This window comes from Streptomyces sp. NPDC059010, assembly GCF_042740355.1.
Classification (GTDB): domain Bacteria; phylum Actinomycetota; class Actinomycetes; order Streptomycetales; family Streptomycetaceae; genus Streptomyces.
On sequence record NZ_JBHYJA010000001.1, the window covers coordinates 137,902 to 192,695 of the forward strand.

Sequence of the window (54,794 nt, forward strand, 5' to 3'; positions counted from 1 at the left end):
GTGCCCCCTGGACCCCCGTCGGCCCCTAAAGGGCCTTGTCCTCAAACGCCGGACGGGCTGGGTGGGCTGATCGACCCCCCCCAAAAAAGTGGTGTGTGACGCACGTCACAAGTCTGGACTGAGTCCAAACTAAGATCGCCTCCGTATGAATGCCCAGAAGCTGACGCAGGGGGCGTCAGCTGCATTACGGGGAGAAAACAGAATCATGGGCATTGACGCGACGTTCTCGAAGCGCCGTAAGAGCCTGATCGTCACCGCTGTCGCGGTGGTCGCCGCCGGTGGTGTCGCTGCCGCGGTGATTCCCGCCTTCGCCGCCGGAGGGGACCGCACCGACCACGCGGCCCACGCCGGGAGCGACGCGCAGGGGATCGTGAGCCAGAGCGGGGCCCTCAGCGGTGGCAGCGGGGGCACCGTCCTCGCCGCCTCCCTGCATGGGGCGAACGAGGTGCCCGTCGAGGGCGGGCCCGCCGTCGGGGACAAGGACGGTGCCGCCCTGGAGTTCGTGAAGGTCAAGGGCGACAAGGTGTCCGTCGCCGTCACCTGGCGCCACACCGGCAAGCCGACCGCCCTGCACATCCACCAGGGCGCCAAGGGCACCAACGGCGGCATCAAGGTCGACTTCGGCGGCCTTCTCGGCAAGAGCAAGGGGCACAGCGTCACGGGCACCGTCACCGTGAAGGACCCCGCCCTCCTCAACGCCCTGAAGACCGACCCGAGTTCGTTCTACGCCAATCTGCACACCGCCGAGTTCCCGGGCGGCGCCGTACGCGGCCAGCTCCACAAGGTCACCGTCGCGGAGTTCGACTTCCGCGACGCGCTCGACAACTTCCAGGCATCCGTCATCAAGGGCAAGCAGATCTACGAGTGCAAGCCGGCCGAGGGCGGTGGGTACGCCTTCGCCCAGCGGGACGTCAGCGCCGTACTCGGCGGCCGTATCGCGCACTCCTTCGTCGCGCCCAACTCCGGTACGCCGCAGTGGGTCGCGCGGGACGGCAGCGCGGTGACCGGGTCCGTCATCTCCAAGACGCCGAACGGCGACAAGAACATCCCCGAACTCGACCTGAAGGCCACTCAGTCCGGCAAGCACCACGGCCTTCTCGCCGACACCGCCGAGATCCTGCGGCTGAACACCGTGGGGGGTGTGGCCCCGGCCGGTTCCTGCACGGCGGGCGACATCGTCGGGGTGCCCTACCAGGCCGACTACGTGTTCATCAGCGGCTGACAGCCCGGCTGACAGCCCGCACGCACAGCGGCGTCTTCCCCGCCAACCCCTACGGGTCGGGGGAGGCGCCGCCTCCGTGTGTCATACCGCAGGTGTACGTCGAGTTGGCTCCGGAGGTTGACGAAACTCCCTGGCGGATTTGGTCAGATGGAAACCACGGAAATCACCACTCCTCACCGATTCGGGTGAGAATGGCGGCTCAGGGGTGGACGAGTGCGGGGTCGTGAGACCCGCGGGCGAGGAACGACGGACAGCCGCCGCCGACGACGGAGGTAGGGCACACATGGCACCGTACGCATCCGACGACAGTACGACCGCCGGGGAGGGCGACGAGCTGCGCGCCGGGCGGCGCAAGGCCGCGCGGTACGTCGTTCCGGTCGCGGTCGTGGGAGTCGCGGCGGCGACCATCGGGCTGGTCCCGGCGCTCGCCGACTCCGGCGACCCGGACCTGCCGGACATCACCGCGCAGCAACTCATCGAGAAGATCGCCAAGTCGGACGTGCAGCAGATGTCCGGCACCTTCAAGATCACCACCGATCTGGGCCTGCCCGACCTCGGCGGCCTGGAGTCGAGCTTCGCCTCCGGAGCCATGGGCTCGGGTTCGGGTGACGGATCGTCCGCCGACCCCACGGCCAAGCTCACCGAGCTGGCGTCCGGCACGCACACCCTGCGCGTCGCCCTCGACGGCGAGGACAAGCAGAAGCTCTCCCTGCTGGAGAACGCCTCCGAGTACAGCCTGATCCACAACGGCAAGGACATCTGGGGCTACGACAGCAAGTCGAACGAGGTCTTCCACGGCACCGCCGACGAGACGCAGGAGGAGAAGGGCGGGAAGGGGAAGGCCGAAGAGGTGCCCACCACGCCCAAGGAACTCACCGAGGAAGCCCTCAAGGCGGCCGACGACACCACGTCCGTCACCGTCGACGGCACCGCACAGGTCGCGGGCCGGGACGCGTACCGCCTACTCATCAAGCCGAAGCAGTCCGGCACCACGGTCGGCGCGATCACCGTGGCCGTGGATGCCAAGACCGGTATGCCGCTGAAGTTCACGCTGACGCCGTCGAGCGGCGGCGCGGCCGTGATCGACGCGGGCTTCACCCAGGTCAGCTTCGACAAGCCGGACGCCTCCACCTTCGACTTCACCCCGCCGAAGGGCGCGAAGGTCACCGAGGAGGGCGCGCTGGAAGGGGCGGCCGAGGAGCACGGCTCCGCGAAGTCCGAGGACGAGCTCCGCAAGCAGTTCGAGAAGGAGTTCGGCGCCCCGAAGTCCGAGGGCAAGCCGGGCACGCCGGGCAAGGCGCCCGAGGGCGGCCCCGAGGTCATCGGCGAGGGCTGGAACTCCGTGGCCGTCTTCGACACCGGCGGCGAGGGCATCCCGTCCGGCGCCGAGGCCGGTGGCGGCCAGCTGGGCGGCTTCCTCGACTCCCTGGGCGACAAGGTCAGCGGCAAGTTCGGCTCGGGCACGGTCTTCAAGACGCGTCTGATCAACGCCCTGGTCACGGACGACGGCAAGGTCTATGTGGGCGCGGTCGACAAGGACGCGCTCGTGAAGGCGGCCAACTCGGCCAAGTGACCCATAGCCGGCCGCCGCACCCGCATCACTAGTCGAGGAGCCCGAGGAGCCCATGGAGGAACTGCCCGCCGCGGAGGGCGACGAGGTCGGTCAGGCCGACCGGATCGCCCCGGTGGCCTCCGGCGTCCGGGCCGACCCGGCCGACGACGTCGGCACGGTGATCGCCACCCGTGCGCTCACCAAGCGCTACCGCGGCGGGCAGCTCGCCGTGGACGGTCTCGACCTGACCGTCCCGGCGGGCAGCGTCTTCGGGTTCCTCGGGCCGAACGGCTCCGGCAAGACCACCACCATCCGCATGCTGATGGGCCTCATCGAGCCCACCTCCGGTACCGCGCGCGTGCTCGGGCACCCCATGCCCCGCTCCACGCGCGCCGTACTGCCGCACGTCGGCGCGCTCATCGAGGGGCCCGCCCTGTACGGCTTCCTCTCCGGCCGAGACAACCTCATCCGCTACGACGCCGCCGACCCGACCGCCGATCCGCGCACCCGGCGCACCCGTGTCGCGGCCGCGCTGGACCGGGTGGGCCTGACGGCCGCCGCGGGCAAGAAGGCCAAGGCGTACTCGCTCGGCATGAAGCAGCGGCTCGGGCTCGCGGCGGCGCTGCTCCAGCCGCGCAGGCTCCTCGTGCTCGACGAGCCGACCAACGGCCTCGACCCGCAGGGCATGCGGGAGATCCGTGCCCTGATCAGGGAGTTGGCCTCCGACGGCACGACCGTCTTCCTCTCCTCCCACCTCCTCGACGAGATCGAGCAGGTCTGCACCCATGCCGCCGTGATGGCGCAGGGCCGGCTGATCACCCAGGGCGCGGTGGCGGAGATGGCCGCCGGGATGCGCGGTCGGCTCGTCGTGAGCACGCCCGACACCTCGGACGCGGCCCGGGTGCTCAAGGAGCAGGGCGCCGGCGACGTCGTCATCAGCGAGGACCAGGTGACCGCGGAACCTCCGGACCGTGATCTCGCCGACGTCAACGCGGCGTTGGTGACCTCCGGGGTCCGGGTCCGCGGCTTCGGTGTCGAACGGGCCTCCCTGGAGGACGCGTTCGTGGCACTCACGGGGGAGGGGTTCGATGTCGCGGGCTGAGGCGATGCGGCAGGGTGACGAGCGCAGCCTGGAGGGCGGCGGGCCGGTGCGGCCGGGAGCAGGGGCTGAAGTGGTCCGAAAGACCAGCCCGTTGTGGACGTTCGGTCTCCTCCGCAGCGAACTGATCACCACGTTCCGGCGCTGGCGCACGCTCGCGCTGCTCGCTGTCCTGGCCGCGGTGCCGATCCTGGTCGGGATCGCCGTGAAGATCGAGACCGGCGACGGGTCGTCGGTCGGAGGCGGTGGTCCGGAGGGCGGAGGCGGCCCGGCGTTCATCGCGCAGATCACCAACAACGGCCTCTTCCTGGTCTTCACCGCACTGGCCGCGACGCTCCCGTTCTTCCTGCCGATGGCGATCGGCGTCATAGCGGGCGACGCGATCGCGGGCGAGGCGAACGCGGGCACCCTCCGCTATCTCCTCGTCGCCCCCGCCGGCCGCACCCGTCTGCTGCTCACCAAGTACGCGACCACGATGACGTTCTGCCTGGTGGCCACCCTCGTGGTCGCGGTCTCGGCACTCACGGTCGGGGCGCTGCTGTTCCCGCTCGGCGAGCTGACGACCATCTCCGGCACCCGGATCAGCTTCACCGAAGGCCTCGGCCGTGCCCTGCTGATCGCCCTGGTCGTCGCCGCGTCACTCATAGGAGTGGCCGCCCTCGGCCTGTTCGTCTCGACGCTGACCAACAGCGGCATCGCGGCGATGGCGACGACGGTCGGCCTGCTGATCACCGTCCAGATCCTCGACCAGATCCCCCAGCTGCACGCGATACAGCCGTACTTCTTCTCCCACTACTGGCTGTCCTTCGCCGACCTCATGCGCGAACCCGTCTACTGGGACGACCTGGTCAAGAACCTGGGCCTGCAGTCCCTCTACGCTGCGGTGTTCGGCTCGGCGGCATGGGCGAGGTTCATGGCGAAGGACATTACGGCCTAAATCTCACGTCTCCGGGATCTTCTCAGGGGGTCTCGTACGGGAAGCGCGCGAGCGGCGGCTCCTGGGCGAAGAACGTCTTCGCGCGGGCCAGGGCCTCGGCGTCGTTCAGCACATCACCGGGCTTGCTGCCGTTGCCGAGCAGGACGCCGCCGAAATGCATCCCCAGGTACGCGGCGGAGTTGCTGAGCGTACCGACCAGCGGATCGGCGACCTCCTGCTCCTCGTGCGCGAGCGCCGTGACGCCCCACAGGGTGCGCCCCGCCATGGTCGCCTTGAAGTCGAGGCCCGGTGTGCGCAGCCAGCCCGACCAGTAGTCGAGGTAGCGCTTGACGTGGGCGGACACCGAGTACCAGTACAGCGGGGAGGCGATGACGATGTCCGTCGCCGTGAGCGTCGCGTCGAGCAGCAGCGCCACGTTCCCCTCCGTCGGGCGCACATGGTCGCTGTCATGCCGCAGGTCCTCGAAGTCGGGCAGCGGATGCGCGGCCAGGTCGATCCACTGCTGCTCGACACCCTCGGGCAGTTGCTCGGCGGCCCGGCGGGCCAGCAACTCGGTGTTGCCGTCCGGGCGGCTGCTGCCGAGGACGAACAGGAAGCGGCGGGTCATGGGGTCCCCCAAATGGTCGGCGTACGACAATAACTCGCCTGTGCATTATATGCGTACGCAAGAACCTGTCCAGGGCCCGATCGCCGCCTCGGCCGCCCGCGCCACATCGAGCAGCAGAGCCTCCCTTCCATGTGCCGCCACCAGTTGGAGCCCGACCGGACAGCCCTCGGGGTCGAGCCCCGCCGGAATGCTGATCGCCGGATGCCCGCTCAGGTTGAACGCCCAGGTCAGCGCGGTGGAGTACCGGTCGCCGGGGCCCTCGTGGCCGTGCGGTGGGGTGGGGGCGGCCGGGGTCAGCAGCAGCTCCGTGTCGGCGAACAGCGCGTCCAGGCGGGTGTCGTTCGCGGCCCGGATGCGGTGGGCGGGGGCGAGGTCGGAGCCCGGGGTTCGCAGGGCGAGCCATGCGGGGGCCGGGTCGTCGAGGCGGAGCGGCGCGCCGGGGCGCACCAGCCGAATCGCGCCGGCCTCGGCGAGGCGTACGGCTGCGGAGTGGGCCACGGCGACGATGTCCGGGTCGGGGGAGTCGAAGCCGAGGTCGGGGGACCAGATGGCCGTGGTCGGGGTGGAGCGCACGTCGTACGGCCAGCCGTACATGTCGTGCGGCTCGGCGCGCGTACCGCGCGGTTCGACGCGCTCGCCGCGAGGCTCGTTGTGCACGTCAGGACCGCCGCACTCCTCCGGCCGCCCGTCCCCCGGCGCGGCTGCCAGGGGTGTCCCCGGCGTGGCTCCCAGGGATGTTCCCGGCGCCGCTCCCCGGGACGCCCCGTACGCCGATTCCCGGGACGCCCCCACCCCCCGATGTGCCGCCGACATCAGCCCCCAGTACGCCGCCACATCCCCCACGCACCGCGCCAGCACCCCGGGTGCCATGAGCCCCGTGCGGTCGGTCGACGGCAGCCGCCCGTTGGTCACCTTCAGGCCGACGACCCCGCACCACGCCGCCGGAATCCGTACCGATCCGGCCCCGTCGCTCCCGGTCGCCAATGGCACCAGTCCCGCTGCCACCGCCGCCGCGGAACCGGCGGAGGAGCCGCCCGGCGTACGGTCGTGCCGATAGGGGTTGACCGTCCGGCCGTAGCGGCCGACTCCCCAGGTCTGCCAGGGAGTTCCCGGCCCCGGGACGGACGTCGCCCCCACCGCCACGCACCCCGCCGCGAGCAGCGGCCCCGCGGTGCGCAGGCCATGCCGCCCCTTGACCCCGATCGGCACGCCGGCCAGCGGCAGCCGTTCGCCCGCCCCGACTCGTGCGTCCACTTCGGCGGCCCGCGCGAGGGCCTCCTCACCCCACACCTCGATGAAGGCGCTCAGGACGGGATCGGCGCGCCGGATCCGTTCGAGTGCCGCTGCGACGACATCGACGGCGCGGAGGGACCGCGAGCGCACGGCTGCGGCGATCCCCTCGGCCGACAGGGGGGCGGAGGTGGGGCCAGGGTTCGCGTGAGGGCCGGATGTGGTCGTCATAAAGTGATTTTCCGTGAAAGTGCCGCCCGACGACGCCCTTCGGCTTCGCGTAAATCGGCCACAAGGGCTTCAGCCGAGCACTAGGGCTTTCTATCCGGCCAGAAGGGCTTCAACCGGCCGCGAGGGCATCAGTCGGCCACGAGAGGTTCAGTCGGCCACAAGGGCTTCAGCGGGCGCGCCCCGTAAGCCGCCCCAGCGCATCCGCCTCCCGGGGCGGCCGGCCACTCAGGTCGCCGAGCCGCCACGCGGGCACCCACGGCACCCGGTACACGTCGATCGCCGACTCGATCACCTTGGCGCGTTCGGCGAGCGGCCGCGGAAGCCGCCCCGGCGCGTCCGCGACCAGGACCACGGCATCCAGGTCCAGCCCGTGCGGAGCCTCCCCGCGCCGGAAGACCTCAAGGGCGTCCAGGGCGGAGGCCAGCCCGGCCGCATGGGTGCGGGCGACGAGCAGTACCGACGGCGGCTCGGCGGGCCCGGGCCAGTCGCGCCCGCAGTCGTGGCCGCCGTAGACCGTGGCGAGCGTGGAGACACCGGCCCCGCCGTGGGTGCCGACCCAGGAGAAGCGCCGGGGCAGACCGGCGGCGGGGGAGGGGGGCGGATCCTCCGGAAGGGCTACGGGTCCGCGGATCCAGATCTCCGGGCCGAGCTCCGGCGGCCCTTGTTGCACGCGCATGTCACTCCGCATGCCCGCACTCCTCCCTCGTCACGACACCGGTTTCCGCGCGGGCATGAGAACGCTGTGACGTGGCACAAGCTCCTGGAACGAGTCTGTGACGCCACGGTGACGTCCGCGCCGCGCGTGGCCGGGGAAACTCGACAGTACGTGTATGACATGTACGACGTGTATGACGTGCGGTCGTGTCCTGAAAAGGTGTCCGGCCCGCACGACCGGATCGTGCCGCCGGGGAAGCCGGGCGGACGGCGAGAGGGAGCACCATGGAAACGGAACCCGCCGTCCGCGAACTCCCCGACGCATGCGAGTGAGGAAAGCGATGTCTCGACTCAGCCGCGCGAAGAAGCGGGAACAGAAGCGCGCCGTGGCCTCGGCGGCCTCCGTGGCCATGCCGATCGATGTGCGGGTCCCTGTCGTCGGTCCGGGCGCGGGCGGCGCGTCGATCGGGGGCGTGCCCGTCACCGCGGGCCCCGGCGAGGAAATCCAGCAGGCCGTCCTGACCCACCTCCAGCGCATCGCCCTCGCCTCCGGCCACCCCGTGCACGCCACGATCCACGACGAGCGCATCGGCTACGTCGTCCCGCTGCAGGTCGACGCGGACGGCTCCAGCCGCTTCACCGCGGATCCCGTACGGACGGCTCCCCCGCCGACGCCCGCGGCGCCCGCCCTGCCGTTGGAGCCGACGGCACCCGCGGCGCCCGCCTCACCCCCGTCACCTCCGTCACCCGCGATGCCCGAGTCGTCCGTGACGCCGCCGACCCCGCTGCCGTTCCCGCCCGCTGCTGACGAGACGCCGTACCGGGACAAACCCACACACGTCCTACGTCCCCTGCCGGGCCAGTCGCAGGACGCCTCCCCCACCTTCCAGCTGCGTGCCCTGCCCGAGCCGGTGCAGGACGCCGTGCCCGGCACGGTCGCGCCGCCGCTGGGGGAGTTCGGCCCGCCGCCAGTCATGGACGCGAGGCCGCTGCCGGTCGACGTACCGCAGACCGACGTACCGCAGACCGACGTACGGCAGACCGACGCACCGCAGGTCGACGTATGGCCGGCCGACGCCCCGCGAGCCGATGTACCGCCGGCCGACACCCGGCAGCCCGCCGCCCAGGTACCAGGCCGAGCGCCCGCCCCCACCCCCCACCGCCATCCCGACCGCAACCCCGCCCCCGCGACTCGCCGTCATCCCGACCCCGGCTTCGTCCCCCTCTCGAACCCCGAATCCGACCCCGACCCCAAACCCACCCCGCCCCGAGGCTTCGACGCGGTGGCCGAAGCCGTTCTCGGGGACGCGCCGCCCATCACCGCCGCAGACGCCTCCCCCTTCGCCGAGCAGCTGGCCCGCGTCAACGAGGCCGTGAAGGCGGGGCGTACGACAGAGGCCGGGGAGGTCGCGGACCGGACCGTGGCGGAGGCGTCGGCGGTGCTGGGGCTGGAGCATGCCGAGGTGCTCCGGATGCGGGAACTCGCCGCGTACATCGCCTACTTGACGGGCGAGCCGGTACGCGCCTTCCGTCTCTGCCTCGACGTGGCCCGGACACACCACCGCACCCGGGACGCGGAGGCGGCGTACGGCAGCCTGCACGGCGCGGCCACGGCCTGGCGGGCCGTACGGGATCCGGCACTGGGGCTCGACCTGGGCCGGGAACTGCTCGGCCTGTGGAGCGAGCTCATGGCGGAGGGCGGTCCGGCCGTCGAGGACATCGAGGAGCTGGAGTCGGCCCGCGCACGCATGGACCGCCTCGCCGCCCGAGCCGCAAAGTCGGCCGAACCGCCCAGGAGTTGAGTCAGTGACCGTGCACTGAGTCGGTGACTGTTCACTGCCTGCTCACCGACCGCTCACTGACTCAGAGGGTCACTCCGACAGCTCCCACACCGCGTACGCGACGGCGTCGCTGTTGCGGTCGAGGGCGGTGTCGTTGATGTTGGACGTGGTGTCGCAGGACGAGTGGTAGCAGCGGTCGAAGGACTGCCCGGCCGTACCGCCCCACTTGGTCACCTGTGCCGCGGTCTTCGTGCGGCTCGCGCCCGTGAACAGACCGCCCACCGGCACGCCCGCGCTCTTGAACGGCGCGTGGTCGGAGCGGCCGTCGCCCTCGGTCTCGATCTCGGTCGCGACGCCGAGGCCGGCGTAGTAGTCCTTGAAGGTCTTCTCGATCGCGGGGTCGTCGTCGTAGACGAAGTAGCCGGGGTTGGGCGAGCCGATCATGTCGAAGTTCAGATAGCCGCTGATCTTCGAGCGGTTGGCGGAGGAGAGGTTGTTGACGTAGTAGCGGGAGCCGACGAGCCCCAGCTCCTCCGCGCCCCACCAGGCGAACCGCAGATGCTTGGTGGGTTTGTAGCCGGCCCGCGACACGGCGAGCGCGGTCTCCAGGACCGCCGCCGAGCCGGAGCCGTTGTCGTTGATGCCGGGGCCGGAGGACACGCTGTCGAGATGCGAGCCGGCCATGACGACCTGGTTGGCGTCGCCGCCCGGCCAGTCCGCGATCAGGTTGTAGCCGGTGCGGCCGGAGGACGTGAACTGCTGGATGCTCGTGGTGTATCCGGCGGCGTCCAGCTTGGCCTTCACATAGTCGAGGGAGGCCTTGTAGCCGGGGCGGCCGTGGGCGCGGTTGCCGCCGTTGGCGGTGGCGATGGACTGCAGCTGGCCGAGGTGGCCCTTGACGTTCGCCACGGGGATGTCGGGTGCGGCGGCGACGTCGACGTCGGCGGGTGCTGCGCCGGCTATGGAACCGCTGGTCAGCAGAGTGACGGACGCGACTGCCACGGCCGCCGACGCACGCCAGGAAACGGGGAGCTTCATGTGGGGGGCTCCGAATTCCAGGCGGATCCCCCGTGGGGTGACCACAGAGGATCCACAGTGAATGGGGTGCCTGGATGGTGAAGGTGAGCCTGACTCTCCGTCAAGAGTGCTATCTGGACAGGATGTTCAGACGGGGAAAAACCCGAGGAAAACGTTAGGGAAAACCCTGTGTCTCAGTGCACGCAGAACTCGTTGCCCTCCGGATCCGACATCACCACCCACTTCCCGGACGGCTCCGTCACCCGCCGCAGCACGCTCGCCCCCAGCCGCTCCAGCCTCCCGACCTCGGCCTCGCGCTCCCCGGCCGCCGTGTGCAGATCGAGATGCAGCCGGTTCTTGGCGGTCTTCGCCTCCGGCACCCGCTGAAACAGCAGCCGCCGCCCCAGCCCGGTCCCGCTCTCCTCGTCGTACGGATCGTCCGGATGCCGTACGGCCACCAGGTCCCGGAAGGCGAGCCGGGCATGGAACTCGACGGCGGCCTCGCGCGGCAGCGCGCCGAGTTCCAGGAGCCGTTCGATGAGGGCGTTGTTGTCCTCGACCTCGTAGTGCAGCGCGGCGGCCCAGAAGTCGGCCTGGGACTGCGGGTTGGCGCAGTCGATGACCAGCTTCCAGTGGAGGGGAGTGGGGGAGGGGGTGGAGGCGGGGGTGGACGCGGGTTCGGGTGTCTGGGTCATGCGACCACTCATATGGGGTGGGTGCGTGGGGCGGCAACGGGAATCGCCGGACAGGTCATCCAGCCCGTGCGGGGCGGCAGGTCTCGCACGGGCCGGGCGCCCATGGCCAGGCGTCCGCGATCAGGCGTTCCGCGGCCAGGCGTCCGCGGTCAGGCGTCCACCGCAGCGGACTTGGGCTTCTCCACCTGCCGCACGCTGAACTCCGCCACCCGGCTCCTCCGGGCGGAGCGCCACGCGTCGGCCGTCAGCAACGTCAACGCCAGCCACACCAGCGCGAACCCGGCCCACCGCTCGGCAGGCATCGCCTCGTGGAAGTACAGGACGCCCAGCAGGAACTGGAAGACCGGCGCCAGGTACTGCAGCAGTCCGAGCGTCGACAGCGGCACCCGTATCGCCGCCGCGCCGAAGCAGACGAGCGGCAGGGCGGTGACGACGCCGGTGGCCGCGAGGAGGGCCGCATGCCCGGTCCCCTCCGACGTGAACGTCGACTTTCCCTGCGCCGCCAGCCACGCCAGGTAGCCCACGGCGGGCAGGAACTGGATCGCAGTCTCGGCGGCCAGCGACTCGACGCCGCCGAGGTTGACCTTCTTCTTCACGAGCCCGTAGGTGGCGAAGGAGAAGGCGAGGACGAGGGAGATCCACGGCGGCCGCCCGTACCCGACGGTCAGCACGATCACGGCCGCGAAGCCGACGCCGACCGCCGTCCACTGCACCGGCCGCAGCCGCTCCTTCAGCAGCAGCACGCCCATCGCGATGGTGACGAGCGGGTTGATGAAGTACCCGAGCGAGGCCTCCACCACATGGCCCGTGTTCACGGACCAGATGTAGACGCCCCAGTTGACGGTGATCACACTCGCGGCCACGGCGATGAGCGCCAGCCGCCGAGGCTGCCGTATCAGCTCACCCGCCCAGGCCCAGCGCCGTACGAAGACCAGCGCGACCGCCACGAAGACGAGGGACCAGGCCATTCGGTGGGCGAGGATCTCGACCGCGCCGGCGGGTTTCAGCAGGGGCCAGAAGAGGGGGACGAGCCCCCACATCCCGTACGCCGCGAAGCCGTTCAGCAGTCCTATGCGCCGTTCACCCTGAGACTTCCCGGCCACGGCCCCTCCTTCGCGCGCTCACCCCGGCCCCGCCCCTGCGACAGCCTGCACGAAGGTAACGCCGAATACCCCCGCATGTCATGTCCGTATCGCCATACGGTCATGACAGCGGGGGTGTGGCGCCCGGGGCGGCGCACCGGGCGGGCGCTCGGGCCCTGACTCGGGCCCTGACTCGGGCCCTGACTCGGGCCCTGGCTCGGACGGTCCAGGGCAGGCCCTCGCCCCGGCGGGGTCAGTTCTTGACGGCGGCCGCGATCGCGTCGGCGAACGGAGTGGTCGGGCGCCCGGCCAGGCGGGACAGGTCCCCGCTGTCGATGACCAGCTCGCCCTTCTCGATGGAGACGTCCACGCCGGCCAGGATCGCGGCGATCGGCTCGGGCAGCCCGGCGCCCGTCAGGATGCCGGTCAGCGCCTCGGCCGGGACGGGGCTGTTGGCGATCTCCTTGCCGGTCTGCCGGCTCAGCTCGGCGGCGTACTCGACGAAGTTCCAGGCGACGTCGCCGCCCAGCTCGTACGTCTTGTTCTCGTGCCCCTCGCCGGTCAGTACGGCGACGGCGGCGGCCGCGTAGTCGGCGCGGGCGGCGGAGGAGACGCGGCCCTCGCCGGCGGCGTGGGTGACCGCGTTGTACTCCAGGACCGGCGCGAGGTTCTCCGTGTAGTTCTCGTGGTACCAGCCGTTGCGCAGCAGCACGTACGGCAGACCGGACTCCAGGAGCGCCTTCTCGGTGCCGCGGTGGTCGTCGGCGAGGGCGGCCGTGAGGCTGCCGGGGGCGCTGGTGTAGGCGAGCAGGGCGACGCCGGCGTTCTTGGCCGCGTTGATGACGACCGTGTGCTGACCGACGCGGTCGTTGCCGACCTCGCTGCCGGATATGAGCAGCACCTTGTCGCCGGCCGCGAACAGCGTGTCGAAGGTCTCCGGCGTGTTGTAGTCGGCGACGGCGAGCTTCACACCGCGCTCGGCGAGGTCGGCGGCCTTCTCGGGGGTGCGGACGACGGCGGTGACCTGGTCGGCCGGAACCTTCTCCAGCAGCTGCTCAACGACGTGGCGGCCCAGGTGTCCGGTGGCTCCGGTGACGACGATGCTCATGATCAGAACTCCTTGTGGGGTGCGGTGCCACTAACCCTAGGAGGTGCACTAACTTCATGAAAGTACCCACTTTGAAGTAAGGTACTGGCATGGCAGTAAGTGGTGTGACGGACCCTAACGCTCCTGCGGCGAACAAGTACGGCCTCGATGAGCAGATGTGCCCCTACCGCCTGGTCCTGGAGCATGTGACCAGCCGCTGGGGCGTCCTCGTCCTGATCGAGCTGCTGGAGCGCCCCTACCGCTTCAGCGAACTGCGCCGGGCGATCGGCAGGGTCAGCGAGAAGATGCTGACCCAGACCCTCCAGACCCTGGAGCGCGACGGCCTGGTCCATCGCGACGCCAAGCCGGTCATCCCGCCAAGGGTCGACTACTCCCTGACCGACCTGGGCCGTGAGGCGGCGGAACAGGTGCGCGCTCTGGCGCTGTGGACCAGTGAGCGGATGGGGGAGGTGCAGAAGGCGCGGGAGGTGTACGACGCGCGCAAGGGCGGTTCCGAGTAGGGCCGGAGTCGCGGAGTTCGGTGGTGTGACCGCCGCGCGGCCATTCAAAAGTGTGTCGACATACAGACATGATTACACTGGGTTAGTATTTCACCAGCAGCCCGTGCATATTGACCTTGTGCTCTGCGCATATTGACCTTGTGTGTCGACCTTCAGTCCGAAGGTCGACCCTCAAGAGAGGCTGCTCGTGTCCAGTGATTCCTTTTCCGATGGCGCCATCCTCCGTCGTCTCGGAACGGTCCCGAAAAAGCGGGGCAGTCGCGTGGGGGAAACCTGCCCGGACATTTTCGAACTCAGCGATGGAAACTTCGCCATCATCGGTACCGAGGCCACGGCGGCCCTGGGGCCGCACCTCCCTCCCGATGCGGCCAGAGCCGACTATGAGCGCATCGTCGTGATCAGTCGCGACACCCTGATCCACGCCAAGAAGGACATTCCTGACGCGTAGGAGATACCGGAGCCGGGGCGTCCTGCGTGCCTCGTGCGGGGGGCGGACGGCCGGAGCAGAGCATCCATCTGTGCGCCCCCCTTCCGCCTCTGCGCCTGTGCATTCCGACGGGCACGCTGATGCGGGGAGGCTTTCGTTCGCCGTGGGCAGTCACCGGACATGGGGGTTACGGAATGGAGAGGTCGAACCAGGAAGAGCTCATGGGAGATTTTCTCGGTGTGCTCAGTACCATCTCCGAGGGGTTGGCCGGCATTGCGAAAGAGATGCACCGGGCGAATGCCATCCAGATACAGCGCCTTTTCGCGGAGCAACTGGATCGGTCGATCGATGATCCGTTTCTTGCCGAGGCTTTGAGTACCTTGGGTGGTATATCCGAGAGCAGGCGACGTCAGATGCTTTTCGCCAATCGCCAGTACGGCCTGATTCTGCTCGCCTATCGCGTCGGCGTAATTGATCGAGGAGAACTCCTCGGGGACCTGAAGATACTGAGCAGGAATTCTGTCTTCGCGGAGTACTGGCAGCGGACGGCCGAGCACCGCCGACTGCTGCCCGAGGAGTCGCTGGAGGCGCGGACGGGCCGGGCTGTCGACGCGGTCATGGACGAGCGACTGGACGCTCTGGAGGAGTGGTGGGTCGTAGGGCCCGAGTCGAAGACGCCGGCCGACTGACGGCCTGACGGCCTGAGGGCCTGGGTGCCGCGCACCCAGGCCCCTCACCTTGCCGCTGGTCGGCAGATGGTCAGCCGCTGGTCAGCCCACAACCGTCCAGGTGTCCCCGCCCGCCAGCAGTGAAGCAAGATCGCCCTTGCCGTTCTGCTCGATGGCCGAGTCCAGCTGGTCGGCCATCTGGGTGTCGTAGACCGGACGGTCCACCGAGCGGAGCACGCCGATCGGGGTGTGGTGCAGGGTGTCCGGGTCGGCCAGGCGGGACAGGGCGAAGGCCGTGGTGGGGGACGCGGAGTGGGCGTCGTGGATCAGGATCTGCGACTCGTTCTCCGGGGTCACCGTGACGACCTTCAGGTCGCCGGTCTGCGCGTCGCGCACCACGCCGCGCGAGGCGTCCGTGCCGAAGCGGATCGGCTGCCCGTGTTCGAGGCGGATCACCGCCTCCTCGGCCTGCTGCTTGTCCTTGAGGGCGTCGAAGGCGCCGTCGTTGAAGATGTTGCAGTTCTGGTAGATCTCGATCAGCGCCGTGCCCCGGTGGGCGGCCGCCTCGCGCAGCACCTGGGTGAGGTGCTTGCGGTCGGAGTCCACCGTGCGGGCCACGAAGGACGCCTCCGCGCCGATCGCGAGCGACACCGGGTTGAAGGGCGCGTCCAGCGAACCCATCGGCGTCGACTTGGTGATCTTGCCGACCTCAGAGGTCGGGGAGTACTGGCCCTTCGTCAGGCCGTAGATCCGGTTGTTGAACAGCAGGATCTTCAGGTTCACATTGCGGCGCAGGGCGTGGATCAGGTGGTTGCCGCCGATCGACAGCGCGTCGCCGTCGCCCGTGACCACCCACACCGACAGGTCCCGGCGCGAGGTGGCCAGGCCCGTCGCGATCGCGGGCGCGCGGCCGTGGATGGAGTGCATCCCGTAGGTGTTCATGTAGTACGGGAAGCGGGACGAACAGCCGATGCCGGAGACGAAGACGATGTTCTCCTTGGCCAGGCCCAGCTCCGGCATGAAGCCCTGGACCGCGGCAAGGATCGCGTAGTCACCGCAGCCGGGGCACCAGCGCACTTCCTGATCGGACTTGAAGTCCTTCATGGACTGGCGGGCCTCGGCCTTGGGGACGAGTGAGAGCGCTTCGATCGTGCCCGTGCCTTCCGCGGACGTCTCAGGCATCGATGGCCTCCTTGAGAGCCTTGGCAAGCTGTTCCGCTTTGAACGGCATGCCGTTGACCTGGTTGTACGAGTGGGCGTCCACCAGGTACTTCGCCCGGACCAGGGTGGCGAGCTGGCCGAGGTTCATCTCGGGGATCACCACCTTCTCGTAGCGCCCGAGTACCACGCCCAGGTTGCGCGGGAACGGGTTCAGATGGCGTAGATGTGCCTGTGCGATCGACTCGCCCGCGTTGCGCAGACGGCGTACCGCGGCCGTGATCGGGCCGTACGTCGACCCCCAGCCCAGCACCAGCGTCTTCGCCTCGTGCGGATCGTCGACCTCAAGATCCGGCACCTCGATGCCGTCGATCTTGGCCTGGCGGGTGCGGACCATGAAGTCGTGGTTGGCCGGGGCGTACGAGATGTTGCCCGTGCCGTCCTCCTTCTCGATGCCGCCGATGCGGTGCTCCAGGCCGGGCGTGCCCGGGATCGCCCAGGGCCGGGCGAGGGTCTGCGGGTCGCGCTTGTACGGCCAGAAGACCTCGCTGCCGTCCTCCAGGGTGTGGTTCGGGCCCTGCGCGAACTGCACGGTCAGATCCGGCAGCTCGTCCAGCTCCGGGATCCGCCAGGGCTCGGAGCCATTGGCCAGATAGCCGTCCGACAGCAGCATCACCGGAGTGCGGTACGTCAGCGCGATCCGCGCCGCCTCCAGTGCGGCGTCGAAGCAGTCGGCCGGGGTGCACGGGGCGACGATCGGCACCGGGGCCTCGCCGTTGCGGCCGAACATCGCCTGCAGCAGGTCCGCCTGCTCGGTCTTGGTCGGCAGGCCGGTCGAGGGCCCGCCGCGCTGGATGTCGATCACCAGCAGCGGCAGCTCCAGCGACACGGCCAGCCCGACGGTCTCCGACTTCAGGGCCACGCCCGGACCGGACGTCGTCGTCACCGCGAGCGAGCCGCCGAAGGCCGCTCCCAGCGCCGCGCCGATCCCGGCGATCTCGTCCTCGGCCTGGAAGGTCCGTACGCCGAAGTTCTTGTGCTTGCTCAGCTCGTGCAGGATGTCCGAGGCCGGGGTGATCGGGTACGAGCCCAGGAACAACGGCAGGTCCGCCTGGCGAGACGCGGCGACCAGTCCGTAGGACAGCGCGAGGTTCCCGGAGATGTTGCGGTAGGTGCCGACCGGGAAGGCGGTCGTCGCCGGGGCGATCTCGTAGGAGACGGCGAAGTCCTCGGTGGTCTCGCCGAAGTTCCAGCCCGCGTGGAAGGCGGCGATATTGGCGGCCGCGATGTCGGGTTTCTTGGCGAACTTCGACTTCAGGAACTTCTCGGTGCCCTCGGTCGGCCGGTGGTACATCCAGCTCAGCAGGCCCAGCGCGAACATGTTCTTGCTGCGCTCGGCCTCCTTGCGGGTGAGGTCGAACTCCTTCAGCGCCTCGACGGTCAGCGTGGTCAGCGGCACCGGGTGGAGGCTGTACCCGTCGAGCGAGCCGTCCTCCAGGGGCGAGGTCTCGTACCCCACCTTCTGCATCGCCCGTTTGGTGAACTCGTCGGTGTTGACGATGATCTCCGCGCCGCGCGGCAGGTCGCCGATGTTGGCCTTCAGCGCCGCCGGGTTCATCGCGACCAGCACGTTCGGGGCGTCGCCCGGGGTCAGGATGTCGTGGTCGGCGAAGTGCAGCTGGAAAGAGGACACGCCCGGCAGGGTGCCGGCGGGGGCCCGGATCTCCGCCGGGAAGTTCGGCAGCGTCGACAGGTCGTTGCCGAACGTCGCTGTTTCCGAGGTGAAGCGGTCGCCGGTGAGCTGCATACCGTCGCCCGAGTCCCCCGCGAAACGAATGATCACCCGGTCCAGCCGGCGGACGTCCTTCGTCCCTGCCGGTTTGCGCTGCTCTCCCACGACGGCTTCGTCGGCCTGCTCCGCTGGGCTACTGACCTGGCTGGTCACTGAACTGGACCTCCCTTGAGGCTGTCTGGGCACGGCCTTCCCGCAAGCCTTCCCAGGATCAACCCTACGTCCGCAAAGGTCGCCCTCCCTGGGCCATTCGCATGACGGACATGGATTTGAGACGCTTCGCCACCCTGACTTTTCATGATTTACACGCCCCCCGGCGCTGCTTTTGAAGACGCTCCCTGTTGTTCGTTCGGTTGCCGTGTTCGCGTCTGTTCGGTGGGTGCCGCGAGAGTGGTCACCCATTTGACGGACACGAGGTCAGGCCGTCAGGAGTTCAGATAGGTGAGCACCGCGAGCACGCGCCGGTGATCCCCGTCGCTCTGGGACAGCCCGAGCTTGAGGAAGATGTTGCTGACGTGCTTCTCGACGGCACCGTCGCTCACCACCAGCTGCCGGGCGATCGCGGAATTCGTCCGTCCCTCGGCCATCAGCCCCAGGACCTCCCGCTCTCTCGGGGTGAGCCCCGCGAGGACGTCCTGCTTACGGCTGCGGCCCAGCAGCTGGGCGACGACCTCCGGGTCGAGGGCGGTCCCCCCTCGGGCCACCCGCACGACCGCGTCCACGAACTCCCGAACCTCCGCCACGCGGTCCTTCAGCAGATAGCCGACCCCGCGGCTGGACCCGGCCAGCAGTTCCGTGGCGTACCGCTCCTCCACGTACTGCGAGAGGACGAGTACCCCGAGTTCGGGGTGTGTCTTGCGCAGCTCTACGGCAGCCCGCACCCCTTCGTCCGTGTGCGTGGGCGGCATCCGTACATCCGCGACCACCACGTCCGGCAGCTCGCCCTGTCCGTCCAGCTCCGTGATGGTCTTGATCAGGGCGTCTCCGTCCCCGACCCCCGCCACGACCTCATGCCCACGGTCGGTCAACAGCCGGGTCAGTCCCTCCCTGAGCAGCACCGAGTCCTCGGCGATGACCACCCGCACCCTGTCCTCCACGATCCTTGGCCCCCCGAGCCTTGGCGTTCGGCCGAGCGTCCCCCGGCCCTGTCGTCCCTCGCGACCTCAGTATCCCGCGATCGGCTCTTCCTTATCGGGCCTGTGGACAACCTGCCCGCCCGTGTTCGAATCGAGCGGGAACGAAGGAGGCGTCTTCGAGGCGCATGCTCAGGGCGCGTTCGGTTTTCGGGTCCCAGAGGGAGATGCGGTCGCCCTGGGGGCCGAAGGTCACGACGGGGCGGGTGACGGGTGGGAGGGGGCCGTAGACCGGGGGCGTTTTGCTGGTGGGACGGATGCAGACGAAGTGGGATTCGAGGCCGTGGAAGTCGTCGGGGGTGCGGCCGGTGACGAGGGCGCGCTGGTCGGCGGCGGCCCGGGCGTCGGCGCGTCCCACGGCGACGACGCTCAGCAGCAGCGCGGCCAGGCAACCGAAGGCGATGCCCACCCGCATGGTGTCCGTGAACCGTGTCCCGGACCGCGCGTACGCGCGGTGGATGAAGCCCGCCGTGCCCGTGATCAGGAGGAACCCGGCCAGTGCGCACAGGGCGGGGAAGATCCCGGCGCCCAGCAGATCCCACCAGTCGGTCGTGACGTCGTCGTCGGGGAGACCGAAGTGCGAGAGGTACTTGCTCTGGACGATGCCGCCGATGCGCGGCACACCGGCGAGCAGCACGGGCACGGCCAGCGGAATCGTCCAGGGCAGAGCGAGGCGTACGGCGGCGGAGTACAGGACGGCGTGCCGCAGCCCCCAGCCGCCGACCGAGTACGCCGCAGTGAGAGCGACGGCGAGGCAGACCGTCAGCGGCAATCCGGGCTTCTCCGGTGCGGCACCGAAACGGTCGATCACGGCCCCGAGGCCCGCCCCCGCCGCGCCGCCGATGCCGAGCAGCAGGAACGGGGGTCTGTAGGGCCGGGGGGCCACGGGACGCAGCCTGTACTCACCCTCGCGGAGCGGCTGGGGGTCGAGTGCCGTGGAGAGCGAGTGGATGTCCGGGGTCGCGGGGTGTGGGCCGGTGGGCGGCGTGGTGGGGCGCGGGGCGGTGCCCGGTGTCGTGGGTTGTGAGCCGTTACTCGGAGCCGTGGACTGTGGGCCGGTGTTGCGTGCCGGGGCCGGTGCGCCGGCGCCCGGTGGGGAGGGTGGCGAGGGTGGCGGGGCCTGAGGCACGGAGAGGAACCGTTCCGGCCGGTTCTCGCGACTCGCTCGACTCTGGCGTCTGTCTCGGCCCCCGCGTCCGTCTCGGCCCTCCCGGCTCGCTCGGCGGTCCCTCAGCGCGACCCGGACCCTGTCCCGTAGGGGACGCCGGACCGGTACGACTTCCCAGCCCCGGCTGTGCGTCTCCGGCCGGCGCATCAGCGCGGCCTCCCGCACGATCACATCCAGCCCGCTCTGCCCGGCCAGTCGCTCCAGCTCCCAGGCGGCCTGCGCGGCCGCCCCTCGCCGCGCCCCCAGCAGCCGTACCTCCACCACCCGGGCCACATAGGACGGTGTCTGCCCGGCTGCCGGTCCCTCACCGGACCTCGGCTCCCGGACCGGCCAGCCGAGGCCCTCGAACTGCTCCTCCGCCAGCCTGATCTCGTCCGGGTCGTCCCGTATCTCCACGAGCACTCGCACCCGGTGATCGAACGGCCGCCCCGACGCGGCCCCCGACGACGCCGCGCCCCCGTCACCGACCTGCGGAACGGGCAGGGGCGCCTCGGCCCGCTGCCCGTACGTCCGCCCCCGTATCCGTCCCAGAACCCCGCGCCCGGTCAACGCACCGTCCCCCTGATCCGCCTGCAAACCGCAGATCAGCGTGCCACCCCGCGCCCGATCAGGCGACCAGAACTGCACAGCTCGAAGTACACAGCTCGAACTACACAGTCCGAAGTACACAGCCCGAACTTACACAGTCCGAATCACACGGCCCGAACTACACGGCCCGAACTACACGGCCCGCCAGGGCAGCTCCGCTGTGACCCGTGTGGGCCCCCCGACCGGCGAGTCCACCACCAGGATCCCGTCCACCGCGTCCAGCCGCTCCGCGAGTCCTGCCAGCCCGGAGCCGCCGGAGACGTCCGCGCCGCCGATCCCGTTGTCCACGACCTGCAGCATCAGCCGGTTCTCGACCCGCCACACATCGACGGCCGCCCAGGTGGCCCGCGAGTGCTTGCTGATGTTCTGGAGCAGTTCCGACACCGTGAAGTAGGCGATCCCCTCGATCGCCGGCACCGGACGGTCCTCCAGATCCACCTGCACCTCCACCGGCACCGTGCAGCGCGAGGCGACCGCCGACAGGGCGGCGTCCAGGCCGCGGTCGGTGAGGACGGCCGGATGGATGCCGCGCGCGAGATCGCGCAGCTCCTGCAGCGCCGTCTTCACCTCGCCGTGCGCCTCGTCGACCATCCGGGCCGCGGCGTGCGGGTCCTCCGCGAGCTTCTCCTTGGCCAGGCCCAGCCCCATGGCGAGGTTGACCAGGCGGGCCTGGGCACCGTCGTGCAGGTCGCGCTCGATGCGGCGCAGGTCGGCAGCGGCCGTATCGACCACGACACCGCGGTCCGACTCCAGCTCCACCACGCGCGTGGCCAGCCGGGACGGGCCGAGCAGGCCGTGCACCAGCAGCCGGTCGACCGTCGTCAGCGCCCGCACGATCCAGGGCGTGGCCAGCGTGAACAGCAGGCCCACCAGCGCGGTGACCGTGATCTCGAAGGGGTTGTCCAGGTAGATGTGGTGGGTCTCGTCGCCGTACAGCTGAATACCGTCCTGACCGACCCACGCCGGGAAGACCCAGAACCACAGCGGATACGTCAGCAGCGCCCAGCCGTACGCCCAGAGGTTCAGGGCGACGACGAAGGAGAACACCGCCCACGGGAAGTGCAGTACCGCGTACAGCAGGGCCCGCCACGACGTGCCGCTCTTCAGTACGGCGCCCATCCACGCCATGAAGCCGCTCCGGCGCATCCGCAGCGGTTCCGGATCGGCGACGTCCAGCTTCAGCAACGCACGCGCGCGTGTCCGCTCCAGCGCCCCGAAGCCGCGGCAGCCGGCCAGGCCCGCCGCCAGCACCGGGATGCCGAGGAACGTCACCAGCAGGCCGGCGCCCAGCGACACCATCGTGATGGCGTACACGAACAGCACGAGGCTGATCGGGAAGCTCAGCAGCACATATCCGAACTCGCGCCAGCTGCGTGCCTCGAACGGCGCCCGCAGCCCGGCCGGCAGCCGGTGCCGGCGCTCACCGCCCTGCTCGGGAAGGCCGCGCTCGGGGAAATCGAGCCCGTGCCCGTAGCCCTGTCCGTACTCCGTGGCCATCGGCGTCGTCCGTTCTCCTCGTCCCGTCAGCCCCGTCGGGGCTGTGCCGTCGTACCTCCACCCTCGCCGAGAGCGGCTGCGTCCGACATGGAGGCCGTCGGCGTCTTGAACGGGGGGTTTTCCCTACCCCTCCCCGGCGGCGCGGTCCCGCCAGGGCAGTTCGGCCGTCACCGTGGTGGGGCCGCCCTGCGGTGACTCGATGACGAACAGGCCGTCCACCGCGTCCAGCCGGTCGGCGAGCCCGCGCATGCCCGTGCCGCCGTCGAGACGTGCGCCGCCGCGGCCGTTGTCCCACACCTGGATGAGCAGCCGGTCGTTCGCCCGCCACACATCCACCGACGCCGTCTTCGCGCCGCTGTGCTTGCTGATGTTCTGCAGCAGCTCGGAGACGGTGAAGTAGGCGATGCCCTCGATGGCCTGGACCGGTCTGGACAGCAGGTCGACGGTCACTTTCACCGGCACCGTGCAGCGCGAGGCGACCGCCGACAGGGCGGCGTCCAGGCCGCGGTCGGTGAGAACGGCCGGATGGATGCCGCGCGCGAGATCGCGCAGCTCCTGGAGCGCGAGCTTCACCTCGCCGTGGGCCTCGTCGACCATGGCCGCCGCCGAGTCGGGGTCCTCCAGAAGCTTCTCCTTGGCCAGGCCCAGCCCCATGGCCAGGTTGACCAGGCGGGCCTGCGCGCCGTCGTGCAGGTCGCGCTCGATACGCCGCAGGTCGGCCGCCGCCGTATCCACGACGACCCCCCGGTCCGACTCCAGTTCGGCGATACGGCGCTCCAGCTCGTCGGAGGGCGACAGCAGGCCGCGCACCATCGCGCGGTCCGCGTTCGCGAGGCCCCGCGCGATGAACGGCAGCACCGGCCACAGCACGAACAGCGAGGTCAGCGTGATGACGAAGGTGAGGATGCCCCAGGGCAGGCGAATGAAGTCGTACAGGATCGTGCGCCAGCCGACCGGGTCCTTCAGCGCCAGCCACAGCTGCGGGAAGAAACCGTTGCGTCCGCCGCGCAACGGCAGCGGACTCGGCTCGTCCACCCGCACCCCGAGCAACGCACGCGCGCGTGCCCGCTCCAGCTTGCCCAGCTGCCGCGCGCCCACCAGCCCTGCCGCGAGCAGCGGGAACCCGATCACGGTCAGCGTCAGAAAGGCACCGGTGGACAGCACCGTCACGACGTAGACGAAGCCGAGCAGCGACGCCGGAAGGTTCGCCAGGAGATGCGCGATCTCCTTCCAGGTGTGCCGGTCGTAGGCGAAACGGGCCGGCGGCAGAGGTGGCTGCTCGCCGTCGGAGCGCCAGGAGGAGTTCCTGGTGTTCCTGGTGTCCCTGGTGTCCCGTGAAGGGCTGGGGCGTTCGGTCATATGGGCTAGCGTGCCGCGCGCCGCGCCGCCGCGCCATGAGGCGGACCGCCGCCGTCTACGGGGGAAATCCCCACCCCCGGGCCCGGCAGGCTGCCGCGCTCTTCCCGAGCCGTCGTATATCGACGGGATCTCAAGGCGTGACGGGCTGCTTACGGTGTCTCTAGCAGGGCCTAGACTCCCGTGCGTACAGATCGTCGAACACCGGTGTTCATCCGCGTTCATCGGCGTTCACGAGGTCACAAGTCGGAGGACACTGGTCACAGGGCCGGTTCCTGGGGCACCGGTCACAAGGTCAGGGAGCGAGGGGCGGACGTGTCGGAACAGACCGTCGTCGTCGCGGCGGATGCGCATTACGTCGTCGTCTCGGCGGACTACTTCCAGTCCTACTCGGTCGTCGGACTGCTGGCCGTCATCGGCGTGCTGTTCGTCGCCGTCGCCTTCGGCGCGGGCCGCCTGCTGCGCCCGGTGGTCCCCACGCCCGAGAAGCTCCTGACATACGAGTGCGGCGTCGACCCGGTCGGCGAGGGCTGGGCCCACACCCAGGTCCGCTACTACGTCTACGCCTTCCTGTACGTGATCTTCGCCATCGACTCGATCTTCCTGTTCCCCTGGGCGACGGTCTTCGCCGACCCCGGCTACGGCGCGACGACGCTCGTCGAGATGTTCATCTTCCTCGGCTTCCTGGCCGTGGGCCTGCTCTACGCATACAAGAAGGGCGTTCTGGCATGGACGTGACGCCGGAAGTGAATTCGCCGGAGCCCGTTCTGCTGCCGGAGCCGAAGCGGCTGGGCGCGCTGTCCCGCCTCGCGCCCGAGCCGATGAAGGTGATCCTCAACTGGGGCCGCCGCTACTCCCTCTGGGTCTTCAACTTCGGCCTCGCCTGCTGCGCGATCGAGTTCATCGCCGCGTCGATGGCCCGGCACGACTTCATCCGCCTCGGCGTGATCCCGTTCGCCCCCGGCCCGCGCCAGGCGGACCTGATGGTGGTGTCCGGCACGGTCACGGACAAGATGGCCCCGGCCGTGAAGCGCCTGTACGAACAGATGCCCGAGCCGAAGTACGTCATCTCCTTCGGTGCCTGCTCGAACTGCGGCGGCCCGTACTGGGACTCCTACTCCGTCACCAAGGGCGTCGACCAGATCATCCCGGTGGACGTCTACGTCCCGGGCTGCCCGCCCCGCCCCGAGGCCCTGCTCCAGGGAATCCTGAAGCTCCAGGAGAAGATCGCGCGCGAGTCGCTGGGGGAGCGGTACGGAAGCGGCGCGGGCCGCCCGTCGGCGGCCGCACTGCAGAGTGGCTTGGTTCGGGGGCCGGGGGTGGCGCTGGGGAGTGATGGTGCGGGTGCGGGGGGAACGGATGCCGGTGGTGCCGGTGGTGCGGATGGAACGGTTGCCGGTGGTGCCGGTGGAGGCGGCGCGGTGAAAGCATCGGCCGCGGATGGCGGTGCCGCTGGCGGCGCTGGTGGTGCTGTCGGCGCCGGCGGCGGTAACGGTGCGGGCGGCGGTAACGGTGCGGGGGAGGCCGACCGATGACGACCACCGGCTGGCTGCCCACCCCCGTCGAGGACCTCTTCGGCCCGGAGGCCACGGCCGAGGAGTCGTACGAGGTCCTGACGGTCGACGTACCCCCGACCTCCTGGATCGCGGCACTGCAGACGGCCCGCGACGAACTGGGCTGCACCTACTTCGACTGGCTGAGCGCGGTCGACGAACCGGGCACCGGCTTCCGCGTCGCCGCCCACGTCGTCGCCCTGTCTCCGGTACGACGCCTGCTGGTCCGCACGACGGTCCCGCACGAGGCACCGACGCTGCCCTCGGCGGTCGGCGTCTACGCGGGCGCGGCCTGGCACGAGCGGGAGACACACGAGATGTTCGGCGTGCTGTTCCCGGACCACCCCGCCCTGAACCACCTGCTCCTCCCGGACAACTTCGAGGGCCACCCCCTCCGCAAGGACTTCGTCCTGGCAGCCCGCGTCGCCAAGGCCTGGCCCGGCGCCAAGGAGCCCGGCGAGTCCGAACACGGCGGCCCGAAACGCCGCCAGATGCTCCCTCCCGGCGTCCCCGACCCCAACGAATGGGGCCCCCTGAAGGGCCAACTCCCCCCTGCCCCGGCCCGCCCGGCCAGAGGCGCGGGGCGCGCAGCCGGCGAGCGCCCGGCTCGGGCTGCGGGGGAGCGTCCGGCTCGGGCTGCGGGGGAGCGTCCGGCGCGGGCTGCCGGGGAGCGGCCTGTGCGGCGGGCGCGTACGGCGGCGGAAGGTTCGGCGAGTCAGGCGGTTCAGGCAGATCGGGCAGATCAGGCGAGCCAAGCGGGCGGGGAGGCGTCTGGGACTACGGGGCCTGGAGCACCGGCGGGTGCTGGGCCGCGTCGGGCGCGTACCGCTGCGGAGGGTTCGGCCAGCCAGGCGGCGTCTGCAGCCGGGGCACCGGAGGGCGCCGCTCCGCGTCGGGCCCGCACGGCTGCCGAGGGTTCGGTGAGCCATGCGGGGGCCTCGGCAGGTGGGGCTTCTGCGGAGGCGGACGCCTCGGGAGGCGGAGCACCGGCGGCTGGTGCTGCGCCACGCCGTGCTCGTACGGCCGCGGAGGGTTCGGCCAGCCAAAGCGCCGCTGGAGGAGCCGAGACCTCGGCGGAGACAGGTGCGTCCGAGCCGGGAACCGGCGCGTCGCCGACCAGGACCGGGGCCGATACATCGGCCGGTACGGCGGCCGGGCCTCGCCGGGCGAGGAGCGCAGGCGAGGGCTCGGCGAGCCAGCGGGCTGCGTCCGATGCGGCCTCTTCCGACATGGCCGCTTCCGACACGGCCGCGTCCGACACCACCGCGTCCGATGCGGCCGCTTCCGGTGAGGCGTCGGCTGATGGGGCATCGGCCGAAGTGACCGGCGAAGCCGCCGTGTCTTCCGCCGCCTCGGTCACTCCAACGACCCCCAAGGCCCCGCGCAGCCCCGACGCCCCGTGGCACCACGCTCGCCCGGCCTTCGACGAGCCGGAACCGGAGCCCGGGCGACGAGCCGAGCCGGCTCCGCAGCACGAGGGCGAGCCAGCACCGAAGACCTCCGCGGAGCCTGATGCCCCGGAGCCCCAGCCCGAGCCGGAGGCCGCACCTCGCCCCGACAGCGAGCCGCGCCAAGCAACCGAGCCTCAGCCCGACTCGGCCGCCGAGCAGCCCGAGCCCGACACCGACGCGGCAGGTCCCGACGAGCCCGGTCCCGACGAGCCCGGTCCCGGTGAGGCAGGCCCCGACGAGCCCGGCCCCGACGAGGCAGGCACTGCCACCGCCGGACAGGCGCCGAAGGGCGCGCCGGTCGTCACTCCCGACGAGCCTCCCGTATCCGGCGACGAGGTCGCCGAATCCCAGCAAGGCCCCGGGGGCGTACCCACCCCCGAGCCCGGCCCGTCCGACCCCGCGGGCACCCCCGAAGCCGAAGATCCCGCAGAACCCACCGACGACCGCACCGACGACCGCACCGACCCCGCAGGAGGCCCGCAGTGAACGACGCGCTCGACGTCACCCTGCGACTCCTGATCGTGTTCGTCGTTTTCCTCACGTTCCCCCTGATCATCGGCCAGACCGAGCACAAGGTGATGGCCCATATGCAGGGCCGCCTCGGCCCGATGTACGCCGGCGGCTTCCACGGCTGGGCCCAGCTCGTCGCCGACGGCGTGAAGTTCGCGCAGAAGGAAGACATCGTCCCGGCCGGCGCGGACCGCCGTATCTTCCAGCTCGCCCCCGCCGTCGCCCTCCTCCCGTATCTGCTCGTCCTCCTCGCCATCCCCATCGGCCCGAGCGAGGGCGCGGTCGGCGAGGTCATCGACGCGGGCGTCTTCTTCGTGCTCGCCGTCATGGGCGTCGGCGTCCTCGGCGCACTCATGGCCGGCTGGGCCTCCGCCAACAAGTTCTCCCTCCTCGGCGGCCTGCGCACCGCCGCCCAGCTCCTCGCCTACGAACTCCCGATGCTGCTGACCGCCGCCTCCGTCGCGATGGCGGCCGGCACCGTCTCCCTTCCCGGCATCCTCGACGCGTTCGAGTGGTGGTGGCTGCCCTGGCAGATCGTCGGCGCGATCGTCTTCTTCGTGGCCGGCCTGGCCGAACTCCAGCGCCCGCCCTTCGACATGCCCGTCGCCGACTCGGAGATCATCTTCGGCGCCTACACCGAGTACACCGGTCTCCGCTTCGCGCTCTTCCTCCTCGCCGAATACGCCGGAATCGTCGTCCTGTGCGGCCTGACCACCGTCCTCTTCCTGGGCGGCTGGCACGGTCCCTGGGGCGCCGACGGACTCGGCTGGGTCTGGACCCTGCTGAAGGCGGCCGTTCTCGCCTTCATCGTGATCTGGCTCCGCGTCACCTATCCCCGCCTGCGCGAGGACCAGCTCCAGAAGCTCTCCTGGACCCTCCTCGTCCCCCTTTCCCTCGCCCAGATCGCCCTCACCGGCGTCGTCAAGGTGGTGATCCAGTAACCATGGCCCCCATCCCCGGAAGTGGCCTGGCCAAGGGCCTGGCCGTCACCCTCCGCACGATGACGAAGAGGTCCGTCACCGCGCAGTACCCGGACGCCCAGCCCGACCTCCCGCCCCGCACCCGCGGTGTGATCGGCCTGTTCGAGGAGAACTGCACGGTCTGCATGCTGTGTGCCCGCGAGTGCCCGGACTGGTGCATCTACATCGACTCCCACAAGGAGACGGTCCCGGCGGCGACCCCTGGCGGCCGCGAACGCAGCCGCAACGTCCTAGACCGCTTCGCCATCGACTTCTCCCTGTGCATGTACTGCGGTATCTGCATCGAGGTCTGTCCTTTCGACGCCCTGTTCTGGTCCCCGGAGTTCGAGTACGCCGAGACCGACATCCGCGAGCTCACCCACGAGCGCGACAAGCTCCGCGAGTGGATGTGGACGGTCCCGGCCCCGCCCGCCCTGGACCCCGGCGCGGAGGAGCCCAAGGAGATCGCAGCCGCCCGCAAGACCGCCGAGAAACTGGCCGCCGCGCAGGCCGAACCGCAGGAGGGAGAGTCGTGAGCCTCGCCGCCGACAGCCACGGCTTCCTCTCCCCGACCGGCGTCGAGATCGCCTTCCTCCTCGTCGGCCTGGTCACCTTCGGCGCCGCGCTGGTCACCGTCACCACCCGGCAGCTGGTGCACGCCGCCCTGTGGCTGGTGGTCACACTCGGCGGCCTCGCCGTCGAGTACCTCCTGCTCACCGCGGAGTTCATCGCCTGGGTGCAGGTCCTCATCTACGTAGGCTCCGTCGTCGTCCTCCTTCTGTTCGGTCTGATGCTCACCAAGGCCCCCATCGGCCGCTCCCCGGACGCCGACTCCGGCAACCGCTGGGCCGCCCTCGCGGTGGCCGTCGCCGCCGCGGCCGCCCTGATCTGGGTGGTCGTCGACGCCTTCCGCACGACCTGGATCGACCTCGACGGCCCCGCCGCCGGCTCCACCCGGGCCACCGGCGAGAGTCTGTTCCAGAACTGGGTCCTCCCCTTCGAGGGCCTGTCCGTCCTCCTCCTCGCCGCCCTGGTCGGCGCGATCGTCCTGTCCCGAAAGGCGAAGGAGGAGTCGAGCTCTCCCCCAGTGAACTCCCGGGCCATGACCGGGAGTTCCCCATCCGTCCCCGATTCCCGCAATCACCCGATCGGGCGAAATGGGTCGGTCGAGGGAACCAAGCCGGCCGAGCAGGAAGGCGCCCGCTGATGCACCTCGCCTATCCCGCCGTACTCTCCGCTCTTCTCTTCTGCACCGGCCTGTACGGCGTACTCGCCCGCCGCAACGCGATCCTGGTCCTGATGTCGGTCGAGCTGATGCTCAACGCCGTCAACCTCAACCTGGTCGCCTTCGACGTCTGGCTCAGCAGGGCCGCAGAGGAGACCCTGCACTCCGGCCAGGCCCTGACCCTGTTCACCATCACCATCGCCGCCGCCGAGATCGGCATCGGCCTGGCGATCGTCCTCGCCGTCCACCGCAACCGCGGCACCTCGGACATCGACAAGCTCCGCGACACCGCCGAGGGTCACGAAACCGACGGCCCCGACCACGACGCCCTCACGGCCGGGCAGGCCGAGAAGGCTGAGGCCACCGCGTGACCACGACCACCCTCGCCGTACTCGTCCCCCTCCTGCCGTTCCTGGGCGCCGCGGCCGGCCTGCTCCTGGGCCGCACGGCACCCGGCTTCGTCCGCCCGCTCGCCGTTCTGCCGACGCTCGTGTCCCTCGTGCTCGCCGCGGTGGTCGCCGTGCGACAGGGCGGTGACCAGGCGATCAACGCCGCCACCGAACTCACGCCCACCGGCTCGGTCCCGATCGACCTCGCCCTGTACATCGACGGCTTCGCCGCCCTCGTCGCCGTACTCGTCGGCGTCGTCGCGACCTGCGTGCAGATCTACTCGACGGGCTACCTCCGCGACGACCCGCGCTACCCCTCCTACGCCGCGCTCGTCTCCCTGTTCACCTCCGCCATGCTGCTCGTCGTCTACTCCGGTGACCTGATGGTGCTGCTGGTCGGCTGGGAGATCATGGGCATCTGCTCGTACTTCCTGGTCGGCCACTACTGGGAGACCCCGGAGGCCCGCGCCGCCTCCATCAAGGCCTTCCTGGTGACCAAGCTCGGTGACGTCCCCTTCCTCATCGGCCTGTTCGCGCTGGCCACCGACGCCGGGTCGTTCCGCATCACGAAGGTCCTCGGCACCGTCGCGAGCGGCGGGCTCGACCACCCGACGCTGATCGCCCTGCTGCTCCTCGCGGGCGTGGCCGGCAAGTCGGCGCAGTTCCCGCTGCACACCTGGCTCCCCGACGCGATGGCCGGTCCGACGCCCGTCTCCGCGCTGATCCACGCCGCGACGATGGTCGCCGCCGGTGTCTACTTCGTCGCCCGTCTCCTTCCGGTGTTCGAGGCCTCGCAGGCCGCGATGATCGTCCTCGCCGTGATGGCCGCCGTCACGATGGTCGGCTCCGGTCTCGCCGCGCTCGCCCAGGACGACATCAAGCGCGTGCTCGCCTACTCGACGATCGGCCAGCTCGGTTACATGACCGGCGCCCTGGCCGTCGCCGACCGTGGTGCCGCCGTCTTCCACCTCCTGTCGCACGGCGCCTTCAAGGCGCTGCTGTTCCTCGCGGCCGGCGTGATCATCCATGCCGCCGGCACCAACTCGCTGGCCGCCATGTCCCGCATGGGCCACCTGCGCAACCGGGTCCCCGACGCCTACTGGACGATGACCGTGGCGCTTCTCGCGCTCGCCGCGATCCCGCCGTTCAGCGGCTTCTTCTCCAAGGAGTCCGTCCTCGGCGCCGCCGAACACGTCGTCACCGGCCACACCGAGCACGCCCCCGCCGCCACGGGCTGGCTCGTCCTCGTCTCCGGCCTGCTCACGGCCCTGCTCACCGCCGCCTACGCGATGCGCCTGTGGCTGCTGGCCTTCCGCGGCCGGGGCGCCGAGGCCCCCGACCATGGCAGGCAGCCGCTGACGATGACCGTGGTGCTGTGGGTGCTCGCCGTGCCGTCCCTCGCCGTCGGCGCGCTCGCCTACCCCGTGCTCCCCGACTGGTTCGACGGCCGCGACCTCACCCCGACCCTCACCACATCCGTACTCGGCACCGGCGTGGCCCTCGTCGGAGGCATCGTCACCTACGCCGCCTGGCGCCACACCACCGCGCTCGCCGCCCGTGTCCCGCTGGGCGCGGTCGCGGCCCACCCCGAGGGCGACGCCGCCCAGGTCGAGGCCGAGGCCATCGCCAGCCACGCGCCCGCCTACGGGGGAGTGGCCTACGCAGCCGACCCGTCGGACCCCGGCCGATTGCTGCTCGGCCCGCTGCACCGGCACGCGGCCGTCGGCTTTCACCTCGACGCCGTGTACCGGACGTTGTTCGTCCGCCCGGTGCAGGGCGGCGCAAGTCTCGTCAGGTTCCTCGACCGCGAAGTCGTCGACACCTACGTACGCGGCGCGGGCGCTCTACCCCGCTGGCTCGGCATCGCCGTACGGCGCGCCCAGACCGGCAATGTGCAGACCTATGTGAGCGCGCTGCTCGCCGGCACCGTCGTCCTCGCGGTCGCCGCCGTCCTCGTCGCCACGGGAGCGTGAGCAGGCGTGATCGATATCAACGAGTCCGTGATGCAGTTCCTTCTGGCGTTCGTCGTCGTCGGCCCGCTCCTCGGCGCCGCCGCCGCTCTCCTGCCCGCCCCGCCGGGGCTGAAGGGGAAGTCGCCCGAGCAGGCGGTGCTCCGGCACGGCATCACCGTCACCGGCGCAGTCCTCATCGCCGCGCTCGTCCTCGCGCTCGGCTTCGACCACGACCAGCCGTCGAAGATGCAGGCCAGCACGGACATCAGCTGGATCCCCGCACTCGACGTACGCATCCACCTCGGCATCGACGGCATCTCCCTCCCCCTTCTGGTCCTGACCGCGCTGCTGACCTTCCTCTGCGCGCTCTACTCGTACTTCAAGATGCCCTCGGGCCCGACCCCGAAGGCCTTCGTCGCACTGCTGCTCGTCCTGGAGTCCGGCACCCTCGCCACCTTCGCCGTCCTCGACCTGCTGCTGTTCTTCCTCGCCTTCGAGATGGTCCTGATCCCGATGTACTTCCTCATCGCCCGCTGGGGCGGCGAGGGCCGGGCCGCGGCCGCCTGGAAGTTCATCCTGTACACGCTGCTCGGCTCCGTGGTCATGCTGCTCGGCCTGCTCCTGATCGGAATCAAGGCGGGCACATTCGACATGGTGGCACTCGCCACTGACAACGGCCGGTCGCTGACCACATCCGTGCAGGTCATCGCCGTTCTGGCGATCGGGCTCGGGCTCGCGGTCAAGACGCCGATGTGGCCGCTGCACAGCTGGCTGCCCGACGCCCACACCGCCGCCCCCACCGTCGGCTCGGTCCTGCTGGCCGGTGTGCTGCTGAAAATGGGTACGTACGGGTTCGTTCGCATTCTGCTGCCGATCACCCCCGACGGCTTCGCCGACTTCGCGCCCTACCTCGCCGCCTTCGCCGTCGTCGGGATCATCTACGGGTCCCTGGCCTGCCTGGCCCTCGCCAAGCGGGGTGCGAAGGGCGACCTCAAGCGCCTCATCGCCTACTCGTCCGTCGGCCACATGGGCTTCGTGCTGCTCGGCATCGCCACCATGACCCCGACCGGCGTGAACGGCGCCCTGTTCGCCAACATCGCCCACGGCCTCATCACCGGCCTGCTGTTCTTCCTGGTCGGCGCGCTGAAGGACCGTACCGGCACGACCGACCTCGACGCCCTCGCCGAGCAGACCGGCGCCGCGCTGTACGGCAAGGCTCCACGCCTGGGCGGCCTGCTCGCCTTCGCCGCGGTCGCCTCGCTCGGGCTGCCGGGCCTCGCCGGGTTCTGGGGCGAGATGCTCGCACTGTTCGGCGCGTTCGAGCCCGCCGCCGGCCTCAGCCGTCCGGCCTTCCTCACCTTCATGGCGATCGGCGCCTTCGGCACCCTGCTCACCGCCGCGTACCTGCTCGTCGTGGTCCGCCGCGTCTGCATGGGCGCCGTACCGCAGGAAGCCCCGAGGCTCGCCGATGTCCAGAGCTACGAGTTCGTGGCCTGGACCCCGCTCGTCGCCCTCACCGTCGTCGCCGGACTGTGGCCGAAGACCCTCCTCGGCCTCACCGACCCGGCCGTGCAGCAGCTCCTCGCAGGAGGCACCCGATGAGCTCCCTGGCCCAGCCCCTGGCCGCCTCGCTGGTCCAGTCCGTCGACTGGCTCGCCATCGCGCCGCCCACCGTCGCGGCGGTCGTCGCACTCGTGGTCCTCGTCGCCGACCTGTTCCTGGCGGAGAGCAGGAAAGCCCTGCTCGGCTGGGTGTCCGTGGCCGGCCTGGCCGCCTCGGCGCTCCTGCTGGTGCCCCTCCTGGACGGTGACCGCTCCACCTTCTGCCTCTCCGGTGACCCCGGCATCTGCAGCTACACGGCCGACCGCTTCACCCTCGTCATCCAGTTCCTGGTCCTCGGCGGCGCCCTCCTCGCGGCCCTTCTGTCGGTCACCACCCTCAGGGACGCCAAGAAGGAACTCCCCGAAGGGGAGTTCTGGTTCCTGCTGCTCTCCTCCGCGGCCGGAGCCGCCCTCCTGCCCGCCTCCCGGGACCTGGCGACGCTCATCGTCGCCCTCGAAGTCGCCTCGCTCCCCGCCTTCGCGCTGGTCGGCCTGCGCCACGGCGACCGAAAGTCCTCCGAAGCGGCCCTGAAGTTCTTCCTGTCCTCGGTCACCGCGACCGCGGTCAGCCTCATGGGCATCAGCTTCGTGTACGCCTCCACAGGCACCCTCTACCTCACCCAGATCGCCGAGCGGATCCAGAACGTCGACGGGCAGTTCCAGATCCTCACCCAGACCGGAGTCGTCCTCACCCTGATCGGCTTCGCCTTCAAGACGGCCGCCGTGCCCTTCCATTTCTGGGTGCCGGACACCTATGTGGGTGCGCCCCTGCCGGTCGCCGCCTATCTGTCGGTCGTCGGCAAGGCGGTCGGCTTCACCGGCCTGATCCTCATCACGATCATCGCCCTCCCCTCCTACGCCGACGTCTGGGGCCCCGCCCTCGCGGCGCTCGCCGCGCTCACCATGACCGTCGGCAACGTCGGCGCCCTGCGCCAGCAGGCCACGCGCGCGTACAGCGCGGTACGCCTGCTCGCCTGGTCCTCCGTCGGCCAGGCCGGCTACCTCCTGGTGCCGATCGCCGCCGCCGCGTACTCCGACGACCCCGAGCGGTCCATCGGCTCCACCGTCGCCTACGCCCTCATGTACGCCGCCGTGAACCTCGGCGCCTTCGCGGTGGCCGCACTGGTCGGTCGTACAAAGCCCCTCAACCGCGTCAGCGACTACCGCGGCCTGTACGCGCGCAACCCACTGTCCGCCCTGATCCTGGCCTTCTTCCTGCTATGCCTCGCCGGACTCCCGCCCGGCATCATCGGCCTGTTCGCCAAGGTCACCGTCTTCTCCGCCGCCGTCGACGCGGGCCTCGGCTGGCTGGCCGTGGTCATGGCCGTCAACGTCGTGATCGCGCTGTTCTACTACCTCCAGTGGACGGCCCTGCTGTTCCGCGCCCCCGAGGGCGAGCCCGTCAAACACCTCGTCCCCGCTCCCGTGACGGCCACGATGGCCCTCACCGGCGTGGTCGGCATCGTCCTGTCGGGAGCCCCTCAGCTGATCCTGCGCTTCGCCGACACCGGGCTCTTCTGAGCCCTGGCGCGTTCCGCACGCGCGCGTGGAGCGGCCCACGCCCCACGCGCGTGCCGGAGCCTTCACCCGGACGGCCCACGCCCGCCGCCGTACGCACCAGGGAACCCGTGGCCCTCGCCTGGCGTTGACCAGTACGGAAGGGTCCACTGGACGTGACACCACGGCACCAGTGGCACCGCAGATCGAGCAGCAAAGGGTTCCCCTGCCGCACCACTTGGAGGGCGTACCGTGCACCGCCGGCACAACGGGCTCAGGACCGCAGTCCTCCTCGGGGGACTGTCCGCACTCATCATCGTCATCGGCAGCTTCTTCGGCCGCATGGGGCTCGTTGTCGCGGTCCTGATCGCGCTGGGTACGAACGCGTACGCGTACTGGAACAGCGACAAGCTGGCGCTGCGCGCGATGCGGGCCCGCCCGGTCAGCGAGTTCGAGGCCCCGGCGCTGTACCGCATGGTCCGCGAGCTCTCCACCCAGGCCCGCCAGCCCATGCCCCGCCTGTACATCTCCCCGACGGAGGCGCCGAACGCGTTCGCGACCGGCCGCAACCCGCGCAACGCCGCCGTGTGCTGCACCGAAGGAATCCTGCGCATCCTCGACGAGCGAGAACTGCGCGCCGTCATCGGCCACGAACTCAGCCACGTCTACAACCGCGACATCCTGATCTCATCGGTCGCCGGAGCCCTCGCCTCGGTGATCATGTTCCTGGTCAACTTCGCCTGGCTGATCCCGATCGGCCGCTCCGACGACGACGAGGGCCCCGGCATCCTCGGCCTGCTGCTGATCATGATCCTGGGCCCGCTCGCCGCCTCACTCATCCAGCTGGCCATCAGCCGCTCCCGGGAGTACGAGGCCGACGCGTCCGGCGCCCAGCTCACCGGTGACCCGCTCGCCCTCGCCAGCGCGCTGCGCAAGCTCGAACTCGGTACCAAGCAGCTCCCGCTGCCCCCCGAGCCCCGCATCGAGACCGCCAGCCACATGATGATCGCGAACCCCTTCCGCCCGGGTCAGGGGTTGTCCAGAATGTTCTCCACACACCCGCCGATGGCGGACCGTATCGCCCGGCTCGAAAAGATGGCAGGCCCCCCACAGTGAAGACCATCCTCAACGTCATCTGGCTCGTCCTGAGCGGCTTCTGGCTGTTCCTCGCCTATCTGCTCGCGGGCCTCCTGCTCTGCATCACCATCATCGGCATCCCGTTCGGCATCGCCGCCTTCCGGATCGGCGTCTACGCCCTGTGGCCCTTCGGATACACCACGGTCGAGCGCCGCGACGCCGGAGCCCCCTCCTGCGTGGGCAACGTCCTGTGGCTGGTCCTCGCGGGCTGGTGGCTGGCCATCGGCCACATCGTCACGGGTCTCGCCCTCTGCATCACGATCATCGGTATCCCGTTCGGCATCGCCAACTTCAAGCTGATCCCGGTGTCGCTGTTCCCGCTGGGCCGCGAAATCGTGCCGACGGACCAGCCGTTCTCGTCGCGCTGGTAGCCGCTGGGACAGGGGCGTTAGCCGCAGGGTTTTCCACAACCCGACGGTTGTCCACAGGCTGGCCCGATTGTCAGTGGCGGCTTGCATCATGAATGCATGACCGAGAACGAGCAGTTGCTGACGAAGGTGGCGGACAAGGCCCGCAACACCCGTCCGTGGGGCTGGCCTTCACTCCCCGAGCCTGTGGACGCGGCCACCCTTGCCCGCGCCGAGGCCACCCTCGGCTTCCGTCTGCCTCAACTGCTCGCCGACCTCTACCTGCGTATAGGAGACGGCGGATTCGGCCCGGAGTACGGCCTGTTGCCCCTGCTCGACAGCCCTCCGGCCGGCGAGCCCGCCGCCGTCACGCAGTACCTCGCCAACCGCGAGAGCGCCCGCAAGGACCCCGACTGGCCCTGGCCCGAAGGCGTCCTTCCGATATCCCACTGGGGCTGCGCGATGTACGCGTGCGTGGACTGCCGCAGCCCTGAGGCCACCGTCCTGCTCTTCGAACCGAACGCCGACGACGCCGACCGGGCGTGGTACGTCGACGCCCCGAGCCTCACCGACTGGCTGCGCGCCTGGGTCGACGGCACGGGTTGGTACGAGGAGGCGAACGAGGAGCTGGAGATGGCCCCTTGGGCTGACTTCCACATACGTACGGAGGCGACACGGACGTCCTGAGCAGGCGTGCGCCGATGGCTGGCGACTCGGCCGACGGGCGCTGAGCGGACCGTTCGTTGTGAGTGGACCGACTGTGACGGTGTGCCGAGAGGACCGATGACCGTCGCTCGGGCCACGACGGATACGGACGCCGAGGAGACCCGGCTAATTCTCGCGCCCTCGGCGATGTCCAGCGGCCCTACCTACCGGTCTCTACTCCCCGCCACCCGACCGCTCCACCACCCACCGCCGCACGCCGTACGCGATCACACCCACCGCCAGCACGCCCGCACCGGCAACGACCGATATCCCCGGAAGGGAGAACGCCAGCACCACGCAGCCGAGAAGCCCGACCGCCGGGACGAGCCGTGCAGTCGGCTTCGAGTCGAGCGTCCAGGCCGAGGCATTGGCCACGGCGTAGTAGGCCAGCACACCGAAGGAGGAGAACCCGATCGCGCCCCGTACGTCCACCGTGGCGGCCAGGACCGCGACCACCGCACCCACGGCCAGTTCGGCCCGGTGCGGTACCTGGAAGCGCGGATGCACGGCCGCCAGAGCGCCCGGCAGATGACGGTCGCGGGCCATGGCCAGCGTCGTCCGCGAGACGCCCAGGATCAGGGCGAGCAGTGAGCCCAGCGCGGCGACGGCCGCACCGACCCGCACCACGGGCGCCAGCCCCGGCACCCCGGCCGCCCGCACCGCGTCGGCCAGCGGCGCCCCCGCTTCCCCGAGAGCCTCCGACCCCAGCACGGAAAGGACAGCCACCGCCACACACGCGTACACCACCAGCGCGATGCCCAGGGCCAGCGGAATCGCCCGGGGGATCGTGCGCGCCGGGTCCCGCACCTCCTCACCGAGGGTCGCGATCCGCGCGTACCCGGCGAAGGCGAAGAACAGCAGCCCCGCCGCCTGCAGCATCCCGCCCACGCCGCCCGAGACCCCGACGTCCAGCCGCCCGGCATCGGACTCGCCGGACCCCAGACACACGACCACCACACAAGCGAGGACAGCCAGGACCACCGCAACGATCACCCGCGTCAGCCAGGCGGACTTCTGCACGCCGCCGTAGTTCACCGCGGTCAGTGCCACCACGGCCGCGACCGCCACCGCGTGCGCCTGCGCCGGCCAGACGTACGCACCCACAGTGAGCGCCATCGCCGCACAGGACGCCGTCTTGCCCACGACGAACGACCAGCCCGCGAGATACCCCCAGAACTCCCCGAGCCGCTCGCGGCCGTACACATACGTGCCACCGGAGGCCGGATACAAGGCGGCCAGCCGCGCCGACGACGTGGCGTTGCAGTAGGCGACCACGGCGACGACCGCGAGCCCGAGCAACAGCCCGGATCCGGCCGCGCGCGCGGCCGGTGCCAGGGCGGCGAAGATTCCGGCTCCGACCATCGAGCCGAGCCCGATGACCACGGCGTCCCCGACCCCCAGGGTGCGCCGCAGCTGGGAAGCAGAACTGGAGCCCGTCATGGCCCGAACCCTACTGATCAGTGCAACCGAGGAGTGCCACGGTGACGTCCTCTCCTTCAACAGGACACGAACAAGCGCGCCACGAGCCGGTCTCAGAGCCGAGCGGCACGCGGCACGCAAAGCACACGCACGTCGCGCCACGCACAGCCCGTCCGCACCGAAGTCACACAGGTCGGACAGTGAAAGCGCAGCGCGGAAGGGCAGGTTCAGGGCATGACCATCATCAGCTGGATCATCCTGGGGCTGTTGGCCGGGGCCATCGCCAAGTTCCTGCTGCCGGGCCGCGACCCGGGCGGCTTCATCGGCACGACGATCATCGGTATCTCCGGCGCGTTCATCGGTGGCTGGATCTCGTCCCGCTGGCTGGACCACCCGATCACCAAGGACTTCTACGACGGCGCCACCTGGGCCGCCGCTATCGGCGGCTCACTCGTGCTCCTGATCGCCTACCGCATCCTGTTCGGCCACTCGCGCAACTGAGCCAGGAGCACACCCCCGGACCGCAGCCAGCAGGCGAGAAGGGTGGGCACCCTCGGGGGTGCCCACCCTTCCTCGTCCTTCCCGCGACCTACGACCGTGAGTCAGCGGCTCACCGGTAGTTCACGAACTGCACTGCGAACTCGAAGTCCTTGCCCTTCAGCAGGGCGATCACGGCCTGCAGGTCGTCCCGGCTCTTCGAGCTGACCCGCAGCTCGTCGCCCTGCACCTGCGCCTTCACGCCCTTCGGGCCCTCGTCGCGAATGATCTTCGCCACCTTCTTCGCGTTCTCCTGGGAGATGCCCTCCTCGATGGACGCGAAGATCCTGTAGTCCTTGCCCGAGAGCTGGGGCTCGCCCGCGTCCAGGGCCTTCAGCGAGATCCCGCGCTTGATCAGCTTGGACTGGAAGACGTCGAGGACAGCCTTCACCCGGTCCTCGGAGTTCGCCTCCATCAGGATCTTGTCACCGGACCACGCGATCGAGGCGCCCACGCCCTTGAAGTCGTAGCGCTGCGAAACCTCCTTGGCGGCCTGGTTGAGGGCGTTGTCGACCTCCTGCCGCTCGACCTTCGAGACGATGTCGAAACTGGAGTCGGCCATGTCCTGTGGCTCCTTGTATCGGGGTGCGTGTGGGGTGCGTGTCGGCGGGCGTGGGGTGGCCGCCGAGCCCGGGGCAGGCCCCGGACCGCATCCGGACAAGCCTAGCCACCCCTGGTCCTCAGAGAGGCGATCAATCGGGTGGCGAAGCACCCCCAGGCATCGGGTATTGTTTACGTCGTTGCCAGGGAGCACCGCCGAAAAGCGGTTCGAACAAGGCAGCAAACCCGGCGGTGTGCCCGAGCGGCCAAAGGGAGCAGACTGTAAATCTGCCGGCTCAGCCTTCCCAGGTTCGAATCCTGGCGCCGCCACGCTGAGAGAAGCCCCTTCCAATCTGCGGAAACGCAGTGCGGAGGGGGTTTCTTTTTATTCGAACGCGCACGTTCGAACGGCGACCGCTCCTCCTTGGGCGCCAGGGCATCGGCGTCGTTGCGGCGGGACCTGGCAGGGAGTCGGTCCCATCTGCGGCCCAGGCGCGCACGCGCGCGTGTGTGTGCCCGTACCAAGTCACCTAGCCGTTCTGCGCGCGCAGTTCTGAGGCAGTCACCTTTGCCTGTTACGTCCGCTGTTTTTGTGCCTGCTGCTCAGGCTTGTCCCTCACCCCTGTGACTTGCGCGGACGCCGGCCGTCCTGGGAACACCCGTTCCGCGGTCAGCAGTGGTCGAAGAGGAGACGGGCCCCGGGTCCAAGGCGTCGCGGACGGCGGTCAGGATGTCCTCGGTGTCGGCGCCGAGGGCTCGGGCGGAGGAGGTGAAGTCCCGGGCCAGAGTGGTGAGTTGGTCGGCATCGTGGGCGTATGGCTCGGACGGGAGCGCCGCGACCCGGGTGCCCGCGCCACGGCGGGTGCGGATCAGCTCGGCGGCCTCCAGCTCGCGGTAGGCGCGGGCCACGGTGCCCGGCGCCAGGCCGAGGTCGGCGGCGAGCTGGCGCACGGTCGGCAGGCGCTCGCCCTCGGTCAGCCGACCGGTGCGGATCAGGGCGGCCAGCTGGGCGCGGATCTGCTCGTACGGCGGTACCTGGCTGGCGGTGTCGACGCGAAGGGCGGGGTCACTCATCGTCGAAAGTCCCATCGTGGGCCGCCTCGTCCTCCACTGCCCGGGGTGCCACGACGGTGACCAGGGACCATCCGAACGTGAACAGGCTCAGCAGGCCCAGGGGGCAGAGCACCACGATGGTGGCCGCGCCCAGCGGGCCGGCGCAAGCATTCTCCGTGAGCGCGACGAAGATCATCAGTACAACGAGCAGCACCTGGCTCGACACCAGCAGCCCCCAGGCTCCGGTGGTCGCCCACGCGCGGTCGCGGCGCTGCTGGTCGCCGCCCGGGCTGTGGGCGATACGGCGCAGGGCCCAGACGCAGACGGGGGTTCCCACCGCGAGGGCGGCGAACATCGGGCCGCTGTAGTACAGGCCGGGCCAGGGGCCGAGGGAGGTGCGCATCCCTTCGCAGGTGACGGTGATGACGCGTCCCGCTCTGCCTGACCGGTCGGGGTCGGAGGAGGCCGTGACCGCGCCGATCACCAACAGGGTGACGAGGGACGCGGCCTCCAGAAGAAGCAGGGGCGCCATACGGGGCGGCACCTGGTCCCGGACCAGCCGCGGGGCGAGACTCGCGGTGCGTACCGCTTCCTGGGGACGCAGGGTCAGGGCGTCGCCGAGCAGAACACCGCCCACCGCGCACAGGCCGAAAGCGGTGATGGCGAACACGAGGGGCAGCGTGATGTCGCCGCTCTCCATCGTGACCAACTGCTGTGCGACCACGATGCCGATGGCCAGGCCGGACCAGCGGGCGTAGTGGTCGGCGTGGTCGAGGAGCCGGGACTGGAGCGGGACGGTGTCGAGCATATGGAGATCCCCCCAGATCATCTTGTATCAAATAGTGGGTACAAGATGGCCCGGCTCGGAATCTTGTGTCAAATGCTCGACACAAGGGGATTCGCAAGGAGACGGCTTCTGGCGCAAGGGAGTTCCCTCCTGCGCGAAGAAGGGGACGTCCTCCGGCTCAGGGGGCCCCTTGGTTTTTCGCGTTCCATCTCCCAGCCCGGGGCACACTGGCCCCATGACCACGCGTCGCAGAAACTGCCCCGAGTGTCGTCGTGAGATCGCCGTCGTCGCCGGTCGGTTCGCGCGGCACGATCCGCCTGGCGCGCGGGAGCACGGGGAACTCGTGTCGTGTCCGGGATCCCGGCGCCAGGCGCAACTCGGCGCCGCGCAGCCCGCCCTGGACGGGTACGTCGTGCCCGAGTTCCCCGGACAGCTCCCCCTGTTCTGAGGCCCCGAAAGCCGACCGACCCACCCACCGAGCCGCTCGTCGAGCCTCACCGGCGCGAGCCCACCTTGAGCCCCTCTCGAAGGCCGGTCCCTAGGCCCGCCCCTAGTTGCCCGCCCGCACGTCCATCCGAGGCACCAGCCCGTCCCCGTCGAACCGGTACACATGCTCGACCGTCTGCTCCGCCCACCGGTCACCCGACGCGTCACGCATCCCCGGCCGTACGGTCGCCACGACCGCCTCGCCGTCCTCGTCCCGGCGCAGGCCCTCCAGCCGTACGAAGGGATGTCCGGCGGTGAACTGCCGGGCCCAGTAGGCGTGTACCGCGTCGTGTCCGTGCAGCCGGGCTCCGTCCAGGACGTTCGGCCAGTCCACGTCGGGCGCGAGGCACCGTTGCATGAAGGTCTCCCGCTCGTCCGTGGAGAAGACCTCGTACATGCGCCGCAACAGCGCCTCCTGGACGGCGGGAACCCCCTCGGCGCCCAGGAACTTCAGTTCCCCGCCACCGACTTCACCGCCACCGAAACCGGAGCCGACCCGCTGATCAGTTCGAGCGTCAGGCCGGTCGTCGCCGGGGTGTCGAGCAACTCCGCGAGTACGGCGGCCACGTCGTCGCGCGGGATGGGACCGCGGCCGGTGCGGGCCTCCAGGCGTACCTGGCCGGTTCCGGCGTCGTTCGTCAGCATGCCGGGGCGCAGGATCGTCCAGTCCAGGGCGTCCAGGCCGCGCACGTACTCGTCGGCCGCGCCCTTGGCGCGCAGATAGACGTCGAAGATCTCGCTGCCCTCGTGCTGCGGGTTCGCGCCCATCGACGACACGATCAGGAAACGCCGTACGCCCGCCCGGACCGCCGCGTCCGCGAACAGGACCGCAGCCCCCTTGTCCACCGTGTCCTTGCGGCCGGTCCCGCTGCCGGGGCCCGCGCCGGCCGCGAAGACTGCCGCGTCCGCACCCTGCAACCGTGCCGCGACCTCCTCGACCGAGGCCGACTCCAGGTCCAGCACGACGGGTTCGGCTCCGGCGTCCCGTAGGTCGTCGGCCTGTTCGGCCTTGCGGATGATCCCCGCGACCTCGTCTCCGCGCGCGGCGAGCAGCCTCTCCAGCCGCAGCGCGATCTGACCATGACCACCAGCGATGACAATGCGCATGTTTCCGACCGTACGCCCGGACGGCCGCATCCGCCGCACGACTTCAGCCACGCCCCATGCCTCTGGGGCGCGCACCACATGTGCGAGCGCCGAGCGGGGCAGCTACGAGCGCCACCGTTCCGAACTCGCGCCGAGCGCACGCAACTGGGCGCTGACCCCCGGCGCACAAGCCGATCGCGCGCGCCCGCCCACCCCCACCCCCACCGCGCCCGCCCACCCCGCAGCCTCACCCTTCAGGACAACTCTCCCCGTCCCTGCCGCGGCAGCCCCAACTCCGCCGCCACAGCCGAGTTGCAGTACTCCCGCACCGCGCTCGTCCGTGCCACTACGCGCCCCCGGTGCACCACGATGCGGCTGTACGCGAGCGACAGCGCACCCGCCAGCCGGTCCCCGCGTACCGCCAGCAACTCGGCCGGGAAGCCCGCCTCCACCCGCACCTCGGGCAGGCCCAGCACCGCACGCGCCGACGTGCTCACGGCGTCGTAGGCGTCCTCGGGGCGCAGTCCGTGGCGTGACGCGAGCAAGTAGGCGGCCTCCAGCGGGTCCCCGCGTCCCACCGGGTTCGATACGTCCCGCAGGGCGCCGCTTCCGGCCGCGACGCGTACGCCGGCCGCGCGCAGCAGTCGTACGGGCGCCGTGGCCCGCCGTTCCGCGCCCCCGCAGCCGCCCTGGGGCAGGCACACCACCGTCACCCCGGCCGCCGCGAGCTGGTCCGCGGTACGGGAGGCGGCCTGGGCCGGCAGGCGCCCCAGGCCGCCGCACGGGCCGAGCGCGACGCCGGGGCGCAGCCCGCCGGCCATCGCCGCGAGGCGGGCCAGACGCGCGGGGTCGGTGGCGTCGGTGTGCAGGTCGACGGGGCAGCCGTGCTCCGAGGCGACCTCCAGGACCGCCTCCACGTAACCCGTGGGATCCGGATCCAGGTCGGGACAGCCGCCGACCACCGAGGCGCCCATCTTGACCGCGTCCCGCAGCATCGCGAGCCCGTCGGCGCCGGCCACTCCGGTCAGCAGCCGGGGCATCGCCACCGTCGTCAGTTCGGTGAGCCCGCGCAGCGAACGCCGTGCCTGCAGTACGGCGGCCAGCGGGCCCAGACCCTGGACGTCGCCCACGCGCACGTGTGCCCGCAGCGCGGTCGCCCCGTGCCCCAGCTGCAGCAGAGCGGCCTCGGTGGCTCGGCGCTGCACGTCGTGGGGTTCGTACGAGACCGGTCCGCCCTCGTCGGCGGAGAGCGCGGTGTCGCCGTGGGCGTGCGGTTCGGCAGGGGCCGGCAGGAGCAGATAGCCGCTGAGATCCACGCGCGCGCCGCACACGCGTGTGCCGTCGCCCGCCAGGCTCCCGGCCGTACCGACCGCCTCGATGCGCCCGCCGACCAGCCGGACGTCCACGGTCCGGCCGTCGTTGAGCCGCGCCCCGCACAGCAGCAGTGCGGTCGGGTCGGCCGGTCCGGACGAGCCCGACGAGGACGACGAGTGGGGCGGCTGGGGCTGACTGTCGGGCATCGCGTTCCAGAGGTTCGGGGCTGCGCGTCGGGGCTGTGGGGAGGGTGCCGGGCAACTGCGCCGGGCACGCAAGATCACGCAGAGTGAGACGAGCCTAGGGTGGCTGTCCCGCCCTGGCGTGCAGGAGCGCAATAGTCGTACCGGTGTGGTCCGCCGGAGGGGAGCCCCGTGCGCCGTGCTGCAGTGGCCTGCGAGGTGCCGGTTCACTCAGCCGATCGGCCGCAGGGAGGCGCTGCGAAACGGATTTGGGTGAACGGCAGCCGAGCGTGTAATGTCTTCATCGCTCGCCCCAATAGCTCAGTCGGTAGAGCGTCTCCATGGTAAGGAGAAGGTCTACGGTTCGATTCCGTATTGGGGCTCTGGTGTGGGAGGTTCCCGTCGCAAGGCGGGGGCCGATCGCATCACAGCGGTGTAGCTCAGTCGGTAGAGCAAGCGGCTCATAATCGCTGTGTCACCGGTTCAAGTCCGGTCACCGCTACTGACAGTAGCCGATTGTGGGGTCGGTCCTTCGATCGGCTACTCTTCTATGCGTTAAATCATTCCTATCCGTTCGTCAAGGAGCACTCACGTGGCTGCCACCGACGTCCGCCCGAAGATCACGCTGGCCTGCGTGGAGTGCAAGGAGCGGAACTACATCACCAAGAAGAACCGGCGTAACAACCCGGACCGTCTTGAGATGAAGAAGCACTGCCCGCGTTGCAACGCGCACACCGCGCACCGCGAGACGCGATAAATCAGGCTCGTACGCGAGGCCGCCCCCGCAGTCTGGGGGGCGGCCTCGCGTCGTTTCCGCCCCGGTTACCGGTCGGTTCCGGGCCCCAGGTGCAGCAGCCGGATGAATCGACCGGGTGAACCAGCAGGTCATCCCCAGCAGACAGCAGGAGGTACCGAGCCATGGCGCTCGACCAGTCCTTCGTGGGGCGGAGCTACCCGCCCACCGACCCCTATGAGGTGGGCCGGGAGAAGATCCGTGAGTTCGCGGAGGCCGTGGGGGACACCAACCCGGCGTACCTGGACCCGGAGGCCGCCAAGGCGCTCGGCCACTCGGATGTGATCGCCCCGCCGACCTTCGTCTTCGCGATCACGTACAAGGCCGCGGCGCAGGCCGTCCGGGATCCCCAGTTGGGCCTGGACTACAGCCGGGTGGTGCACGGCGACCAGAAGTTCGCCTACACCCGCCCGGTGCGTGCCGGTGACCGGCTGACCGTCGTCTCGACCATCGAGGCGATCAAGTCCATGGCGGGCAACGAGATCCTGGACATCCGCGGCGAGGTCCACGACGAGGCGGGGGAGCATGTCGTGACCGCCTGGACGAAGCTCGTGGCCCGTGGGGCGGACTCCGCAGAAGGGGAGGCCTGAGACCGATGACGGCGAAGATTGCGTACGGTGACGTCGAGGTCGGCACCGAGCTGCCCACCCAGACCTTTCCCGTGACCCGCGCCGCGCTCGTCCAGTACGCGGGCGCCTCCGGTGACTTCAACCCGATCCACTGGAACGAGAAGTTCGCCAAGGAGGTCGGGCTGCCGGACGTCATCGCGCACGGCATGTTCACCATGGCCGAGGCGATCCGTGTGGTCACCGACTGGACCGGCGACCCGGGCGCGGTCGTCGAGTACGGCGTCCGCTTCACCAAGCCCGTCGTCGTACCGAACGACGACCAGGGCGCCACGGTCGAGGTCAGCGGCAAGGTCGCGGTCAAGCTCGACGACAACCAGGTGCGTGTGGACCTGACCGTGAAGAGTGCCGGGCAGAAGGTGCTCGGGATGTCGCGGGCGGTCGTACGGCTGGCGTGAACGGCACGCGCGTGCCGTGAGGTAAGGGGCGTTCTCCATGGCGGGGCGCCCCTTACGTATGTCCGCCTCCCCTTACGCATGTTTGCCCCCTTACGTATGTCCGTCTCCCCGCATTCCCGTACCGCTTCCCGGCGGCCCCTTGACCTAGTTAGTGATTGAGTACTAACTTAACTCTCATGGCCAGGATGAGCGCAGAAGAAAGGCGCGAGAGCGTCATCCGTGCGGCGACCGCCGAGTTCGCCCGCGGTGGCTACTACGGCACGTCGACCGAGGCGATCGCCAAGCGGGTCGGCGTCTCGCAGCCGTATCTCTTCCGGCTCTTCCCGGGCAAGAAGGCGATCTTCCTCGCGGCGGCCGAGCGCTGCGTGGAGGACACCACCCGGATGTTCACCGAGGCGGCCGAGGGGCTGGAGGGTGAAGAGGCCCTGCATGCCATGGGTGCCGCGTACCGGAAGGTCGTCTCGGAGCAGCCCGAGCGGCTGATGATGCAGATGCAGATGTACCTCGCCGTGGCGGCCGCCGAGCAGGAGGGCGACCGCGAGTTCGGCGAGACCGTGCGGGCCGGCTGGATGCGGCTGTGGGACGCGGTTCATCTGCCGCTGGGGGCGGACGTCAATGAGACGACGTCCTTCATGGCGTACGGCATGCTCATCAACTGCCTGGTGGCCATGGGCTTCCCTCCTGAGCATCGGGTCTGGAGAGGGATGGACCCGGTGGACGGGAACGAGGGGCGGTCGTAGGGGCGGGGAGCGGCGAAGGCTCGCCCGCCTTTTTCTCGGACCGTAAAAGTTAGTGATCGATAACTATCCAGACGGTAAACAGTCATCCGCAGCAAGCGCAACGCATCACCCCAGGGGGAGCGATGTCACAACACACCGAACCGAACGCGCGGACAACCCGCCGGGGCGGGGCCGCCTGGGCCCTCGTCATCACCAGCGTCGCCGGATTCATGGCGTCGCTCGACAACCTCGTGGTCACCACCGCGCTGCCCTCCATCCGCGAAGACCTGGGTGGAGAGCTGCACGACCTGGAATGGACGGTGAGTGCGTACACACTCACCTTCGCCGTCCTGCTGATGTTCGGCGCGGCGCTCGGTGACCGCTTCGGCCGTCGCCGGCTCTTCCTCGTCGGCATCACGATCTTCACCGGCGCGTCCGCCGCCGCGGCCGTCGCGCCCGGCATCGACTCCCTCATCGCCGCCCGCGCGGTCCAGGGCGCCGGCGCGGCGATCATGATGCCGCTGACGCTGACCCTGCTGACGGCGGCCGTGCCCGCGGCCAAGCGGGGGACGGCCTTCGGTATCTGGGGTGCCGTCAACGGGCTCGCGATCGCGTCCGGGCCGCTCATCGGCGGCAGCCTCACCGAGCACATCTCCTGGCAGTGGATCTTCTGGCTGAACGTTCCGCTGGGCCTCGCCCTGCTGCCGCTGGCCCGCCTGCGCCTCGCCGAGTCGCACGGCACCGGCGCCCCGCTGGACATCCCCGGCACCCTGCTCGCCAGCGGTGGCCTGTTCGGGATCGTGTACGGCCTGGTGCGCGGCCCCGCCGACGGCTGGACCGGGCGTCTGGTCCTGACCGGCCTGTTCACCGGAGGCGCGCTGCTCGTCGGGTTCGTCCTCTACAGCACCCGCGCCAAGAACCCGATGCTGCCGATGCGGCTGTTCCGTTCCCGGGCGTTCTCCGGGATCAACGCCGCGAGCATGCTGATGTTCTTCGGCATGTTCGGTTCGATCTTCCTGCTCAGCCAGTACATGCAGGGCGTGCTCGGCTACACGCCGACCGAGGCGGGGCTGCGGATGCTGCCGTGGACCGGCATGCCGATGCTCGTCGCGCCGATCGCCGGCATCCTGTCCGACCGCATCGGGGGCCGTCCCGTCGTCGCCACCGGCCTGTTCTTCCAGGCGGCCGGGCTCGGCTATCTGGCCTCCGTGACCACCGTGGATGCCTCCTACACCGCCCAGCTGCCCGGCCTGATCATCAGCGGTATCGGCATGGCCCTGTTCTTCGCCCCGGCCTCCAACCTGGTCATGTCCAGCGTCCGCGCCTCCGAGCAGGGCATCGCCTCCGGCGCCAACAACGCCCTGCGTGAGGTCGGCGGTGCGCTCGGTATCGCCGTCATGGCGTCGATCTTCTCGGCGCAGGGCGGCTACGAGACCGGCCAGACCTTCGTCGACGGCTTGCGGCCGGCCCTGATCACCGGCGCCACGGTGGTGGCCCTCGCCGGTCTCGCGGCCCTGACCATCCCGGCCCGGCGGCGGGGTGGCGAGGCGGTGAGCGCGGGCGAGCAGGCGTCGGATCGCGTGCTGGAGACGGCCTCGCGCTGAGCCCTTCGACCCGGACGACCCGACCGACCCCCCTCACCCCACCGACCGCATCGCCCCCGCCCCGGACCTTGAGGAGCAGTCATGCCCACCCTTCCCTGGACCGTCCCGAATCCCGCCCCGAGCAACACCGAGGTGCACGTCTTCGCCTCCCGCTTCGAAACCCGCACCCTCTGGGGAGCGTTCCGCTTCCTCGCCCGTACGCCGGGTGTGTGGCGGCAGGTGAGCCGGGCGCCCGGGGCGTACGGCGCCTCCCTGAAGGCCGAGCCGTTCAAGCGGACCTTCTGGACGCTCTCCGCCTGGGAGTCGCCCGCCGCGCTCAAGGAATTCGCCCGCTCGGGCACCCACGCCCCGACCTCGCGGGGCCTGTCGGCCCAGATGCGGGACGCGAAGTTCGCCACCTGGCAGGTGTCGAGCGACGAGCTTCCCCTCGACTGGACGGAGGCGTTCCGTCGCCTGACCTGAACGGCACGCGCGCGTGGTGCGTGCTTCGGCCCCGGCGCTCAGCCCCGGTGCTCTCCACGGGTGCCGGGGCTGTCAGTGCCGTCTCGTACTCTTGAGCGCGTGCTGGAACTCCACGACGCCCCCCTCGCCCCCCTCACCACCTTCCGGCTGGGCGGCCCCGCCACCCGCCTGGTCACCGCCACCACCGACGCCGAGGTGATCGACGTCGTACGCGAGGCGGACGCCGCCGGGACGCCCCTGCTGCTCATCGGCGGCGGATCGAACCTGGTCATCGGAGACAAGGGCTTCGAGGGCACCGCACTCGTCATCGCCACCAAGGGCTTCGAGCTGGACGGCACCACCCTCGAACTGGCCGCCGGCGAGGTGTGGACCGAGGCCGTCGCCCGCACTGTCGAGGCCGGGCTCGCCGGCGTCGAGTGCCTCGCCGGAATCCCCGGCTCCGCGGGCGCCACGCCGATCCAGAACGTCGGCGCGTACGGCCAGGAGGTCTCCTCGACGATCACCGAGGTGATCGCGTACGACCGCCGGTCCGGCGAGACCGTCGTCGTCCCGAACTCCGAGTGCGCCTTCTCCTACCGCCACAGCCGCTTCAAGGCCGACCCCGAGCGCTACGTCGTCCTGCGTGTCCGCTTCCGGCTGGAGGACGCCGACGGCCTCTCCGCCCCCGTCAAGTACGCCGAGACGGCCCGCGCCCTCGGCGTCGAGGTCGGCGACCGCGTCCCCCTGGCGGCCGCGCGCGAGACGGTGCTGAAGCTGCGCAGCGGCAAGGGCATGGTCCTGGACCCCGAGGACCACGACACCTGGTCGGCCGGGTCCTTCTTCACCAACCCGATCCTCACCGACGAGCAGTTCGCCGCGTTCCACGCGCGTGTGCGCGAGCACCTCGGCGACGGCGTGGAGCCGCCCGCCTACCCGGCGGGGGAGGGGCACACCAAGACCTCCGCGGCCTGGCTCATCGACAAGGCGGGCTTCACCAAGGGATACGGCACCGGCCCCGCCCGCATCTCCACCAAGCACACCCTCGCCCTCACCAACCGCGGCGAAGCGACCACCGAGGACCTCCTGACGCTCGCCCGCGAGGTCGTCGCGGGCGTCCGCGAGGCCTTCGGCATCACGTTGGTCAACGAGCCGGTGACGGTCGGCGTCAGCCTCTAGGCCGGGCTCTGGGTCGGGCGGCGGAAGGCGGCCTTCAGTAGGCGACGCCCACCCCCTGCTTCACCGTCGTCGGGTCCCCGAGCATCTGCAGCATCGCGTGCGCCACATCGGCCCGCCCGATGAATCGCCCCTTGCGGGGAAAACCGCCCACGACCGTGCGGTACCTGCCGGTGACCGGCTTGTCCTGCAGACGCGGAGGCCGGACGACCGTCCAGTACCTGGCGCTGCGAGCAACCTCGGCCTCCATCTCCCGCAGGTCGGCGTAGATGTCCTTCAGAACCGCCGACACGACCCCGCGCACGGCACGGTCCAGGAACCCATCCCCCTCCGGCTCAGGTCCGACCGGCGCGGCACTCACCACGAGCAGCCGCCGCACCTCCTCGGCCTCCACGGCCGCCAGTACCGTACGGGTCAGCCGTACCGCGACCCCCGCGTCCCCGCGGCCGCGGGCGCCGAGCCCCGACAGCACGGCGTCCCGTCCGGCGACGGCGGGCCGTAGCGCGCCGGGGTCCGTGAGGTCCGCGCGGAACACCTCCAGACGGTCACCGGCGAGGGGCAGGCGCGCGGGGTCCCGTACGACGGCCGTGACCTCGTGACCGGCGTCCAGGGCCTGGCGGACGATCTCCTTGCCGATGCCTCCGGTGGCGCCGAAGACGGTGAGTTTCATGAGGGCTCCCGTGTGCATGAGATGGGTGGGTGAGTATTCACTCACCCCCTGCTCCCTCTAGAGTGAGTAAGTACTCACCCACCCGTCAAGGGCGATTGGAGATCTCATGGAGAACAAGCCGACCCGGGTCCGGCTTCTCGACGCCGCGCACGACCTGATGCTCACGGTCGGGCTGGCGCGGGCCACGACCAAGGAGATCGCGCGGGCGGCCGGATGCTCCGAGGCGGCGCTGTACAAGCACTTCGACAGCAAGGAGGAGCTGTTCATCCGCGTGCTCACCGAGCGGCTGCCCCCGCTCCGCCCACTGCTCGGCAGCCTCGCCGCCGAGCCGGGCCGGTACTCCCTGGAGGAGAACCTCACCGAGATCGCCCGCCAGGCCGCGCTGTTCTACGAACAGAGCTTCCCGATCGCCGCGTCGCTGTACGCGCAGACCGAGCTCAAGCGGCGGCACGACGACGCCGTACGGCAGATGGGGGCGGGTCCGCATGTGCCGATCCAGGAGCTCGACACGTATCTGCGGGCCGAGCAGGAGCTGGGGCGGGTCAGCACGGACGCGGACACGTACGCGGCGGCGTCACTGCTGATGGGCGCCTGCGCGCAGCGGGCCTTCGCCTACGACGCGACCAAGGAGGCCGTACGGCCTCCTGCCGACGAGTTCGCCGCCCGGCTGGCCCGCACGCTGCTCGCCGGCATCGCCGACTGACCCGGCCGACCGACCTCGCCGTGCTGCCGCCCCGCGGGGCCTAGGCGAGCCAGTCGTCCACCCCCGCCAGCAGCTTGCCCTTCACCTCCTCCGGCGCGGCCGACCCCCGCACCGACTGCCGGGCCAGCTCCGCCAGTTCCTCGTCCGTGAAGGCGTGGCAGTGGCGCGCGATGTCGTACTGCGCGGCGAGACGGGAGCCGAAGAGCAGCGGGTCGTCGGCGCCGAGGGCCATCGGGACCCCGGCCTGGTACAGGGTCCGCAGCGGGACGTCCTCCGGCTTCTCGTAGACGCCGAGGGCGACATTCGACGCGGGACACACCTCGCAGGTCACGCCCCTGTCGGCGAGGCGCTTGAGCAGCCGCGGGTCCTCGGCCGCCCGCACCCCGTGGCCGATCCGGTGCGCGTCCAGGTCGTCCAGGCAGTCACGGACCGAGGACGGGCCGGTCAGCTCACCGCCGTGCGGAGCCGACAGCAGGCCGCCCTCGCGCGCGATGTGGAAGGCCCGGTCGAAGTCCCGCGCCATGCCCCGGCGTTCGTCGTTCGACAACCCGAAGCCGACCACGCCCTGGTCGGCGTACCGCACCGCGAGCCGCGCCAGTGTGCGGGCCTCCAGGGGATGCTTCATCCGGTTCGCGGCGACCAGGACGCGCATTCCGAGCCCCGTCTCCCGCGACGCCGTCTCCACCGCGTCCAGGATGATCTCCAGCGCCGGGATCAGCCCGCCCAGCCGAGGCGCGTACGACGTCGGGTCGACCTGGATCTCCAGCCAGCCGGAGCCGTCCCTGACGTCCTCCTCCGCGGCCTCTCTGACCAGCCGCTGGATGTCCTCCGGCTGTCGCAGGCACGAGCGCGCCGCGTCGTACAGGCGTTGGAAGCGGAACCAGCCCCGCTCGTCCGTCGCCCGCAGCTTCGGCGGCTCCCCGCTGGTCAGCGCGTCGGTCAGCGCCTCGGGCAGGCGCACACCGTACTTGTCGGCCAGTTCCAGCAGGGTCGTCGGCCGCATCGAGCCGGTGAAGTGCAGGTGCAGATGGGCCTTCGGCAGCTCAGAGACATCACGTACACGCTCCATTCCAGGATCCTGCCGCACGCCCCACCCGTCCCGGTAGCGCTTTCCCCGAACGTGGTCTTGCTCGCACGCGCAAACGACGAACGGGCCGCTCCCCGAGGGGAACGGCCCGCCACCACCTCCTCATGTGAGGAGGTGGTCAGTCCCTGGCCTCGGCCAGCAGCTTCTGGATCCGGCTCACGCCCTCGACGAGGTCCTCGTCACCGAGCGCGTACGACAGCCGCAGATAGCCCGGCGTGCCGAACGCCTCACCCGGGACGACCGCGACCTCGGCCTCCTCCAGGATCAGCGCGGCCAGCTCGACCGTGTCCTGCGGGCGCTTGCCGCGGATCTCCTTGCCGATCAGCGCCTTGACCGACGGGTACGCGTAGAAGGCGCCCTCGGGCTCCGGGCAGAGCACACCGTCGATCTCGTTGAGCATCCGCACGATCGTCTTGCGGCGGCGGTCGAAGGCCTCGCGCATCTTCGCGACCGCGTCCAGGTCACCGGAGACGGCGGCGAGGGCGGCCACCTGGGCCACGTTCGAGACGTTCGACGTGGCGTGCGACTGCAGGTTGGTCGCGGCCTTCACCACGTCCTTCGGGCCGATGATCCAGCCGACCCGCCAGCCCGTCATGGCGTACGTCTTGGCGACACCGTTGACCACGACGCACTTGTCGCGCAGTTCGGGAACGAGCGCGGGCAGCGACACGGACACCGCGTCGCCGTAGACAAGGTGCTCGTAGATCTCGTCCGTCATCACCCACAGGCCGTGCTCGACGGCCCAGCGGCCGATCGCCTCGGTCTCGGCCTCGCTGTAGACGGCGCCGGTCGGGTTGGACGGCGACACGAAGAGGACGACCTTCGTCTTCTCCGTACGGGCGGCCTCCAGCTGCTCCACGGAGACGCGGTAGCCGGTGGTCTCGTCGGCGACGACCTCGACCGGGACACCGCCGGCGAGGCGGATCGACTCCGGGTACGTGGTCCAGTAGGGGGCCGGGACGATGACCTCGTCGCCCGGGTCGAGGATCGCGGCGAAGGCCTCGTAGATGGCCTGCTTGCCGCCGTTGGTGACGAGGATCTGCGAGACGTCGGGCTCGTAGCCGGAGTCGCGCAGCGTCTTCGCGGCGATCGCGGCCTTCAGCTCGGGCAGACCGCCGGCCGGGGTGTAGCGGTGGTACTTGGGGTTCTTGCAGGCCTCGATCGCGGCCTCGACGATGTAGTCCGGAGTCGGGAAGTCGGGCTCACCGGCGCCGAAGCCGATCACCGGACGCCCGGCGGCCTTGAGGGCCTTGGCCTTCGCGTCCACGGCGAGGGTGGCGGACTCGGAGATCGCGCCGACTCGGGCGGAGACCCGGCGCTCGGTGGGAGGGGTTGCAGCGCTCATGGGCCCATCGTTTCAGACTGGAAACGCGGGCGGCACGCGGGTTTCACGGACTGAACACCGGTTGAACAACCATCCGGATCCATGCCACGGCCAGGGCGATCTTGCGTTGTCGCCCCGGCGATCCCCAGGCGATCTTCCGTTCCCCAAGCCCCCATCGGCCACTTTCTGTTCGACCTGACGCTCCGGACCACGTACACTCTCACCTCGTTGGCCTTCAACGGCCCGCAGCCGGACGGTGCACACCGAGCACCCGGTTGGATGCGGTACGTTGGGGGACGAACCAAAGGGTCGTAGCTCAATTGGTAGAGCACCGGTCTCCAAAACCGGCGGTTGGGGGTTCAAGTCCCTCCGGCCCTGCTACACACACCTTCGCCAGGATGTGTGCGCATGTACGTACAGCATTGCATCGCCGTGCGGCTCAGACCGGGCGCGGCACGGCCACGACCCGGAATCAGGTGAGGACGAGTGACGGACGCCGTGGGCTCCATCGACATGCCTGATGCCCAGGATGAGGCGCCGGAGTCCAGCAAGAAGACCCGCAAGGGCGGCAAGCGTGCCAAGAAGGGCCCGCTGAAGCGACTCGCGCTCTTCTACCGCCAGATCGTCGCGGAACTCCGCAAGGTCGTCTGGCCTACGCGCAATCAGCTGACGACGTACACCACCGTGGTGATCATCTTCGTGGTCATCATGATTGGCCTGGTGACCGTGATTGACTATGGGCTCGACCACGCTGCCAAGTACGTCTTCGGCTGAGCCAAGAGCGAAGGGCGCCGTGGTTACCGGCGCCCCTTTCGCATGTTCCACCCCTATGTATCCAGGAAGAAGCAGCCACCGTGTCTGACCAGAACCTGAACGACACCGTCGAGCCGGATGAGTCCGTGGAAGACGAGCTCGACATCGTCGAGGGCGCGGACGACGACCAGGACGAGGTCGAGGCTGCCGATGCCGAGGCGGGCGAGCCGGCCGAGGAGGCCGCGCTGCACGTGGAGGACGCCGAGGACAC

Annotated in this window: 54 protein-coding genes, 4 tRNA genes and 2 pseudogenes (1 of these 60 running past the window's edge); 37 read left to right on the forward strand and 23 right to left on the reverse strand. The window is 70.4% G+C overall.

All coding sequences use genetic code 11. The features are described from left to right. The first annotated feature begins 205 nt into the window (after positions 1 to 205). From ACFWYS_RS00680 to ACFWYS_RS00695, 4 genes are all read left to right on the forward strand, one after another. Positions 206 to 1,222 (forward strand): CHRD domain-containing protein, encoded by a 1,017-nt coding sequence (locus ACFWYS_RS00680; protein WP_384761743.1) that lies wholly within the window; start codon positions 206 to 208, stop codon positions 1,220 to 1,222. 283 nt (positions 1,223 to 1,505) lie between these two features. Further along, the gene (locus ACFWYS_RS00685) at positions 1,506 to 2,795 is read left to right on the forward strand and encodes an outer membrane lipoprotein carrier protein LolA (protein ID WP_384761745.1); all 1,290 of its coding nucleotides are present in this window, start codon (positions 1,506 to 1,508) and stop codon (positions 2,793 to 2,795) included. A gap of 52 nt (positions 2,796 to 2,847) precedes the next feature. Beyond that, the gene (locus ACFWYS_RS00690; protein WP_384761747.1) at positions 2,848 to 3,876 is read left to right on the forward strand and encodes an ABC transporter ATP-binding protein; all 1,029 of its coding nucleotides are present in this window, start codon (positions 2,848 to 2,850) and stop codon (positions 3,874 to 3,876) included. Then, positions 3,863 to 4,810 carry an ABC transporter permease gene (locus tag ACFWYS_RS00695; RefSeq protein ID WP_384761749.1) on the forward strand — a complete coding sequence of 316 codons (948 nt, stop codon included), beginning with the start codon at positions 3,863 to 3,865 and terminating at the stop codon, positions 4,808 to 4,810. The genes ACFWYS_RS00690 and ACFWYS_RS00695 overlap by 14 nt, the downstream gene beginning before the upstream one ends. 22 nt (positions 4,811 to 4,832) lie before the next feature. Here the strand turns inward: ACFWYS_RS00695 and ACFWYS_RS00700 are convergent, their stop codons facing one another. From ACFWYS_RS00700 to ACFWYS_RS00710, 3 genes are all read right to left on the reverse strand, one after another. Continuing rightward, a complete protein-coding gene (locus tag ACFWYS_RS00700; protein ID WP_384761751.1) occupies positions 4,833 to 5,417 on the reverse strand; it encodes a flavodoxin family protein in 585 nt (194 codons plus the stop codon). 45 nt (positions 5,418 to 5,462) lie between these two features. Continuing rightward, the gene (locus ACFWYS_RS00705) at positions 5,463 to 6,878 is read right to left on the reverse strand and encodes an amidase (protein ID WP_384761753.1); all 1,416 of its coding nucleotides are present in this window, start codon (positions 6,876 to 6,878) and stop codon (positions 5,463 to 5,465) included. 166 nt (positions 6,879 to 7,044) lie between these two features. After that, positions 7,045 to 7,566: a DUF6668 family protein gene (locus ACFWYS_RS00710; RefSeq protein WP_384761755.1), complete on the reverse strand. Its 522-nt coding sequence runs from the start codon at positions 7,564 to 7,566 to the stop codon at positions 7,045 to 7,047. Between the two features lie 307 nt (positions 7,567 to 7,873). Here ACFWYS_RS00710 and ACFWYS_RS00715 point away from each other — a divergent pair, with 307 nt between their 5' ends. Continuing rightward, the gene (locus ACFWYS_RS00715) at positions 7,874 to 9,334 is read left to right on the forward strand and encodes a tetratricopeptide repeat protein (RefSeq protein WP_384761757.1); all 1,461 of its coding nucleotides are present in this window, start codon (positions 7,874 to 7,876) and stop codon (positions 9,332 to 9,334) included. Between the two features lie 69 nt (positions 9,335 to 9,403). On the opposite strand, the gene ACFWYS_RS00720 is transcribed toward ACFWYS_RS00715, so the two are convergent. The 4 genes from ACFWYS_RS00720 to ACFWYS_RS00735 form a co-directional block, all read right to left on the reverse strand. Next, positions 9,404 to 10,351, reverse strand: a complete 948-nt coding sequence (locus tag ACFWYS_RS00720) for a M28 family metallopeptidase (protein WP_384761759.1) — start codon at positions 10,349 to 10,351, stop codon at positions 9,404 to 9,406. 173 nt (positions 10,352 to 10,524) lie between these two features. Next, positions 10,525 to 11,025, reverse strand: a complete 501-nt coding sequence (locus tag ACFWYS_RS00725; protein WP_384761761.1) for a VOC family protein — start codon at positions 11,023 to 11,025, stop codon at positions 10,525 to 10,527. A 149-nt stretch (positions 11,026 to 11,174) separates the two neighbouring features. Next, the gene (gene rarD, locus ACFWYS_RS00730; protein WP_384761762.1) at positions 11,175 to 12,128 is read right to left on the reverse strand and encodes an EamA family transporter RarD; all 954 of its coding nucleotides are present in this window, start codon (positions 12,126 to 12,128) and stop codon (positions 11,175 to 11,177) included. Between the two features lie 232 nt (positions 12,129 to 12,360). Continuing rightward, on the reverse strand, positions 12,361 to 13,215 hold the full coding sequence (locus tag ACFWYS_RS00735; protein ID WP_384761764.1) for an SDR family oxidoreductase: 855 nt from the start codon (positions 13,213 to 13,215) through the stop codon (positions 12,361 to 12,363). An 89-nt stretch (positions 13,216 to 13,304) separates the two neighbouring features. Here ACFWYS_RS00735 and ACFWYS_RS00740 point away from each other — a divergent pair, with 89 nt between their 5' ends. The 3 genes from ACFWYS_RS00740 to ACFWYS_RS00750 all read left to right on the forward strand — a co-directional run bounded on the left by ACFWYS_RS00740 (position 13,305) and on the right by ACFWYS_RS00750 (position 14,831). Further along, a complete protein-coding gene (locus ACFWYS_RS00740; RefSeq protein ID WP_384761765.1) occupies positions 13,305 to 13,715 on the forward strand; it encodes a winged helix-turn-helix transcriptional regulator in 411 nt (136 codons plus the stop codon). A gap of 217 nt (positions 13,716 to 13,932) precedes the next feature. Next, positions 13,933 to 14,163, forward strand: coding sequence for a hypothetical protein (locus tag ACFWYS_RS00745; protein WP_384762215.1), 231 nt, complete (start codon positions 13,933 to 13,935; stop codon positions 14,161 to 14,163). 173 nt (positions 14,164 to 14,336) lie between these two features. After that, positions 14,337 to 14,831 (forward strand): DUF6082 family protein, encoded by a 495-nt coding sequence (locus ACFWYS_RS00750; protein WP_384761767.1) that lies wholly within the window; start codon positions 14,337 to 14,339, stop codon positions 14,829 to 14,831. A gap of 81 nt (positions 14,832 to 14,912) precedes the next feature. Here the strand turns inward: ACFWYS_RS00750 and ACFWYS_RS00755 are convergent, their stop codons facing one another. From ACFWYS_RS00755 to ACFWYS_RS00780, 6 genes are all read right to left on the reverse strand, one after another. Continuing rightward, a complete protein-coding gene (locus ACFWYS_RS00755) occupies positions 14,913 to 15,992 on the reverse strand; it encodes a 2-oxoacid:ferredoxin oxidoreductase subunit beta (protein WP_384761769.1) in 1,080 nt (359 codons plus the stop codon). After that, positions 15,985 to 17,913, reverse strand: a complete 1,929-nt coding sequence (locus tag ACFWYS_RS00760; protein WP_384761770.1) for a 2-oxoacid:acceptor oxidoreductase subunit alpha — start codon at positions 17,911 to 17,913, stop codon at positions 15,985 to 15,987. The genes ACFWYS_RS00755 and ACFWYS_RS00760 overlap by 8 nt, the downstream gene beginning before the upstream one ends. A gap of 272 nt (positions 17,914 to 18,185) precedes the next feature. Beyond that, positions 18,186 to 18,845 (reverse strand): LuxR C-terminal-related transcriptional regulator, encoded by a 660-nt coding sequence (locus tag ACFWYS_RS00765; protein ID WP_384762216.1) that lies wholly within the window; start codon positions 18,843 to 18,845, stop codon positions 18,186 to 18,188. A gap of 103 nt (positions 18,846 to 18,948) precedes the next feature. Next, a complete protein-coding gene (locus tag ACFWYS_RS00770) occupies positions 18,949 to 20,469 on the reverse strand; it encodes a hypothetical protein (RefSeq protein ID WP_384761772.1) in 1,521 nt (506 codons plus the stop codon). Positions 20,470 to 20,781: 312 nt separating this feature from the next. Beyond that, complete coding sequence (locus ACFWYS_RS00775) at positions 20,782 to 22,146, reverse strand: sensor histidine kinase (RefSeq protein ID WP_384761773.1); 1,365 nt, start codon at positions 22,144 to 22,146, stop codon at positions 20,782 to 20,784. A 123-nt stretch (positions 22,147 to 22,269) separates the two neighbouring features. After that, positions 22,270 to 23,505, reverse strand: a complete 1,236-nt coding sequence (locus tag ACFWYS_RS00780; protein WP_384761775.1) for a sensor histidine kinase — start codon at positions 23,503 to 23,505, stop codon at positions 22,270 to 22,272. Positions 23,506 to 23,817: 312 nt separating this feature from the next. Here ACFWYS_RS00780 and ACFWYS_RS00785 point away from each other — a divergent pair, with 312 nt between their 5' ends. The 13 genes and pseudogenes from ACFWYS_RS00785 (at position 23,818) to ACFWYS_RS00845 (ending at position 36,810) form a co-directional block, all read left to right on the forward strand. Beyond that, positions 23,818 to 24,240 carry an NADH-quinone oxidoreductase subunit A gene (locus tag ACFWYS_RS00785; protein WP_272114240.1) on the forward strand — a complete coding sequence of 141 codons (423 nt, stop codon included), beginning with the start codon at positions 23,818 to 23,820 and terminating at the stop codon, positions 24,238 to 24,240. Further along, positions 24,231 to 24,869: pseudogene (locus ACFWYS_RS00790) on the forward strand (NADH-quinone oxidoreductase subunit B); the annotation flags it as partial. The gene ACFWYS_RS00785 and the pseudogene ACFWYS_RS00790, both read left to right, overlap by 10 nt. A gap of 164 nt (positions 24,870 to 25,033) precedes the next feature. After that, positions 25,034 to 26,992, forward strand: coding sequence for an NADH-quinone oxidoreductase subunit C (locus ACFWYS_RS00795; protein ID WP_384761777.1), 1,959 nt, complete (start codon positions 25,034 to 25,036; stop codon positions 26,990 to 26,992). Continuing rightward, complete coding sequence (locus ACFWYS_RS00800) at positions 26,989 to 27,957, forward strand: NADH-quinone oxidoreductase subunit H (protein ID WP_384761778.1); 969 nt, start codon at positions 26,989 to 26,991, stop codon at positions 27,955 to 27,957. Before ACFWYS_RS00795 ends, ACFWYS_RS00800 begins: the two co-directional genes overlap by 4 nt. Positions 27,958 to 27,959: 2 nt before the next feature. Next, entirely contained in the window at positions 27,960 to 28,511 is a 552-nt protein-coding gene (locus ACFWYS_RS00805; RefSeq protein WP_384761780.1) for a NuoI/complex I 23 kDa subunit family protein, read from the forward strand. Then, positions 28,508 to 29,182 (forward strand): NADH-quinone oxidoreductase subunit J, encoded by a 675-nt coding sequence (locus ACFWYS_RS00810; RefSeq protein WP_384761782.1) that lies wholly within the window; start codon positions 28,508 to 28,510, stop codon positions 29,180 to 29,182. Before ACFWYS_RS00805 ends, ACFWYS_RS00810 begins: the two co-directional genes overlap by 4 nt. After that, positions 29,182 to 29,571 (forward strand): NADH-quinone oxidoreductase subunit NuoK, encoded by a 390-nt coding sequence (nuoK, locus tag ACFWYS_RS00815; protein ID WP_217205729.1) that lies wholly within the window; start codon positions 29,182 to 29,184, stop codon positions 29,569 to 29,571. The genes ACFWYS_RS00810 and nuoK overlap by 1 nt, the downstream gene beginning before the upstream one ends. Further along, entirely contained in the window at positions 29,568 to 31,562 is a 1,995-nt protein-coding gene (locus ACFWYS_RS00820; protein ID WP_384761784.1) for an NADH-quinone oxidoreductase subunit L, read from the forward strand. The genes nuoK and ACFWYS_RS00820 overlap by 4 nt, the downstream gene beginning before the upstream one ends. A gap of 6 nt (positions 31,563 to 31,568) precedes the next feature. Continuing rightward, entirely contained in the window at positions 31,569 to 33,143 is a 1,575-nt protein-coding gene (locus tag ACFWYS_RS00825) for a NuoM family protein (protein WP_384761786.1), read from the forward strand. Continuing rightward, positions 33,140 to 34,663: an NADH-quinone oxidoreductase subunit N gene (locus tag ACFWYS_RS00830; protein ID WP_384761788.1), complete on the forward strand. Its 1,524-nt coding sequence runs from the start codon at positions 33,140 to 33,142 to the stop codon at positions 34,661 to 34,663. The genes ACFWYS_RS00825 and ACFWYS_RS00830 overlap by 4 nt, the downstream gene beginning before the upstream one ends. Before the next feature lie 228 nt (positions 34,664 to 34,891). Continuing rightward, positions 34,892 to 35,755: a zinc metalloprotease HtpX gene (gene htpX / locus ACFWYS_RS00835; protein ID WP_384761790.1), complete on the forward strand. Its 864-nt coding sequence runs from the start codon at positions 34,892 to 34,894 to the stop codon at positions 35,753 to 35,755. Further along, a complete protein-coding gene (locus tag ACFWYS_RS00840; protein WP_384761792.1) occupies positions 35,752 to 36,147 on the forward strand; it encodes a YccF domain-containing protein in 396 nt (131 codons plus the stop codon). The genes htpX and ACFWYS_RS00840 overlap by 4 nt, the downstream gene beginning before the upstream one ends. 96 nt (positions 36,148 to 36,243) lie before the next feature. Further along, entirely contained in the window at positions 36,244 to 36,810 is a 567-nt protein-coding gene (locus tag ACFWYS_RS00845; RefSeq protein ID WP_384761794.1) for an SMI1/KNR4 family protein, read from the forward strand. Between the two features lie 192 nt (positions 36,811 to 37,002). Here the strand turns inward: ACFWYS_RS00845 and ACFWYS_RS00850 are convergent, their stop codons facing one another. Next, complete coding sequence (locus tag ACFWYS_RS00850) at positions 37,003 to 38,268, reverse strand: APC family permease (protein WP_384761796.1); 1,266 nt, start codon at positions 38,266 to 38,268, stop codon at positions 37,003 to 37,005. 213 nt (positions 38,269 to 38,481) lie between these two features. Between ACFWYS_RS00850 and ACFWYS_RS00855 the strand changes: the two genes are divergently transcribed. Then, positions 38,482 to 38,748, forward strand: coding sequence for a GlsB/YeaQ/YmgE family stress response membrane protein (locus tag ACFWYS_RS00855; RefSeq protein ID WP_272114225.1), 267 nt, complete (start codon positions 38,482 to 38,484; stop codon positions 38,746 to 38,748). 109 nt (positions 38,749 to 38,857) lie between these two features. Here the strand turns inward: ACFWYS_RS00855 and ACFWYS_RS00860 are convergent, their stop codons facing one another. Beyond that, positions 38,858 to 39,346: a YajQ family cyclic di-GMP-binding protein gene (locus tag ACFWYS_RS00860; protein WP_384761798.1), complete on the reverse strand. Its 489-nt coding sequence runs from the start codon at positions 39,344 to 39,346 to the stop codon at positions 38,858 to 38,860. Between the two features lie 226 nt (positions 39,347 to 39,572). Between ACFWYS_RS00860 and ACFWYS_RS00865 the strand changes: the two genes are divergently transcribed. Further along, positions 39,573 to 39,654: transfer RNA gene (locus ACFWYS_RS00865), tRNA-Tyr, on the forward strand. A gap of 369 nt (positions 39,655 to 40,023) precedes the next feature. Here ACFWYS_RS00865 and ACFWYS_RS00870 read toward each other — a convergent pair. Together ACFWYS_RS00870 and ACFWYS_RS00875 are read right to left on the reverse strand one after the other, a co-directional pair. Beyond that, a pseudogene (locus tag ACFWYS_RS00870) lies at positions 40,024 to 40,398 on the reverse strand (GntR family transcriptional regulator); the annotation flags it as partial. Then, positions 40,391 to 41,185, reverse strand: a complete 795-nt coding sequence (locus ACFWYS_RS00875; protein ID WP_384761800.1) for a hypothetical protein — start codon at positions 41,183 to 41,185, stop codon at positions 40,391 to 40,393. The pseudogene ACFWYS_RS00870 and the gene ACFWYS_RS00875, both read right to left, overlap by 8 nt. Positions 41,186 to 41,399: 214 nt before the next feature. Between ACFWYS_RS00875 and ACFWYS_RS00880 the strand changes: the two genes are divergently transcribed. Continuing rightward, positions 41,400 to 41,612, forward strand: a complete 213-nt coding sequence (locus ACFWYS_RS00880; RefSeq protein ID WP_384761802.1) for a hypothetical protein — start codon at positions 41,400 to 41,402, stop codon at positions 41,610 to 41,612. 102 nt (positions 41,613 to 41,714) lie between these two features. Here the strand turns inward: ACFWYS_RS00880 and ACFWYS_RS00885 are convergent, their stop codons facing one another. From ACFWYS_RS00885 to ACFWYS_RS00895, 3 genes are all read right to left on the reverse strand, one after another. Then, positions 41,715 to 42,047 carry a nuclear transport factor 2 family protein gene (locus tag ACFWYS_RS00885; protein WP_384762218.1) on the reverse strand — a complete coding sequence of 111 codons (333 nt, stop codon included), beginning with the start codon at positions 42,045 to 42,047 and terminating at the stop codon, positions 41,715 to 41,717. A 53-nt stretch (positions 42,048 to 42,100) separates the two neighbouring features. Next, on the reverse strand, positions 42,101 to 42,757 hold the full coding sequence (locus tag ACFWYS_RS00890; RefSeq protein WP_384761804.1) for an SDR family oxidoreductase: 657 nt from the start codon (positions 42,755 to 42,757) through the stop codon (positions 42,101 to 42,103). 233 nt (positions 42,758 to 42,990) lie between these two features. Continuing rightward, positions 42,991 to 44,256: an amidohydrolase family protein gene (locus ACFWYS_RS00895; RefSeq protein WP_384761806.1), complete on the reverse strand. Its 1,266-nt coding sequence runs from the start codon at positions 44,254 to 44,256 to the stop codon at positions 42,991 to 42,993. A 286-nt stretch (positions 44,257 to 44,542) separates the two neighbouring features. Here ACFWYS_RS00895 and ACFWYS_RS00900 point away from each other — a divergent pair. The 9 genes from ACFWYS_RS00900 (at position 44,543) to ACFWYS_RS00940 (ending at position 49,989) form a co-directional block, all read left to right on the forward strand. Next, positions 44,543 to 44,615: transfer RNA gene (locus ACFWYS_RS00900), tRNA-Thr, on the forward strand. A 46-nt stretch (positions 44,616 to 44,661) separates the two neighbouring features. Next, positions 44,662 to 44,734, forward strand: a tRNA-Met gene (locus tag ACFWYS_RS00905). A 90-nt stretch (positions 44,735 to 44,824) separates the two neighbouring features. Continuing rightward, a complete protein-coding gene (rpmG, locus tag ACFWYS_RS00910) occupies positions 44,825 to 44,989 on the forward strand; it encodes a 50S ribosomal protein L33 (RefSeq protein ID WP_003948671.1) in 165 nt (54 codons plus the stop codon). A 161-nt stretch (positions 44,990 to 45,150) separates the two neighbouring features. Continuing rightward, entirely contained in the window at positions 45,151 to 45,615 is a 465-nt protein-coding gene (locus ACFWYS_RS00915) for a MaoC family dehydratase N-terminal domain-containing protein (RefSeq protein WP_272112599.1), read from the forward strand. A gap of 5 nt (positions 45,616 to 45,620) precedes the next feature. Continuing rightward, positions 45,621 to 46,049, forward strand: a complete 429-nt coding sequence (locus ACFWYS_RS00920) for a MaoC family dehydratase (RefSeq protein WP_384761808.1) — start codon at positions 45,621 to 45,623, stop codon at positions 46,047 to 46,049. Positions 46,050 to 46,225: 176 nt separating this feature from the next. Beyond that, complete coding sequence (locus ACFWYS_RS00925) at positions 46,226 to 46,789, forward strand: TetR/AcrR family transcriptional regulator (protein WP_384761810.1); 564 nt, start codon at positions 46,226 to 46,228, stop codon at positions 46,787 to 46,789. A gap of 122 nt (positions 46,790 to 46,911) precedes the next feature. Further along, positions 46,912 to 48,372, forward strand: coding sequence for an MFS transporter (locus tag ACFWYS_RS00930; RefSeq protein ID WP_384761812.1), 1,461 nt, complete (start codon positions 46,912 to 46,914; stop codon positions 48,370 to 48,372). An 81-nt stretch (positions 48,373 to 48,453) separates the two neighbouring features. Then, a complete protein-coding gene (locus ACFWYS_RS00935) occupies positions 48,454 to 48,834 on the forward strand; it encodes a DUF3291 domain-containing protein (protein WP_384761814.1) in 381 nt (126 codons plus the stop codon). Positions 48,835 to 48,933: 99 nt separating this feature from the next. Continuing rightward, complete coding sequence (locus tag ACFWYS_RS00940) at positions 48,934 to 49,989, forward strand: UDP-N-acetylmuramate dehydrogenase (protein WP_384761816.1); 1,056 nt, start codon at positions 48,934 to 48,936, stop codon at positions 49,987 to 49,989. A gap of 34 nt (positions 49,990 to 50,023) precedes the next feature. Here the strand turns inward: ACFWYS_RS00940 and ACFWYS_RS00945 are convergent, their stop codons facing one another. After that, positions 50,024 to 50,656: an NAD(P)-dependent oxidoreductase gene (locus tag ACFWYS_RS00945; RefSeq protein WP_384761818.1), complete on the reverse strand. Its 633-nt coding sequence runs from the start codon at positions 50,654 to 50,656 to the stop codon at positions 50,024 to 50,026. Between the two features lie 106 nt (positions 50,657 to 50,762). On the opposite strand from ACFWYS_RS00945, the gene ACFWYS_RS00950 reads away from it, so the two are divergent. Next, positions 50,763 to 51,359, forward strand: a complete 597-nt coding sequence (locus ACFWYS_RS00950; protein WP_384761820.1) for a TetR/AcrR family transcriptional regulator — start codon at positions 50,763 to 50,765, stop codon at positions 51,357 to 51,359. 40 nt (positions 51,360 to 51,399) lie between these two features. Here ACFWYS_RS00950 and ACFWYS_RS00955 read toward each other — a convergent pair whose 3' ends face one another. Both ACFWYS_RS00955 and ACFWYS_RS00960 read right to left on the reverse strand, forming a co-directional pair. Then, positions 51,400 to 52,428 carry an adenosine deaminase gene (locus tag ACFWYS_RS00955; protein WP_384761822.1) on the reverse strand — a complete coding sequence of 343 codons (1,029 nt, stop codon included), beginning with the start codon at positions 52,426 to 52,428 and terminating at the stop codon, positions 51,400 to 51,402. Between the two features lie 136 nt (positions 52,429 to 52,564). Next, positions 52,565 to 53,791, reverse strand: a complete 1,227-nt coding sequence (locus tag ACFWYS_RS00960; RefSeq protein ID WP_272112608.1) for a pyridoxal phosphate-dependent aminotransferase — start codon at positions 53,789 to 53,791, stop codon at positions 52,565 to 52,567. Positions 53,792 to 54,075: 284 nt separating this feature from the next. On the opposite strand from ACFWYS_RS00960, the gene ACFWYS_RS00965 reads away from it, so the two are divergent. From ACFWYS_RS00965 to nusG, 3 genes are all read left to right on the forward strand, one after another. Beyond that, positions 54,076 to 54,148 (forward strand) — tRNA-Trp (locus ACFWYS_RS00965). Between the two features lie 108 nt (positions 54,149 to 54,256). Beyond that, a complete protein-coding gene (gene secE, locus ACFWYS_RS00970) occupies positions 54,257 to 54,544 on the forward strand; it encodes a preprotein translocase subunit SecE (RefSeq protein WP_272112609.1) in 288 nt (95 codons plus the stop codon). A gap of 80 nt (positions 54,545 to 54,624) precedes the next feature. Next, positions 54,625 to 54,794, forward strand: the beginning of a protein-coding gene (gene nusG, locus ACFWYS_RS00975; RefSeq protein WP_384761824.1) for a transcription termination/antitermination protein NusG. The gene runs 649 nt beyond the window's last position; only the first 170 of its 819 coding nucleotides appear in the window; it begins with the start codon at positions 54,625 to 54,627; its stop codon lies off the right edge, out of view.

What these genes read in the sequence shown, in the direction of transcription:
- ACFWYS_RS00855 (WP_272114225.1), top strand. Translation starts at nt 38,482, where the DNA reads ATGACCATCATCAGCTGGATCATCCTGGGGCTGTTGGCCGGGGCCATC.
- ACFWYS_RS00875 (WP_384761800.1), bottom strand. Translation starts at nt 41,185, where the DNA reads ATGCTCGACACCGTCCCGCTCCAGTCCCGGCTCCTCGACCACGCCGAC.
- ACFWYS_RS00750 (WP_384761767.1), top strand. Translation starts at nt 14,337, where the DNA reads ATGGAGAGGTCGAACCAGGAAGAGCTCATGGGAGATTTTCTCGGTGTG.
- ACFWYS_RS00960 (WP_272112608.1), bottom strand. Translation starts at nt 53,791, where the DNA reads ATGAGCGCTGCAACCCCTCCCACCGAGCGCCGGGTCTCCGCCCGAGTC.
- ACFWYS_RS00680 (WP_384761743.1), top strand. Translation starts at nt 206, where the DNA reads ATGGGCATTGACGCGACGTTCTCGAAGCGCCGTAAGAGCCTGATCGTC.
- ACFWYS_RS00945 (WP_384761818.1), bottom strand. Translation starts at nt 50,656, where the DNA reads ATGAAACTCACCGTCTTCGGCGCCACCGGAGGCATCGGCAAGGAGATC.
- ACFWYS_RS00740 (WP_384761765.1), top strand. Translation starts at nt 13,305, where the DNA reads ATGGCAGTAAGTGGTGTGACGGACCCTAACGCTCCTGCGGCGAACAAG.
- ACFWYS_RS00895 (WP_384761806.1), bottom strand. Translation starts at nt 44,256, where the DNA reads ATGCCCGACAGTCAGCCCCAGCCGCCCCACTCGTCGTCCTCGTCGGGC.
- nuoK (WP_217205729.1), top strand. Translation starts at nt 29,182, where the DNA reads ATGCACCTCGCCTATCCCGCCGTACTCTCCGCTCTTCTCTTCTGCACC.
- ACFWYS_RS00850 (WP_384761796.1), bottom strand. Translation starts at nt 38,268, where the DNA reads ATGACGGGCTCCAGTTCTGCTTCCCAGCTGCGGCGCACCCTGGGGGTC.
- ACFWYS_RS00780 (WP_384761775.1), bottom strand. Translation starts at nt 23,505, where the DNA reads ATGACCGAACGCCCCAGCCCTTCACGGGACACCAGGGACACCAGGAAC.
- ACFWYS_RS00915 (WP_272112599.1), top strand. Translation starts at nt 45,151, where the DNA reads ATGGCGCTCGACCAGTCCTTCGTGGGGCGGAGCTACCCGCCCACCGAC.
- ACFWYS_RS00685 (WP_384761745.1), top strand. Translation starts at nt 1,506, where the DNA reads ATGGCACCGTACGCATCCGACGACAGTACGACCGCCGGGGAGGGCGAC.
- ACFWYS_RS00845 (WP_384761794.1), top strand. Translation starts at nt 36,244, where the DNA reads ATGACCGAGAACGAGCAGTTGCTGACGAAGGTGGCGGACAAGGCCCGC.
- ACFWYS_RS00720 (WP_384761759.1), bottom strand. Translation starts at nt 10,351, where the DNA reads ATGAAGCTCCCCGTTTCCTGGCGTGCGTCGGCGGCCGTGGCAGTCGCG.
- ACFWYS_RS00805 (WP_384761780.1), top strand. Translation starts at nt 27,960, where the DNA reads ATGGCCCCCATCCCCGGAAGTGGCCTGGCCAAGGGCCTGGCCGTCACC.
- ACFWYS_RS00755 (WP_384761769.1), bottom strand. Translation starts at nt 15,992, where the DNA reads ATGCCTGAGACGTCCGCGGAAGGCACGGGCACGATCGAAGCGCTCTCA.
- ACFWYS_RS00705 (WP_384761753.1), bottom strand. Translation starts at nt 6,878, where the DNA reads ATGACGACCACATCCGGCCCTCACGCGAACCCTGGCCCCACCTCCGCC.
- ACFWYS_RS00880 (WP_384761802.1), top strand. Translation starts at nt 41,400, where the DNA reads ATGACCACGCGTCGCAGAAACTGCCCCGAGTGTCGTCGTGAGATCGCC.
- ACFWYS_RS00695 (WP_384761749.1), top strand. Translation starts at nt 3,863, where the DNA reads ATGTCGCGGGCTGAGGCGATGCGGCAGGGTGACGAGCGCAGCCTGGAG.
- ACFWYS_RS00715 (WP_384761757.1), top strand. Translation starts at nt 7,874, where the DNA reads ATGTCTCGACTCAGCCGCGCGAAGAAGCGGGAACAGAAGCGCGCCGTG.
- ACFWYS_RS00735 (WP_384761764.1), bottom strand. Translation starts at nt 13,215, where the DNA reads ATGAGCATCGTCGTCACCGGAGCCACCGGACACCTGGGCCGCCACGTC.
- ACFWYS_RS00830 (WP_384761788.1), top strand. Translation starts at nt 33,140, where the DNA reads ATGAGCTCCCTGGCCCAGCCCCTGGCCGCCTCGCTGGTCCAGTCCGTC.
- ACFWYS_RS00710 (WP_384761755.1), bottom strand. Translation starts at nt 7,566, where the DNA reads ATGCGGAGTGACATGCGCGTGCAACAAGGGCCGCCGGAGCTCGGCCCG.
- ACFWYS_RS00795 (WP_384761777.1), top strand. Translation starts at nt 25,034, where the DNA reads ATGACGACCACCGGCTGGCTGCCCACCCCCGTCGAGGACCTCTTCGGC.
- ACFWYS_RS00690 (WP_384761747.1), top strand. Translation starts at nt 2,848, where the DNA reads ATGGAGGAACTGCCCGCCGCGGAGGGCGACGAGGTCGGTCAGGCCGAC.
- ACFWYS_RS00885 (WP_384762218.1), bottom strand. Translation starts at nt 42,047, where the DNA reads ATGTACGAGGTCTTCTCCACGGACGAGCGGGAGACCTTCATGCAACGG.
- ACFWYS_RS00935 (WP_384761814.1), top strand. Translation starts at nt 48,454, where the DNA reads ATGCCCACCCTTCCCTGGACCGTCCCGAATCCCGCCCCGAGCAACACC.
- ACFWYS_RS00700 (WP_384761751.1), bottom strand. Translation starts at nt 5,417, where the DNA reads ATGACCCGCCGCTTCCTGTTCGTCCTCGGCAGCAGCCGCCCGGACGGC.
- ACFWYS_RS00930 (WP_384761812.1), top strand. Translation starts at nt 46,912, where the DNA reads ATGTCACAACACACCGAACCGAACGCGCGGACAACCCGCCGGGGCGGG.
- ACFWYS_RS00725 (WP_384761761.1), bottom strand. Translation starts at nt 11,025, where the DNA reads ATGACCCAGACACCCGAACCCGCGTCCACCCCCGCCTCCACCCCCTCC.
- ACFWYS_RS00860 (WP_384761798.1), bottom strand. Translation starts at nt 39,346, where the DNA reads ATGGCCGACTCCAGTTTCGACATCGTCTCGAAGGTCGAGCGGCAGGAG.
- ACFWYS_RS00925 (WP_384761810.1), top strand. Translation starts at nt 46,226, where the DNA reads ATGGCCAGGATGAGCGCAGAAGAAAGGCGCGAGAGCGTCATCCGTGCG.
- ACFWYS_RS00950 (WP_384761820.1), top strand. Translation starts at nt 50,763, where the DNA reads ATGGAGAACAAGCCGACCCGGGTCCGGCTTCTCGACGCCGCGCACGAC.
- ACFWYS_RS00920 (WP_384761808.1), top strand. Translation starts at nt 45,621, where the DNA reads ATGACGGCGAAGATTGCGTACGGTGACGTCGAGGTCGGCACCGAGCTG.
- ACFWYS_RS00955 (WP_384761822.1), bottom strand. Translation starts at nt 52,428, where the DNA reads ATGGAGCGTGTACGTGATGTCTCTGAGCTGCCGAAGGCCCATCTGCAC.
- ACFWYS_RS00775 (WP_384761773.1), bottom strand. Translation starts at nt 22,146, where the DNA reads ATGGCCACGGAGTACGGACAGGGCTACGGGCACGGGCTCGATTTCCCC.
- ACFWYS_RS00890 (WP_384761804.1), bottom strand. Translation starts at nt 42,757, where the DNA reads ATGCGCATTGTCATCGCTGGTGGTCATGGTCAGATCGCGCTGCGGCTG.